Raw genomic sequence first — 57,671 nt, 5'->3', positions numbered from 1 at the left:
GTCGCGATCCTTGCCGTTGCTGCCGAGGGTGGTGAGCTTGAGCGAGGTGTTCCCGCTTACGGCCTGTTCGGTCGAGAGTTGTGGCTCGACGCTCTGCCCCATCGCCGGCATGTCGAAGCGCTGGCCGCCCTCAACGTAGAAGTGGTACCTTGCCGTACCGCCGCCCTGGACGGCATTCAACTCCAATGACGCGTCGGCATCGAAGTCGAGATGAATGGGCGTAAATCCCTCGTCGGGACGGGTCGCCGGGCCGGTCGTCGGCTGTGTGGCGAGGCTTTGCGCCGCAAGGATCGCGACGATGCACATCGGAGCAATGGCCATCCGACAAATGTAAATGAAAAAACGTTATTGTCAATGACAAAGCTCGACAGGCGGCGGATCTGCGGTAGGTTGTCGTTGCGCCGGAGGAGGATCTGGCGACACGTTGGCCGGTTTGATTAGAGGTCGTTCATGTTCCGCAGAGTCTTGCCGCTGCTCAAACTGATGCTTACGCCGATCATGGCGGTGCTCGGAGTGGCGGTGTTGGTCTGGGGGCTCTCGTTTCTGTTTGCATGGGGCTCGTCTGGGGCGCGTGTTGCCGCGCTGCCAGCGGTCGAATCGATCGAGCCGGGGGTGTTGGTGGTGGAGGCGGACATTGCATTGTCCGAGAAGGAACCCTCTCTTCTGGAACCGTTGGTGTCCGACGGGATCTTGCCACCGTTGACGGAGCGCGTGCCGCGGACGCCATTGGTGTTGCGCGGCGTGGATGGGATCGGCCAATACGGCGGGACGTTGCTGCGGTTGGCCACAGGCGAGGGCGATGTCGGCATCATTGGCAACCGCCTGTCCATGGCGACGCCGATGCGGTTCAGCCCGACCGGTGACCCGCTCGTTCCGCACCTCGCCCGAAAGTTGGACGTCTCCGACGATGGTCGCTCCTTCGTCCTGCATCTGCGCCCCGGACACCGCTGGTCGGACGGGACTCCGTTCACCACGGCCGACGCGATGTACTGGTGGGAACACGAGGTCGGCGACCCGGCGGTGATCGGCCAGCCGCCGGACTGGCTGATGCACCTCGGGGAGCCGGCGACGTTGGAGGCTCTCGACGAGTATCGACTGCGCATCACGTTCGCCAAGCCCAACGGCTTGTTCCCGCAGCGATTGGCGAGCATCTTTGCCTACGACCTGTTCGGATCACCAGCCCATTACCTTCGACAGTTTCACCCGACACTCGGCGACGAAACGGCCATCGCCGGTGCCCAGCAGCGGACCCGCCAGCCCAGTCCCGCCACGACCTACAAATCGCTCAAACGATGGGACAACCCCGATCACCCGCGGCTCTGGCCGTGGATCTATCGCTCGCCAAGTACCGGAGCGCCGCATGTGTTCGTGCGCAATCCGTTTTACTTCGCGGTCGACATGGAGGGTCGGCAGTTGCCGTATGTGGATCGGGTGCAGTTCGACGTTCGTTCCGGAGGACTACTGGCACTCGCAGCGAGCAACGGACGAGTAAGCATGCAGGCCCGGCATCTGCGGTTCGACACGATCACCGACTTGATGACCCAGCGTGAGGCCGGCGGTTTTCAGGTGTACTCCTGGGTCAGTGGGGCGGGGTCGGCCTGGGTGCTTAACCCGAATCTGAACCGGGCCGTGTCGAAAGACGATCCGGCCTCGGCGGCGAAGGCAGCGTTGCTGGGCGAGGCGAAGTTTCGACAGGCGTTGTCGTTGGCCATCGACCGGGACCGGATCGTCGACGCCGAGTATGCGGGTCAGGCCCAGCCGGCTCAGATTGCTCCGCCGGTCGATGCCGGGTTCGACGTCGATGAACTGCGCAATGCGTCTACCGATCACGACCCGATTCGTGCCGCAAAGCTGTTGGATGAACTCGGTTTCGTTCGCCGCGATGGCGACGGGTGGCGGCAGCTGGACGGTCGAACGCTCACATTCTTCATCGACTACACCTCGTTCACGGGTCCCGGACCGGTGCAGTTCGTCGTGGACGATTGGGCGAAGATCGGAGTGCGTGCGATCCCGCGTGAAAGAGCCCGCGCACTTTTCATGATGGGGCGGGACGCAGGCAGCAGCGACTTCATGGCCTGGACCGGCGAGAGCGACTTTCGGCCTTTACTGAGTCCGCGGCACTTCGTACCGGTCGGGACGGCAAGCTTTTGGGCGGTTGGCTGGGGCCAGTGGTACGAGGCTGGTGGGCTTCGCGGTGAGGCGGACGGTGTCGGCATCAAGCCGCCAACCGGCCATCCGGTCCGTGAAGCAATGCGGTTCTATGACGAGGCATTGGCCGAATCTGATCCGGCGGCCCGCGTTGAACACTTCAACAAGATCGCCGCCATCGCTGCGGAGAATCTCTGGACAATCAACATCGCGACGGCCCCGCCTCAGCCGGCGGTGGTCGATGTCGACTTGCGAAACGTCCCGCGGGTGGCGGTGGACAGCGTCTACCTCGGCACACCGGGCAACGCCGGGTTGGAGACGTGGTACTTCGAGTCGAGACGCGACACCCCGGGCGCGATTGCCGCCGCGCGGGACTCGCTAATCAACGTCGCCGTCGCGTCCGGATCGACGCCGACAGGTAGTGCCGACGACACCTCCTGGGTCCTCCGCGGATTCGTCGGCATCGGCCTGATCGGCTTGCTCTACGCGGCGATCCGTTATCCGTTCATCGGCAAAAGACTGCTCATCATGGTGCCGACGCTCGCGGTCTTGTCGGTGGTGATTTACACGATCATTCAGCTCCCTCCCGGCAACTTCCTCGTCACGCAGCTGGCCCAACTCGAGGCCAGCGGCGACCCGACCGCACAGCGTCAGATTGAAGAGCTCCGGGGCTTGCACCACTTGGATGACCCGGTGTGGCAGCGGTACTGCCGTTGGGTAGGGCTGACATGGTTCACGAGTTTCGATGCTGCCGATGCGGGGCTGCTGCAGGGCGACCTCGGCCGGAGCATGGAGACGGGTTGGCCGGTGAACGACATGATCGGTGATCGGTTGCTGCTCACCGTCGCCATCGCGCTCGGCACCATCCTGATGACGTGGCTCATCGCGATCCCGGTCGGCGTGTTCAGCGCGGTCCGGCAGTACACGATCACCGACTACGTCGTCACGATCGTCAGTTTTCTGGGCATGTGCGTGCCGCCGTTCCTGCTGGCGTTGGTGCTGATGGCGTTGGTCGGGGCAAGTGGCTTGTTCAGCGCGGAGTACGCCGCCCAGCCGGAGTGGGATGCGGCGAAGGTGTGGGACCTGGCCAAGCACATCTGGATCCCGATCGTCGTGCTCGGCCTCGGCGGGACCGGCGGGATGATCCGTGTCATGCGGGCCAACATGCTCGACGAGCTGAAGAAGCCGTACGTCACCACCGCCCGCGCCAAGGGCGTCCGGCCAACCAAGCTCGTCTGGAAGTACCCACTGCGGCTCGCGATCAACCCCTTCGTCTCGCGGGTCGGCGTGCTGTTTCCGCAGTTGATTAGCGGCGGAGCGATCGTGGCGATCGTGCTGAGTCTGCCGACGATCGGACCGATGTTGCTGGGCGCACTGCTCAACCAAGACACGAGCCTCGCGGGGTCGCTGCTGATGTTGCTTTCGCTGCTCGGCATCGTCGGAACCTTGGTGAGCGACCTGCTGTTGCTGGCGCTGGACCCGCGGATTCGCTTCGACGGGGGAAGCCGGTGATGGAAGCGCCCGCCAAGACGATCACGAATTCCGACCCAGCGGTGCTGTCGCCGCGCCGCCTGTTCGTGCGGCGGTTCTTCCGCCACAAGCTCGCGGTCGCCTCGGTCGGCGTGCTGTCGGTGCTCTACCTCGTCGCGATCTTCGCCGAGTTCGTCAGCGTTAATGACCCCAACGCCTACCACATCGACTACGCCTACGCACCGCCGACGCCGATCACTTGGTCGTGGTCGGACGGCCTGCATGCGACGGCGCTTGTGAAACACGTCGACCCGGTCACGCTGCAACGGACGTATCAAGCAGATGCCGAATCAACGCTGCCAGTAAGGTTGTTGGTGGCTTCGGAGCCGTACTACCTTGCGGGATTTATTCCGATGAAGCACCGCCTGCTCGGTACGTCGTCCGACGCGCCGCTGCTGGTACTCGGTGCGGACAAGTACGGTCGCGATGTCTTCAGCCGCATCGTCGTTGGGTCTCGTATCAGCCTGAGCATTGGCTTGGTCGGCGTTGCTTTGACGTTCGTGCTGGGCATCAGCATCGGCGGACTCTCCGGCTATGCCGGGGGACGGATCGACACCTTCATCCAACGCGTCATCGAAATCGTCAGCGCGTTGCCGCAGTTGCCGCTTTGGCTGGCGTTGGCGGCGGTGTTTCCGCCGGAGTGGTCGAGCGTGAGCGTGTTCTTCGCGATTACCGTGGCGTTGTCGCTGCTCAACTGGCCGCCGCTGGCGCGGGTGGTGCGCGGCAAGATCCTCGCGCTTCGGGAAGAGGACTACGCCGTGGCCGCGCGGCTGCTGGGCATGAGCCATTGCCGCGTGTTGTTCCGCCATCTGATCCCCGGTTTCACCTCCCACCTGATTGTTGCGGTCACATTGACGATTCCGGTGATGATCCTCGGTGAGACTTCGCTGTCGTTTCTCGGGCTCGGCCTGCGGCCGCCGGTGGTTTCCTGGGGCGTGATGTTGCAGGATTGCTTGGACGTGAAGGCGGTGCGGTTCTATCCGTGGCTGCTTTCGCCGGTGGTGTTCATCGTGCTGGCGGTGCTCGCGTTCAACTTCCTGGGCGACGGCATCCGCGACGCCGCCGACCCGCACGGGGAGGGGGCGTGATGAACGAAAATGCTCTCGAAGTACGGGATCTGCGCGTGTCCTTCACCTCGGCCACCGGCGTGACCGAGGCGGTGCGTGGCGTGAGCTTCGACCTCCCGCGGGGAAAGACGCTCGCCCTGGTCGGCGAGTCCGGTAGCGGAAAGAGCGTCACGAGTTACAGCCTGATGCGTTTGATCCAATCGCCCGGTCGCATCGTCGGTGGCAGCATCACGTTGTTCCCGAAGGACGCTCCGCCGATTGACATCACGGCGCTGCGTGAGAAGGACCCGCTGATCTACGACGTCCGCGGCGGACGGATCGGCATGATCTTCCAGGAGCCGATGACCGCGCTCTCACCGGTGCACACGGTCGGCAGCCAGCTGGTCGAAGCGCTGCGACTGCACAAGAAGATCGGTCGCCGAGCCGCTTGGGACCGCTGCATTGAGATGCTCGCGCAGGTCGGCATGCCCGACCCGGACGAACGGATGAAGGCGTACCCGTTCGAACTGTCCGGCGGCATGCGACAGCGCGTGGTCATTGCGATGGCGCTGGCAGCACGGCCCGAAGTCATTATCGCCGACGAGCCCACCACCGCGCTCGACGTGACCGTTCAGGCCCAAATCCTCGAGTTGCTCAACGGGCTGCAGGAGCAAAACGGAACGAGCGTGCTGTTCATTACCCACGATCTCGGCGTCGTCGCGCAGGTTGCTGACGAAGTCTCCGTCATGCGGCAGGGTGAGATCGTCGAGCGCGGCAACGTGCGGCAGGTGATCCTCCACCCGCAACACGACTACACCCGCAAGCTCATCGACAGCATCCCCCGGCTCGACACACCAACCGCGAGGGTCGCGTCATGAAGCCGATGCTCGAAGTCCGCGGTCTGAGCAAAGTCTTCCGCACCGCGCTGCCCGGCTGGCGGCGGCGGTTCAAGGAGTTCGTCGCCGTTGACTCGGCCGATCTCGACATTGCTGCCGGCGAAACGCTCGGCATCGTCGGCGAGTCCGGCAGTGGCAAGACGACCCTCGCCCGTTGCATCCTCCGCGCGCTGCAACCGACCGCCGGACAAGTCATCTTCCGCGATGGCGACGCGGAGCATCGCCTCGACCAAATCGATGACACCAGGCTCATCCCGCTGCGCCGCCGGATGCAGATGATCTTCCAGGACCCGTACTCGTCGCTGAACCCGCGGATGACAGTGCAGGAGCTGATCACCGAGCCATTGCTGGTGCATCGGGTTTGCGGAAAGGCCGAGCGCCGGGACCGGGCCGCGGCGATGCTTGAGCGGGTCGGTCTGCCAACCTCCGCGTTGCTGCGGTATCCCCACGCTTTCTCAGGCGGTCAACGTCAGCGCATCGGCATCGCCCGCGCTCTGATCCTCAGCCCGGCGCTCGTCGTCGCGGATGAGTCGGTCAGCGCGCTGGACGTGACAGTGCAGGCGCAGGTGCTGGACCTGCTCGCGGAGTTGCAGGCGGAGATGGGGCTGACGTATCTCTTCGTGTCGCACGACCTGTCGGTGGTGCGGCAGGTGTGCGACCGGCTGATCGTGATGCACCGCGGACGGATCGTCGAGGCGGGGCGGGCCGAGGACATCTTCCGCGAGCCGCGTCATCCGTACACCCGGGTGCTGCTCTCGGCGGTGCCGAACCCTGACCCCGACCGCAAACTGACGCCGCTGCGCGTCGAGGACCTTTCCGACGACGCGTTGCGGCCGCTGCCGGACGTTGTTGAACGTGCCACCCTGACCGGAGCTTCCGCATGAAATGTTGGTTTCTGATTGCGTTGCTGTTGTCGCCATCGGCGGCGTTGGCGGACCTCGTGCTGGGGACGCCGTTCGGCGACCACATGGTCGTGCAGCATGACAAGCCGGTGCACGTCTGGGGCTGGGACGAACCGGGGCAGGTCGTGCGGCTGTACCTCGGCGGCGCATCGGCTCGTGCGATCTGCGGCGACGACGGGAAGTTCGAGGCGGAACTGCCGGCACCCGCGCTCGGTATCGAACACGAACTCGCGGCCGAGGGAACGACGGCAGTGCGGCTTTCGAACGTGGTGGCGGGAGACGTGTGGTTCTGCGCGGGGCAGAGCAACATGAACTTTCCGCTGTTCAAGTCGGCCGAGTGGCCAGCGGTCGAGGCGGGGGCGACGGTGCCCGGTGTGCGGATGTTCAACATCAAGCAGGCGACCGCCGCCGAGCCGCAAGCGACCGGCATGGGTGAGTGGGTGGTGGCTGATCCGGCGCTGATCAAGCATCGCTCCGCCGTCGCGTATCACTTTGCCGTGACGCTGCACGAGGCAACCGGTCGACCGGTCGGCATCGTGCAAGCGGCCTACGGCGGAACGATGATCGAAGCTTGGCTCCCCGCCGACGCGATCGACGCCTCCCCGGCCGGACCGCAGGTCCGCGCGTGGTGGAAGCGGTGGATGCAGATCAACGAGCCCAAACTCGCCGAGAGCAAGACGATCCGCAGTCGGCGCAAGCGATTCGAGCCGTCGGGCATCTACCACGCGATGCAACATCCGTTTGAGCCGCTGAGCATTGCGGGCGTGTTGTGGTACCAGGGCGAGAGCAACGCGCTGATGCCGGCGCGGTACGCGGATCTGTTCCCGTCAATCGTCGACGCGTGGCGATCGAACTTTCGCGATGAGGCGTTGCCAGTGGTGACGACGCAACTACCGAACTTCGAGCCGCCCAAAGACGACTGGGCGATGTTCCGTGAGGTGCAGCGAAACCTTGCCGATGAATTGGCAGGGGTAGGCATGGCCGTGGCGATCGATCTCGGCGATCCGGATGACATTCACCCGACGAACAAGCGAACGCTTGGCCGTCGGCTTGCCGACGTGGCGCTGGCGCGGGCCTACGACACCGACCGGCCGCTGTCGCCACGACCGATCACGGCGCGTCGAGAAGGCGGTGCGATCATCATCGACTTCGAGCATATCGGCGAGGGTCTTGAACTCCGCGGATGTGGTGCGTTTGAGATCATCGATAGCGAAGGCCAGGTCCATGTCGTCGATGCGACGCTTCGTGACAACACGGTTCGGGTCGCCTTCAACGGCGAAGCCGCGACCGTCCGGTACGCGTATGCAAACAACCCGACGCCGACGCTCTTCAACAAGACCGGCTTACCTGCGGTGCCGTTTGTGATGGAGGTGCAACGATGAGATGGACGTGTGCGATGCTGGTCGTGCTGTTGTTCTCGACGGTGACGCGAGGAGATGAGTTTCACGTCACGCTGCGTCTCGATGAGCCATTGCAAGCGGGCGAGTTGGAAACGGCGCGTCACACGCTGGCCGAGCGACCGGGGGTGGGGCGGGCGGTCTTGCGGTACGATCGTCGGCACTTGGTCGTCGAGTGGCAGTGGGCCGAGGGAGTGGCCGGCCCGCCGTCGTTGGTGATGCTCCCGGTGCTACCGGCCGATGAGCCGGTGACGTTCGCGTGGTCTTGGGACGCCGAAGAGGGCAGCATTCACATGCGCGTCGGCGGCGTGCTGGTTCACGGCGGGGATACCGACGCCTGGAAAGCCGTGACAGCGGATGGAGCGGACGTGGTTGGCGATTTACCTGATGGTTGGTCCGCGACCTTGGAACCGTCACCCGCCGGGTCACAGCTGCGCGGCATTCTCGGTGTCGAACAGCCACCGGTTCCGGACCTGACCCACCGACTCGGCGAGGTGCTTTACGCCAACAGCTTGGACCAAACGCCCGGAGATTGGGTGATCGAAGGGCCGCTAAAGCTGAACGCGGCCGACGGTGAACTACTCATCGAGTCCACCAAGCCCGACGCCCAGCGGCCCGATCACGGCCACGGCACCATTTGGCTCCCGCCGACTCTGCCCGGCACCTATGTCGTCGACTGGACCTTCACCCTCCGAAGCGAAACCGGCCTCGCGATCATCTTCTTCGACGCCCGCCCCCGTCTTGTCGGCATCACCGATCTGATGGACCCGCGCCTGCCGCAGCGCGACGGGACTTTCAACGACTACACCGCGGGCCCGTTGGACTCGATGCACGTCTCCTACTTCGCCCAACCGCCGCACGAACCGGGTCGCGGGATGCTGAACCTGCGCGAGAACTCTGGCCTGATCCTGCGGGCGATTGCGCCCGCCTTCCCGATCGGCGATGCACCGGTTCGCATGCGGCTGATCCGCGACCGGGACGCGATGTGGCTTCTTGCCGACGAGCGCGTGGTGATGTCTGCATCGCTCGGCGATCCGACCGGCGGACGCTTCGGCTTGCGGCAAATGCAATGGACCCGTGCCCGCTACGACGACCTGACCATCACCGAGCTACGCCCATGAACCGCCAACGCGTCTGCTTTACACTCAACGTCCGCCCCGACAGAGTTGGCGCCTATCGCGCTGCCCACACCGAGGTGTGGCAGGAGATGCGCGACGCACTGAGCCGCCACGGCTGGCACAATTACACGCTTTTCCTGCGCGACGACGGGCTGCTCATCGGCTACGTCGAGACGCCGGACTTCGCCGCGGCCGTCGCGGGCATGCAGGACGAGGCGATCAACGCCCGCTGGCAGGCGGCGATGATCGACTACTTCGAACCACTGGACGAGGGTGCGGCGGACAAGGCGATGACGCCGCTCACAGAGGTGTTTCACCTTGACTGACTGGGCTAAGAGCCGGTGGATCGGTGGACACGCGTCGGTCGAGAACGACGGTGTTTATGATGCGGGCGAGGTTGGCCGTTGGCTGTGTGTGGAGCCGGGCGAGGGCGAGGTCGTGCGGCTGGTGCGGCGATTCACGCTGCCGCCGGGCGTGATCGTCGTAGACGGTCGCGTTGTCATTGCGGTAAGTGACACGTCCGCCGGGCAAGTGGAATGGAAAGCGAACACTCACGGCTTGCCGCGCTTTGGCTACCAGACTTCGCCGGGCGGTCTGCCGAGCGTCGAGGGGGAGGCGGCGACGTTCTTGGGCCCGGGCGAGAATGTGATTTGGCTCGAGGCCCGAAAGCCGGTCGCGGGCGAGGGATTGCCCGGTGCCGAGCCGGTGCACGACTTCATGGCGACGCCAGGGCCGTTCGAGGTCGCGTGCGGACTGGACCTTTGGTTGAGCAACGGCGAGCGGTTGCTTATTGGCACGGATGCAGAGTGGCATGCAGACATCGTGGATACGGCCGCGCATCCGCTGTCGACCGGGGCGTTGCCGGAGCTGGAAGCGGACGGTCCGTTACCGAACGGGCATGGCATGGCGGTCGTCGGTGAATTCGCGCGTCCGCCGCGGTGTTATCCGAAGACGCGGCCGGTCGTGCGCCTGAGAAAGCACGTCAACGTGGAGAAACCGGTTCGCTCGATGACGTTGCACTACGCCGCGCTCGGCTGGGCGCGGCCGATGCTCGACGGGTTCACCGAATCGCTTCCGACGCTCGATCCGCCGCCGAGCAACTACAAGCGGCGGGCTTACTCGACGACGCTGGACCTGACGCAGTGGTGGCAGAGTCGATCGGAGGGGCCATTCGTATTGGGGTTCGAACTGGCCGACGGCTGGTATGGTCAGGACCGAGCGTGGTGGCCGATGATCCGGCCGTGGCATGGGCCGCCACGTCTTCGCGCTGTGCTGGAGATTGTCCACACCGATGGCACGAAACGCCGCGTCTGCAGCGATGAATCGTGGCAGGCTGCCACCAGTCCGATCACACGCAGCAACGTCTACGCCGGTGAGGACTTCGACGGTCGACACGACAACCAGCTCCACGACTGGTCGGCGGTGAAGGTGAGTGCGGAGGACGTGGCTGTCGAGCCCAGCCCGATCCCCCCATGCCGCAAGGTTGCGACCGTCCGTAGCGTCGGTCGGACCGAACCGTATCCCGGCGTGTTCGTCTACGACTTTGGTGTGAATCTCGTGGGCCGTGTGAGTGTGGCGATGAACGACTTGGCGCTCGTCGGCCGGACGCTGCTGCTGCGTCACGCCGAGACGCTGCACGCGGACGGTCGCGTCGATGACCTCTCCACTGGCGTCCGCGCCACACGCGTCGCACAGCTCGACCGCTTCACCGTCACTCGTCCGGACTGCCACGAAGCGGCCTTCACCTATCACGGCTTTCGCTACGTCCAGCTCAGCGGCCTCGACGATGCCGACGGCGTCGAGCTCATCGCCCACGTCATCCACAACGACCTCACGTTCGTCGGCGACTTCGCTTGCAGCGCGGACGGTCTGAACGACCTGTTCATCGCGAGCCGACGCAGCTACCTTGGCAACGCCCACGGACTGCTGACCGACTGCCCGCATCGCGAACGCTGCGCCTGGCACGCGGACTTGGAGATCGCCTGCGACTTCGGCCTGCTCAACTACGACGCGGCGGCGATGTACGAGAAGAGCCTGACCGACACGCTCGACACGCTGCAGCCGGACGGGACGCCGTTCTGCATCTCGGTCGGCCGGCGGCTGCACCCACCGGTCGATGATCTCGGCTGGCAGTCGTTGGTGGGTCAAGTGCCCCTGCGGTTGTGGCGGTACCGGGGGGACAGTCGGCCGGCCCGACGTTGCTGGCCGACGCTGCGGCGGGTGCTGGATCAGGCTTTGGAGAAGCTCGATGACGGCGTCATGCCGCCGGCCGCGTGGGGTGATCATGCGGCTCTGGAAGTGCACGACGATGGCGAGCCGATCCCTGTTTGTGACAAGTCGGTGTACCAGACGCTGGTGCTGATCGACCTGCTGGACGCGGCGATCCGGCTCGGTGGAATACTGGATGATCCGCATGGCTATGAAGCGACTCGGGTCGAAGTCGCCGCTTCTTACCAACGTCGCTTCGGCGACTATCACCATCCGACTGCCGACGCCGCGGCGTTGCAGCTCGGGCTGACCGAGGACGCCGGGCCACTGCGGCGCGGGATCGCCGAACAGCGCGGACTGAATGTCGGCGGCTTCTTTGGCCACCGCCGGATCGCAGACGCGATGCTCCGCCATGCGCCCGCCGAGGAGGCTGTCGCGATGTTGGTGAATGACCGCTTCCCGAGTTTGCTTTGGTCGCTGAAGCACGATGGCGCCACCACGCTCTACGAATACCTGGTCCCACCCGGAAGCATGGCACACCGCGAACGCTCGCGGAACCATCCACCGCTCGCGTCGATCTGCGAAACGTTCTGGCATTGCATCGCTGGTATTGATCCGCACCCGGGCGCAGTGGGCTTGGACCGCCTGCTCATGCGGCCGCATGGCGTTGGCCCGATCACATGGACACGGGCGCACCACGACGGTCCCCGCGGTCGGATCGAGAGCAGCTGGCGACTTACCGACAACCGATTGCATTGGACCATCACGCTACCAACGGGCACTGTCGCCGATGTTTCTACCCCGGCCGGCTTCGACTTCTCCGTCACGCAGCTCGCAGCCGGTACTCACCACATCACCACCAACCGCTCATGAACATCGTCTACCTGCACAGCCACGACACCGGTCGCTGGATCGAACCGTACGGTCATCCGCATCCGACGCCCAACTTCACACGACTCGCCACCGACGGCGTCCTGTTCGAAGACGCACACACGCCGAGCCCGACGTGCTCGCCGAGTCGTGCGTGCCTACTGACCGGCCAGATGCCGCGCAAGAACGGAATGATCGGTCTGGCCCACCGCGGCGCGCGACTGCGCGACCCGAGTCGACACCTTGCGAGTCTGCTACGCGATCTTGGCTACGCAACCGCATTGTCCGGTGTACAGCATGAGTTCAAGGGCACGGCCGAGGCGGACATGCCCTACGACGAGGTGCTGGCCGAACCTGGTGTGGACGACGTTGCCGACGCCGACCCGGCGATCGCCGATGCGGCATCGGACTACCTTCGGCGTGAACACGACAAGCCGTTCTTCCTCGCGTGCGGCCTCTTCACGACCCACCGCACCGCGGGACGGACCGACCAGCGATTCAACGCCGAAGCCTCGCCGCTTGGCAATCCGGTGGACGTGATCGTGCCGCCAGACCTTCCGGATCTGCCCGAAGTGCGACAGGACATCGCCGACTACAACGTCGCGCTGGATCGGTTGGATGAATGCGTGGGCCGGGTCTTGGACGCGGTTGACTTTGAGAGCACGCTTCTGATTTGCACCACTGATCACGGCGTGCCGTTCCCGAACTACAAGAGTCGACTTACGCCGGGGGGGACCGGGGTGTTGCTCATGTTGCGTGGGCCCGGGATCGGAGGCGGTCGGCGGACCGGCGCGACGGTCACGCACTTGGACGTGGTACCGACCGTGTTGCATCTGCTCGGGCAAGAGATGCCGGACGATCTCGACGGCCGTTCGCTGTTGCCGCTGTTGCGTGGGGAGGTGGATCGTCTGCACGATGCGACATTCGGTGAGGTGAACTTCCACGCGGCGGCCGAGCCGATGCGGTCGGTACGGGTCGGTGACTACCTGTACATCCGTCACTTCGGCAAGTTGGCGCGTCGCGTCCTGCCCAACTGTGATCCCGGGCCAACTCGTCAGGCGATGATCGAACGTGGTTGGGCAGACAACCCACCGCCGGCGGAGTCGCTGTACGACCTGGTTAACGATCCATACTGCCTGCGCAATGTCCTTAATGACGAGAGTTTCGAGTCCGTCGCGGCAGACTTCCGTGAACGATTGGCTGCACGGATGGCACGCACAAACGACCCGTTGCGTCACGGAGGCGATTTGCCGTTGCCCGACGATCTCGTGCTCACGCCGATGGAAGCGACGTACCCGGCGGACACCCGCAAAGTCTGAACTTGCCAATTTAGCCGAGACGGCGCACAAGGAGATCGCGTCGATGACGGACTGTGCTCTTGTCAAACTGTCCGGTGTCGTTGGCGGGATCATCGCGGTGGCTTCACCGTCGCGATGAGTACAAGCACCACCGTCCGGATGTGCTGCGGGAGGCTCGGCCACGCCACGGCAGTCTTGGCAAGGTCAGCATCCGACGCGACCTGTTTGACACAGAATCTGTCACAAGTCTCGTACTCATATTCGGTTGTGCCGTCATCGGAACGGATTGCAAATCCGTGATTCGTGGGTTCGAATCCCACTCCGGCCTTGACCCTATCCTCGCCGTTTCCCACCTCGGGAAGCGGCGTTTTTGTTGAGTTAACGTGTTGCGAGCTTGGGATCGAGTTTCAGCGGACGGCCGATGTCCGTTGGGGCTCGGCGGATGGCGACGAGTTCGGCGGCGATGCTGATGGCAATTTCTTCAGGCGTGATCGCTCCGATGCTCAGCCCGATCGGGGCGTGGACCTTGGCGAGCGTGTCGGCGTCGACGCCGTTGCCGTGGAGTTGTCGCAGAATGGTGAGGATCTTCCGCTTCGAACCGATGAGTCCGACGTACTTGGCGGGTTTGTCGACGACTGCGGCGAGGGCGTCGGCGTCGTGGCGATGGCCGCGGGTGACGATGACGACGAACGTGTTGGCGTGAATCGGCAGGCCTCGCAGTTCGCACTCGATGTCGCCGACGATGCGTGTGGCGTCGGGAAAGCGTTGCTCACTTGCACAGCCCGGGCGGTCGTCGACGACGGTGACGTCGAAGCCGGCAGGCCCCGCGATCGCGGCGAGGGCTTGCCCGACGTGCCCGGCCCCTGCGATCACCAAGCTCGGTCTTGGCTCGAACGTGTGCTCGGCGTCGACCACCGTCAGGGTTGCCGGCTCGGCGCGCTTCACCGCCTCCGCAACACTGCGAAACACCGCTGCTTCCGTCACCGTTTCCACCGCGATTCGCATCGTTCCGCCGCAGACCAGCCCGTCGTCCCAGCCGCTGCCGACGTCGCCGTCGAGCTTGAACTCCAGCGTCTTGCTCTCGCGGCGGTGCATGAGTTCCTGGGCCCGCGTGCGGACCTCGGCCTCGACGCAGCCACCGCCGAGCGTGCCGAGCGTCTGGCCGCTTTCGAGCACGAGCATCAACGCCCCGGCCTTCTGCGGCGTGCTGCCCCGCGTCGACGCGACCATGCAGACGCCGACGACCTCACCCGCCGCCGTCCGTGTTACGATCTCGTCCAAAAGCTCCAACACGCTCGCATCCTACTTCAACCCTCCGCCTTCCCACTTCAAACTTCGCCGCACGCTCGTTACCGTGCCTGGTCCATGCGTCCGATCGAATCACTTGTGTATGCTCGAACCCGTGTCGGGCGTCGGTACGCGCTAATGCCGTTGGAAGGGTTTCCGCCGTCACGGTTGCCGGGGTTTCCCGAGGCGGTAGTGCGGGTGCTCGCATCGCCGGCGCTTGGGGCGGAGTTTGTCCAGTACCTGATCGACATGCCGGCCGGGACGAGCGGACGCTTCGCCGACGAGCCGGGCATCGAGACGTTCTACTACGCCATGGCCGGCAGCGGCGACCTCCGCCCTGGCAGTTTCGGCCTCATCGGCCCGGATACGCCGGTCGAGTTCGAGGCCGAAATCGACACACAGTTGCTCGTCCTCCGCAAACGTTACGAACCCGCGCCCAACATCGAACCCTTCGCCGCGCTCGCCGGCCATGTCGACGACGTCGAGAAGACCGTCTGGGAAGGCAACCCCGACGCGCTGCTGCAGGAGCTCATCCCGCCCGACTTCGCCTTCGACATGGCGATGAACATCTTCACCTTCTCCCCCGGCCACGGCCTGCCCATTGTCGAAACCCACGTCATGGAGCACGGCCTCTACCTCCTCGACGGCAAAGGCATGTACTACCTCGACGGCGACTGGATGGAAGTTGAACAGCACGACTACATCTACATGGCCCCGTTCTGCCCGCAAAGCTACTACGCCACCGGCCCAACGCCGACGCGGTACCTGTACTACAAAAACGTAAATCGGGAAGTCCGACTTCTGTACCGTTGACCGTATCACCCCGAGGGAACGATGGAGCTCTCGATATTGGTCACGATGAGTTGGTGATAACCATCAACTTCAAGGCCGGAGGCTTCGATAAGAACGCCCTCGAGCAGCATTGCTCTACCCTTTGTGATAGCACCGTCTCCCTTGATGCGCACAAGAGCACCAAGAAAAGTGATGGTTTGATCGGAAGGCCAAGTCGGGCGGCCAATTGCGACCCCGACGTTGCGGCACTTCGCGACCTCGGTAACCAGGATTTGCTTGCACTGCATGTTCACTCCGTTCGGGGAATGGAGGCGGTGTGCTCAACGGTAGAGAATTGCCCCGCTTGCTGGAAGCAAAATCGCGTTGCATTGTGCACAATCCCCAAGATTAGCGCCGTCCACATTCTTCTTGTTCCCCGAGTTGGCTGAGACTAATCTGAGGAAATGTCGCTACTGACGCCTTCAGGGCCAATCCATGCGCCCAACATCGCCCCGAAAACACCTGCAGAAGCCTACGCCCGGTACCTCAAGAGGAGCATTTTTGAAGGGCATTGGCGTTGTGGAAGCCCGTTGTCTGAAGCCGCACTGCTTGAAAAGCTGCTGAAAAAGCACTATCGAACGCAACTTCGAGCAGATCTCGACAGGCTCCCACCTGAACGGGGGCGTCGATCTGCCGACGAGTTTTCCAGACGGCCACTTCGCGAGGCTTTGACTATTTTGTCCGGCCGTCGCTTAATCGAGCGCAGCAGTGGCGGTAGCGCAAGACCGCGGCGGCTGACTTCGAAAGACAGAGAGCAGATATTTGATGCGCGACGCATGATCGAGCCTAACCGGGCGAAGAAAGCGGCCTTCGCGTGCCGCTCATCACCGATCGCCCGACAACGCATGGAGGAGGTCTGGTCTTGTCTAGATTTTGCCCTAGACGGCCCGGGCGGCGCTGGCAGCTACATCGAAGTTGACATCGCGTTTCATACCGAGATTGCTCGCCTCTCGTCCGAAGTGCTTGCCTTACTGGTGGAAATCACCCTTGAGCAGACGGTTGTTGGTGGACGACGGGCATCGGAAGTAACGACTTATCTTCGGCAGCAGCATCAGACGAAAGACCGAGGTGCGGGAATCCACGCAGAACACCAGGCAATCTATCAAGCCATCGTAGATGGTGACGAAGCACGAGCCGAGGCCGAGATGGAACGCCACCTTGATGCGGCAGAGGATCAAAACAAAGAAGTCGCATTCCTCTTGGACCTTTGAGCGAGCAGCTATGCTAGAAAAAATCTACCGAGACGACGACGTCGACCTTTCCGTGCTCGATGGCAAGACCGTGGCCGTGCTCGGCTACGGGATTCAGGGCAAAGCGCAGGCCGCCAACGCGAAGGACTCCGGCTGCAACGTCATCATCGGCACGACCGGTTCGCGTGATGCGGCGACGGCCGACGGGTTCACCGCCATGCCGATCTCCGACGCGGTTCGGCACGCCGACGTGATTCTCATCGAGCTGGCCGACCCGGTGCAGCCGAAGGTGTACGAGGCCGAGATCAAGCCGCACCTCAAGTCCGGGCAAACGCTCTGCTTCTGCCACGGTTTCTCCGTGCTCTACGGCCAGATCACGCCGCCGACGGACGTGAACGTCGTGCTGTTCGTCCCCAACGCGCCCGGCAAGTTCGTCCGCCAGAAGTACCTCGACGGCGAGGGCGTCTACGGCTGCGTGTCGGTTGATCAGGACTACACCGGCGACGCGCTGCCGATCGTCCTCGCGGTCAGCAAGGCCGTCGGCTCCACCCGCGCCGGCGTCGTCGAGATGACCTTCCAGCACGAGACCGAGGGCGACAACTTTGAGGAGCAAATCCTCTACGGCGGCACCATCGCGCTCATGCGGGCGTGCTTCGACACCATGGTCGACGCCGGCTACCCGCCGAGCTTCGCCTACGCCAAGGCCATCCGCTCGATCCGCAGCGTCATCGACGTCATGGACGAGGCCGGCATCGAGGAGTATCTCACCAACGGCTGCAGTCGCACCGCCGAGTTCGCCATCCGCACGCGCGGCCCGCGCGTGATCAACGAGGAGGAGATCAAGAAGATCTTCGACGAGACCGAAGCCGGCGTGTTCGCGCGGGACTGGATGCAGGAGTGGGCGTTGGGCATGCCGCAGTTGCACCGCCTGCGCCGGACACACGCGGAGAGCACGATGGAGAAGACCGGCGAGAAGTGGCGCGAGCAGTTCGGAAAGTGAACCCTCTTGTCATCCTTCGCTGCGCTCAGGATGACATCCGCGATATGCCGATCCAAACCGACAGACTCCGCCGCGACATCGAGACGATCGCGGCCATCACACAAACCCCCGGTGCGGGTGCGACCCGGCCGACGTTCTCGAAAGAGTGGGGCGACGCCGTCGCGTACATCGCCAACGAAGCGACCAAGCTCGGCTGCGTCGTCCGCCGCGACTCGGCCGGCAACCTTTTTTGCCGCTGCGGCAAGCTCGAGCCGGACGAACCGGCTTGGCTAGTCGGCTCCCACCTCGACACCGTCCCCCATGGCGGCGACTACGACGGCGTCGCCGGTGTGGTCGTCGGCCTCGAACTGCTCCGTGCAGCGGCTGACGACGACGTCGCCGTCCCCGTTGAGCTCGTCGTCTTCGCCGAGGAAGAAGGCCCGACCTTCGGCATGGGCATGCTTGGCAGTCGCGCACTCGTCGGCGAGCTCACCGCCGACAACCTCTGCCTCTACCGTAACGCCGCCGGCGAAACGTACGTCGACGCGTGCAAGCCGTACGCCGGAGAGCTGACGAAGCTGCACGACCACCTTGGCCTCATCGAGCTACACGTCGAGCAGGGGCCGGGCATGTGGCGGCGCGATCAGCGCATCGCCATCGTCGAGTCCATCGCCGGCCGCTTCCAGTACCGCGTCAGCCTCGAGGGCGAGGCGAACCACGCCGGTGCGACGGCGATGTCCGATCGTCGCGATGCGCTCTGCGCCGCGTCGGAGATGGTCAACGCGTTGGAACAGCTTGCACCGACTTTGTCCGAGCAGGCCGTGATGACGGTGGGGCGGTTCGAGGTGAAACCCAATGCGGTGAATGTCATCCCCGACCGCGTCGAGTTCACGATCGACTTTCGCGCCCCGGACGACGCGCAACTCGAAACCGGCGACAAGCAACTGCGCACGCGGCTCACCGACATCGCCAACGCCCGGCGCACCTTCATCGCGATCGAGCAGACCGAGGCGATTCCTGCACGGCCGATGCACCCGGCGTTGGTTGACCAGCTCGCGGGCGACCTGCCCCGCGTGATGAGTGGCGCGTTGCACGACGCGGCCGTTCTCGCGCCGCACTTGCCGACGGCGATGCTGTTCGTACCGAGCCGCGACGGGATCAGTCACAACCCCGCCGAGTTTTCGCGCGTCGAGGACATTGCCGAAGCCGCGGCGGTGGTCGAGCGGGCCGTGCGTCGGCCGACGATCGCGCAGCTCAACGGCATGACCCGCGAGCGTTTCACGCAGACGCTTGGCGGCATCTTCGAGCACTCGCCATGGATCGCCGAGCGTGCGTGGGACACGCGACCGTTCGCGAACGTCGATGACCTGCACGCGAAGATGATCGCCGTCGTCGACGCCGCGACGCAGGACGAACAGCTCGATCTCATCTGCGCCCACCCCGACCTCGTCGGCAAGCTCGCCAAGGCCGGCCGACTCACCGCCGAGAGCACCGACGAGCAGAAAGCCGCCGGCCTCGACCAACTCACCGCCGACGAGGCCGACGCCTTCGACCGGTTCAACGCCGACTATCGCAACAAGTTCGGCTTCCCGTTCGTCATCTGCGCCCGCGAGAATCGGAAGGACGCCATCCTCGACGCGTTCCCTGAACGCCTCGCCAACGACGCCGAGACGGAGCGTCGAACGGCACTGGCGGAGATTGCGAAGATTGCCCGCTTGCGTTTGGCCGATCTGGTGTGGACCCTTGAGTGATGCCGCACCAACTCACGAGCAACAGCTACGGCAAGAGCCGGGTCCGCATGACCAAGGTGATCCGCAACGGGTCGCGTCACGACCTGCTCGAGTTCGCCGTCGAGGTCAGCCTGGAGGGCGCGTTCGACGCCAGCTACGAGACCGGCGACAACAGCGCCGTCGTCGCGACCGACTCGATCAAGAACACCGTCTACGTCCTCGCCAAGGAACACGACTTCACCGAGCCCGAGGCGTTCGCGATCATCCTCGCTCGTCACTTCGTCGACACCTACGACCAGGTCACCGACGCAACGGTGTCGATCGAGCAGTCCAACTGGACACGCATCGACGATCACGATCACGCCTTCACCAACGGCGGCAGCGACACGCGCACCTGCACCGTTGTGCTCAGCGGCGATGACGAAACAGGGGGCGACCCGATCGTCATGGGCGGCGTCGCTGGCCTGCTCGTGCTCAAGACCACAGCGTCGGAGTTTCACACGTTCGTCGACGATCGCTACCGCACCCTTGCCGACGCCCACGATCGCATCTTCGCCACGACCGTCGACGCGACCTGGCGGATCGCCGACCATCACGTCGAGTTCGGCACGACGTACGAAAACGCCAAGCGGGCTTTACTGAAAGTATTCGCTGGCCACCACAGCCTCGCGGTGCAGCAGACGCTGCTGCAGATGGGCCGCGATGTGCTCGACGCGTGCCCGGCGATCGAGGAGATCGGCCTCGAGATGCCCAATCAGCACCGCATTCCGATGAACCTCGATCCGTTCGGTCTGACCAACGACAACGAGATTTTCATGGCGACCGACGAGCCATATGGCCTGATCACCGGCACCGTGACGCGGGGGGATTGACCATGCCCGGCAAGCTCACCACCCACGTCCTCGACACCGCCCACGGCACGCCGGCACCCGGCATGCGTGTGACGCTTGAACGCGTCGGCGGCAGCGAGCGCGAGCGGCTCGCCGACGTGACGCTCAACGACGACGGCCGCGCCGATGGTCCGCTGTTGACCCAGCTTGGACCGGGAACGTATCGGCTGTTGTTTCACGTCGCCGACTATTTTCGTAGCCGCGGCCATGCCGACGCGGGACGTTTTCTCGACCGCGTGCCGATCCTGTTTGTCGTGGACGATCCCGATGCTCACTACCATGTGCCGCTGCTGGTGTCGCCGTGGTCGTATTCGACTTACCGGGGTAGCTGATGCCAATCGATTTGCTCATTCGCGGCGGCCAACTCGTCACGCCAACCGGCGTGCGCGAGGCCGATCTCGCGATCGACGGCGGTCGTATCGTTGGCTTCGACTCGGCCGATGCGCGTGATGAGATCGACGCGACCGGACTCCATGTCTTCCCCGGACTGATCGACCCGCACGTCCACTTCAACGAGCCAGGGCGCACGGAATGGGAAGGCTTCGCTACCGGTAGCGCGGCGCTGACAGCTGGCGGGGGGACGGTGTTCTTCGACATGCCGCTCAACTCCACGCCGGTGCTCGACGTCGATGCGTTTGACGCAAAAGCCGCACTGGCCGCGGAGAAGAGCGTCGCAGACTTCGGCCTCTGGGGCGGGCTCACGCCGAACAATCTCGACAACATGCCCGCCTTGATCGAGCGCGGCGTCGTCGGCTTCAAGGCGTTCATGTGCGACACTGGCATCGATGACTTCGCCTACGCCGATCTTGACACCCTGCGGAAAGGAATGGAGATCGCCGCCGAACACGACGCGCTCGTCGCGGTCCACGCCGAACGGCAGGAGACGGCGGTCGCGCTGCGTGAGCGCGCGGATGCGGCACCGCAACGCGATTGGGAAACCTATTTGAAAAGCCGTCCACCACTGCTGGAAGTGGTCGCGGTACAGGAAGCGCTCGCGCTTGCGAAGGACACCGGCTGCCGGCTGCACATCGTGCATGTGAGCGTGCCATATGCCATCGAGTTGGTGCAGCAAGCGCGCGCCGATGGCGTCGATGTCACTTGCGAAACCTGCCCGCACTACCTCGCGTTCACCGAGGACGATCTGGTCGAGCGCGGTGCATCGCTCAAGTGCGCACCGCCGCTGCGTAACGCCGACGCGGCCGCCCAGCTTTGGGAGGACCTCGGCGGCGATCGTTTCGCGTTCGTCGCTTCTGACCATTCGCCCTGTCCGCCGGCCATGAAAGACGCCGACGATCCGTTCAAGGTGTGGGGTGGGATCGCCGGCGTGCAATCGACGCGATCGGTGTTGCTCAGCGGCGAGCCGGCGCTCAAGCTCGACGCCATTGCGAACCTTACCGCGGCCAACGTTGCCGACCGCTTTCGCATTGAAAACAAAGGCCAAATCGCTGATGGTTTCGACGCCGACCTTGCGCTAGTTGACCTGTCCGAGCCGTACGAACTCACGGCCGGAATGTTGCTCGACCGGCATCGTGCCAACCCCTACGTCGACCGCACGTTCGCAGGACTCACCCGCCGCACGATCCTCCGTGGCGTCACCATGTATCTCGACGGCAACATCATCGCCGACCCGTGCGGCAAGCTGCTTACACCGTGGAGGTTGTCATGAACCCTGAAGCCGTTCGCGGCCCGCTGCTTGTCCCCGAAGCCGACGGCACCGTCACCTTTTACGCCGACGGCATGCTCGTCGCCGACGAACACGGCCGGCTTACCCACGTCGGCCCTCCCATTGACGTCCCGCACCGAAGCAGCAACGGCGTCATGCTCCCGCCACTGCTCGACATCCATATCCACATCCCCCAGCACCCGATCCGTGGCGACTTCGTAAAGGGCGTGCCGGCCGACGCACCGGAGGGTCAGTTGCTCGCCGGGTTGAAGAAAAACGTCTTTCCAGCGGAGATCAATTGCAACGACCGCGCCGTCACCGAGGCGGTCACGCGCGAGTTTCTCGCCGACACGCTCGCCCATGGCGTCGTCGGCGGCGCGGCTTACATGACCTCGTCCGCCGCTGCGACGGAGGTCGCACTGGAGATTCTGCCCGAGACGTGGAGCGTCGGCCTGGTGCTGATGAATCAGAACTGCCCGGAGGATCTGCGCACTGACGAGGCCAACCTCGACGCCGATGTCGAGCGCATCGCCAAGCGTTTCGGTCGCCGGCTCATCATCACCGACCGCTTCGCCGTCGCGACGAGCAGCGACCTGCGCCGCCGCGGCGCTGCCCTCGCCGAACGCTTCGGCCTCCGCACGCAGACGCACCTCAACGAACAGGTCGCCGAAAAGCAGTTCGTCGAGCGCGAGCTGTACCCCGACGCCGACAGCTACACCGACGTCTACCGCCGTGACGGCCTGCTGGAGCACGACTGCATCGTTGCGCATTGCATCGAGATGACCGAGCCCGAGTGGGGCATCCTCACCGACACCGGCAGCACGATCGCCCACTGTCCCACAAGCAACCTCAAGCTCGGTAGCAACGTGATGCCGCTGGACGAAGTGAAACGCCGCGGCTTGCCGTACGCCATCGCGACCGACGTCGGTGCCTCGCCGACTGTGTCGATGTTGGCGGAAATGAAACGGTTCTTGACCGTCCACGACTCGCCACATGCGAACCATGCGGAAGCGCTGTTTCGTGCAACACGCGCCCCGGCCGACTTGTTAGGATTGGTCGATGGCGTGGGGCGACTGGAGGTCGGGCGCCCGATGTCGTTCATCGAGGTCGCGGGCTCCGGTGCTGACACCGACTCGGTGATCAGTTCGCTTTTGCCAGCCGACATGGATGACCCGGCCTCGACGGTTAACCGCGTGACGATCAACGGAGAAACGAAGTTTGACCGAGATGCGTGACCACCTCCGACTCATGATCAACGGCCGACCCGTCGAGGTGCGCGGGGCTGACGTGTTCCTGCCGCTGGCGACGTTCCTCCGCAAACGACGCGGGCTGCCGGGGACGAAGGTTGTTTGTGCCGAGGGGGACTGTGGGTCGTGCAGTGTGTTCATCGGCCGGCCGGTCGATGGCGAGATGCGGTACACGACGGTGACGTCCTGTATCGCGTTGATGCTGCAACTCGACGCGACGCACATCGTCACCGTCGAAGGCCTCACGCCCGGCGATGAACTCAGTCCGATTCAGGACGCTCTGGTCAAATGCCAGGGCACGCAGTGCGGCTTCTGCACGCCGGGCTTTGTCGTGGCGATGACCGACACGCTGCGGCAGCCGTGCGATGCACACGCGCTGAGGCGTGGCTTGGTCGGCAACCTCTGCCGATGCACAGGGTACGACTCAATCGTGCGAGCGGGGATGGCCGTCGATCGGGAGCAGCTGCGAACGCTCGACGAGATGTACCCGCCCGATGCGGTGGTCGACGCATTGCCGACGGACGGCTTCGACCTGACCGATGGCAGCCGCCGTGCTTGCAAACCAACGACCATCGAGGACGCGACTGCCTTCCTCGCCGAGCACGACGATGCGACGATCATCGCTGGCGGCACCGATTGGGGCGTCCTCGAAAACAAGCGGTATCAGCGGGTGAAGACCGCGCTGAGCATCGCGGGCATCGACGAACTGGGTGGCATCTCTGTCGAGGGTAACCAACTTGTCGTCGGGGCCGCAGCAACGTTGACCGAACTCGAACTCATCACCGCCGAGCACCTGCCCAACTTCAGCGAGTACCTCGCCTGGTTCGGCTCGCCGCCGATCAAGAACGGGGCGACGCTTGCGGGGAACCTCGTCACCGCCTCGCCCATCGGCGACACCGCCGGGCCGCTGGTCGCGCTCGAAGCGATCGTCGAAATCGCCGGACCGACCGGCCGTCGCAGCGTTTCGGTCGAGGACTTCCACACCGACTATCGCGTCTGCGATCTACGGCCCGGCGAACTCGTCACCGCCGTCCGCATTCCGTTGCTCACCGCCGATCAAACGCTCCGCTGCTACAAGGTCTCGCGTCGCAAGGACCTCGATATCTCCAGTGTTTCCGCGGCGTTTCGCATCACGCTCGACGGCGACACGATCGACGACATCCGCATCGCCTTCGGCGGCGTCGGGCCGACGATCCTGCGGCTGCGGGAGACCGAGGCCGCACTGATCGGCAAGTCGGCGACGCTCGAGACCTTCGAAGCCGCCGGCGAGGTGGCCCGCGACGAAGTCACGCCGATGACCGACGTCCGCGGCAGCGAGACCTACCGCCGCACCGTCGTTCAGCGCATGTTCAGCAAACTCTTCCACGACCTGCCGCTCGCGAAGGAGTACGCCTGATGCCGGCCGTCGGTAAGGACATCGCGCATGACTCGGCGGTGACGCACGTCACGGGCAAGTCGCAGTTCATCGATGACGCGGCACCGTTGGCTGGCGAGTTGATCGCCGGCATCCTGCCAGCCCCGGTGGCCAAGGGCACGATATGCAAACTGGACGTCACCGCCGCCCGGAACACGCCCGGCGTCGTCGCGGTGCTGACCGCCGTCGACCTGCCAGAGATGGCTGCGTTCGGGCCGGTGCTGCATGACGAATGGCTGATCGTGCGGGACGAGATTTCATTTCTCGGGCAACCCCTCGCGCTGATCGCCGCGGAGACGCAAGACGCGCTGGAAGCCGCCGTGGCAGCGGCGATTGTGGAGGTCGACGCAGAGGATCCGATCCTGACGATCGACGAAGCCATTGCCGCCAAGAGCTGGTTGAGCGAGCCGCGCACCATCCAGTGCGGCGACCTCGACGCTGGGTTCGCCGAGGCCGGCCACGTCCTCGAAGGCACCGTCGACATCGGCGGCCAAGAGCAGTTCTATCTCGAAAGCCAGGCCTGCCTCGCCGTCCCCGGCGAGCAACGGCAGATGCACATCCACTCCTCGACCCAGCACACGACCGAGGTGCAGATGCTCGTCGCCGAGGTGCTGGGCATCCCGTTCAATCACGTCGTCTGCACGTGCAAGCGGATGGGCGGGGCGTTCGGCGGGAAGGAGACGCAGGCCGCGCCGCCGGCGATGATGGCGGCACTGCTCGCGCGGCAAACCGGCAAGCCCGTTCGCTTCGTCTACGGCAAGGACGACGACATGCGCTACACCGGCAAGCGTCATCCGTTCAAGTCGAACTACCGCGTCGGCTTCACCGATGACGGCCGGATCACCGCGCTCGATGTGGAGCTATTCGCCAACGCCGGCTGTAGCACGGACCTCTCGCTTGCCGTGCTGGAGCGGGCGATGCTGCACACCGACAACGCGTACTACCTGCCGAACATGCGTGTGGTCGGTCGGCTGTGTCGGACCAACCTGCCGAGCAACACGGCCTTCCGTGGCTTCGGCGGGCCGCAGGGTGTCGCGTCGACCGAGCACATCCTCCACGACATCGCCCGCCACCTCGGCATCGACGCGCTCGACGTGCGAAACGCCAATGTTTACAGAGGCGATCGCAACGTCACGCCCTACGGCATGTTCGTTCAGAACAACGTCCTGCCCGAGCTGTTCGACGCCGTTCGTGCTGAGTCCGACTACGACGCCCGCAGGGCCGAGATCGAGCGGTTCAACGCCGAGTCGCCGACGCACGTGAAGGGCTTGGCCGTCTCGCCGGTGAAGTTCGGCATCTCGTTCACCCGTCGCACGCTCAACCAGGCCAACGCGCTGGTCAACATCTACCTCGACGGCAGCGTGATCGTCAGCACCGGCGCGACCGAGATGGGTCAGGGCGTCAACACGCGCATCCGGCAGATCGTTGCCGATGAACTCGGCGTGTCGTTCGACGATGTGTTGGTGACCGCGACGAGCACGGACAAGAACAACAACACGTCGCCGACTGCGGCGAGTGCGGGAACGGACCTGAACGGTGCCGCGGCGACGGATGCGTGTGTCCGGTTACGGGAACGACTGCAGCCGGTCGCCGCAGCGATGTTCGCTGAGGCCGACGACGGGTTCGCCGCCGAACCCGCTGCGATCGCCTTCGCCGATGGCCACGCCATCGACTCCCGCCGCCCCGACAGCCGCATTGCATTTGGTGATGTGGCCCGCGCCGCCTACGAGCAACGCATCAGCCTCGGCGAGCGTGGGTTCTACGCCACGCCCGGCGTTGACTTCAACCGCGAGACCGGCAAGGGCCATCCGTTCCTCTACTTCACCAACGGCGTTGCCGCCAGCGAGGTCACCATCGACCGCTTAACCGGCGAGATGGTCGTCGACCGCGTCGACCTGATCATGGACGTCGGCGAGAGCATCAACCCCGGCATCGACCGCGGCCAGGTCATCGGCGGCTTCGTGCAGGGCATGGGTTGGTGTACGACCGAGCAGCTCGTCTACGGCACCGACGGCTCGCTCAAGAGCTACTCGCCGACGACGTACAAGATCCCCGCGATCAGCGACGTGCCGATGGAGCTCAACGTGCGCTTCCTCGACAACCCGAATAACGTCGTGTCGCTGCGGCGGAGCAAGGCGGTCGGCGAGCCGCCGTTGTTGCTCGGGCTCAGCGTCTGGCTCGCGGCGAAGGATGCTATCGCGTCGACCGGTAGCAATGCACGGATCGACCTGCCTGCAACGGGTGAACGTCTCTTGCTCGCGCTCGCCGAGCACGATGTAAGCCGTTTGGCCGATGCGTGACAGCCCGACTCTCGCTACAGCTTGGTGATGCGGTGGCTGTTGATCGTTTTTCTCTGCTCGGGACTGGCGTGTGCGCAAGGTGTACGTAGTTCAGGGCGGTCGGCAACGGTCGCGAGCCGGGTCGAGGGCGCGGTCGACAAGATGCTGACCCTCGACGAACTGGATCGTACTTGCATGGCCTACGCGGATCGCTACACGGCTGCCATCGCCGCCGCTTGTGACGAGGTAGCGCAGCACCAAACCACACCCGAAGCACGTGCCGCTGTCAGTCGGCTCAAGGTTTCGGCCGCGACCAACATCTACGACATCGCCACCACCGACGATCCGTACGCCAAGATGCTCGACATGCTCATGATGGTGTCGTTGCAGGATCAGATGTGGGGCGAGCGGCGTCAGGCCGTCGAACAGTTCGGTCCGTCGGGAATGCATCTGGCCTTGGCGTTCGACGAGATGCGTCGCGAGATCTGGGACCTCGCCGCGCGGATTCAGCCCGTCGAGCAGCTCGCGATGCTCGACCATGCCATCGTTGACTGGCAAACGGAGCACCCCGAAGCGCACTATGTCTCGATGGTTCGCTTCGAGGATGTCATGCGTGGCCATGGCAAGTCGTCGATGATGGCGGAGATGAAGTCGGCTTCGGGGCTGCTTTCGGCGGTGAATGATCTCGACCGCACGGCGAATGAGTTTCGCCTGCTCGGTGAACGGGCGTTTTTCATCGCCAAGCGCCAGCCGACACTCTTGAACTGGCAGTTGCAGGCGGCGGCCGACGAGATGCTCGCGCGAGAAGAAGTCCGCGATCTCGTCCAGGCGGCCGTGGGCACGGAACGTCTGGTCGATGTCGCCGAGCGTGCTCTGGATGAACTGCCGGCGGAAATGACGCGTCAACAAGTGGAGCTGCGGCTCACGCTTTCGGAGGTGGAGCGGACGCTCAAATCCGCCGAGCCGGTGCTCCACGAAGTCCGCATGATCAGCGAAAACGGCAGCGAGATGATCACAAGCCTGAACCGCACGATGGCGACGATGCAAGGGACGCTCGACTCCGCCGATCAACTTGCCACTCACATGCTCGACAGGCCTGAACCGGTCCGCATCGAGCAGTACACGGCGGCTGCGACCGAACTCACGCAAGCCCTCTCGGAGCTGAACAAGGTGGTACAAAACAGCGACGCACTGGTCGGCAGCCAAGCCTGGCGCGTGCGTCTCGACGATGTCAACGAAGCCGCCGAGCAACGCGTGGATCACATCTTCTGGCGTGGTGTTTGGCTGGTGGCCGTGTTGCTCGGCATGCTTCTCGTTTACCGGCTCACGCTCATGGGGTGTCAGCGAAAGTTCGGTGGCTGACGGCGGGCCGCATTCACCGGATTAAGTCAGCGGGCACCACGGGGCGGACGGCGGTTGCCACGTTCACGACGGGGCGGGCCGCCCATCCGATCGCCGCCGGTTTCCTTGCTGAATGACGGGTCGGGCGTGCCGTAATGCTCGCGCGGGATGAACGGGAAGTCCTCGGTAAGCACGTAGTAAAACGTGCCGTCGGGGAACTCGGGCGTGACGCCGACGCGACCGTTGAAGCGATCAAGGTCGCCGCTGCCTTCAACGTACTCGAAGTCGCTGGTGAAAGTGCCGTCATGGTCCCCGGGCGGTCCGCCTTCGGGGCGCGGACTTTCCTTGAGCCGGTAGCTGGACTTCATGTCGACGAGGTTGCTTCGCGGGTCGTCCGGGTCTTCGTGTGCCCAGGGGGCGTAGATCGGATAGCCGTCGGCAGCCCAGCCGATGAGCAGCATGGTGTTGCCGCGTCCGCCAAGCTTCTCGATCAGGCCGGTGGGCAGTCCGTGGTAGTGGTAGGTGCCGGTGGGTTGGACGTGGGCGTTGTTGGCGTCGAGTCCGAGCGTGCCGCCGTCGGGGCCGATGGCTTCGTAGCGCTCGTCGCCGGGTTGGGGCGGGCCGCCGCGCACCAGTGTGCCGTTACGCCAGATCTCGGCGGTGGCCGGGTCGAACGGCACGCCGTTGAGTGCAACGCCGAACAGCACCGGACGCGACGGCCGGCCACCACGCTCACGTCGCGCCGCGCGCCGTTCCGCCGGTTGCGGGTCGGTGGTCATCTTGAACATGTGCCTTTGCGGCGAGATAGCGTTGGGGTTCGCGGCGTTGGGGAACTGACCGACCTCATGAGCAGGGATGCCGTTGGACCGGATGTATCGAAAGCCGTCGCGGACGTCGATCGAGACAACCGGAACGTCTTCGAGCGTGGATGCAAGGAGTGTGGGATTTATGTCGTTCCCGTGGTCGGGATGAGCGACACTTATGACCGGGATGACCAATGTCGCAAGGGCGAAAGCGATGCGTCGATGGTTGTTCATGGAGGTCTCCTTGTTGCACGGCATCGCGGAGAAGTTTGCCGCAACGGAAAGCCAAATGGAAACGATAAACCCGGATCGGCCGAGACGCGTTGAATGCATCAAGGCAGATCCGGGCTGATCAGAAAGCAGATTGCGTGTCAGAAGCGGATAACGGCCGAGAAGGTCCAGCGGTAGCCGAACAGGTCGTCGTTGCGGGTGATCGGCGCTTCCCAGGCGGCGCGGAAGCTGAGGTTCTCGGTGGGGCGGATGGCCACGCCGGGGGCGACGGTGACGACGTCTTCGCCCTGTCCGCCACCGAGGTTGGCAACATCAACGCCCATGAACGGCAAGGGTTGGTTGTCACCTTCATCGATGACGTGATATCCGTTGAACTCGATGATCGGTGCAAACCAATCAGTGACTGCGTAGTCGGCGTGAAGGTTCCATGTGAGCAGTTGGCTGTCGCCCAGTGGGTCTTCGCCATCGACGGGGACGAAGTAGTTCACGGTGCCGGAGAAGTGCAGCTTGTCGAAGCTCTTGTTGCCGGCGAGGAAGATGCGGATGTCGTCGTCGTCCTGGAGCACCTCGTCGTCACCGATCGAGGCTTCGTATCCGACGCCGACGGCGAGGTGCAGTTGGTTGTCCCAGTCCTGGAGGAAAGCCCACTTGATGCCAGCGGCGAGGTCCATGATGCCGTCACCCTTGACCGCACCGGTGTCGACGTCGGCGTAACCGTCCTTGTAAGCGACGAACTGAATGTTGTCGGTAAGTGCGACACGGACCTGGGCCGCGATGACGTTGGCCCGACCGCCATCGATGACGCTGGAGTTGGGGAAGTCGTGGTAGACGTACACGGGCCGGATGTCGGTGGTGATCATTGCGTCCTCGGAGAAGAACGGCTGGGTGATCGGCGGCTCGGCGCGGGTGGAGCGGGTCAGGGCCGCGGCTTCGACGTCGGCGTCACCGAAAAGCACGAACGGATCGGCGAGCGTGGGAGCGGCGAGAGTGCCCGAAAGGATCATGACGGCAGTACAGGTTTTGCTTATCATCGGATAAGATCATCGGCATATAAAAGTTCAAAGTCCAGTACCTCGCTGGTTGTCGCTGCGGCATCCAACCACACCCCACGAATCTGTGTTAAACACCTCACAAGAAATGAGTTATCAACAGCTCGGGGTGCGGTAAAACGACGCAGACATCGGAAAATATTTACGGCGTTGACAGCAGTAAGCCTTGTGAAAGAAGTGACTTGCGCGAACCGCCCGCCGAAAGGGACGGGCGAATGCGAGATTAATCGGATGATTTGCTCTAATTGTCGATATATCTTGAGGCCTCGCCCGGCGCATGCGTCACACCATCACCGGCGGTCTTGAAGAAGTTGTTCGTTCGATTTTGGAGGCGTCATGACAACCATTCCGGGAGCCCGCGGGCTCAGTTCACTTCCCCAGCGCCTGCGCGAGATGTTCCGCGGCGATGGCGGGCCGTCGGTGCTCACCCGAGTCGCGACGGCGTCCAAGCCGATCCTCTGGCCCAAGTCCAACGTCCCGCAACTCCAACGCGGCCCCGACGGACTCGACCGCTTTTCCTACGACGACCAGGTCGTCCGAATGTTCGTCCTGGCGATGTACGTGTGGGGGATGGTCGCGTTTGCCGGCGGGTTGTTCGTCGCGCTGTTGTTGGTGCTGCCGACCCTTGCCGAGACGTTCCTGGCCAACGGCTGGGAACGTACCGGCGGTTTCATCAACTGGCTGCTGGGCATCCCGTACTTCACGTTCGGCCGGATTCGTCCGCTGCACACCAACGCCGCGATCTTCGCCTTCGCCGGCAACGCGGTGTTCGCCTGCGTCTACTACTCGACGCAGCGGTTGTGCAAAGCCCGGATGTGGTCCGACACACTCAGCCGGCTGAACTTCTGGGGCTGGCAGCTGATCATCGTTCTTGCGGCGATCACATTGCCGCTGGGCATCACGCAGGGCAAGGAGTACGCCGAGCTCGAATGGCCGATCGACATCCTGATCGCGGTCGTGTGGCTCGGGTTCTTCGGCGGCAACTTCTTCATGACGCTGATCAAACGGCGTGAACGTCACCTGTACGTCGCGCTGTGGTTCTACATCGCGACCATCGTCACCGTCACGGTGCTGCACGTCTTCAACAACCTGGTCGTCCCGACTGGCTTGTTCAAGAGCTACCCGATCTACGCGGGGGTTCAGGACGCGATGATGCAGTGGTGGTACGGGCACAACGCGGTGGCGTTCTTCCTGACCACGCCGTTCCTCGGGCTGATGTACTACTTCATGCCCAAAGCGGCCGAGCGGCCGGTGTTCAGCTACCGGCTTTCGATCATCCACTTCTGGTCGCTGGTGTTCATTTACATCTGGGCCGGCCCGCACCACCTGCACTACACGTCCGTCCCCGAATGGGCCAGCAGCTTGGGCATGGTCTTCTCCGTCATGCTGTGGATGCCGTCCTGGGGGGGCGGCATCAACGGTCTTCTCACGCTCCGCGGTGCCTGGCACAAGGTCACGACCGACCCGGTGCTCAAGTTCTTCGTCGTGGGCGTGACGTTCTACATGATGAGCACCTTCGAGGGCCCGCTGCTCTCGGTGAAAGCCGTCAACGCACTTTCGCACTACACCGACTGGACCATCGCCCACGTCCATGCCGGGGCGTTGGGTTGGAACGGGTTCCTCGCGTTCGGGATGATGTACTGGCTGCTGCCGCGCCTGTTCCAGACGCCGGGCAACAAGCTCTTCTCGGTCAAGCTCGCGAACCTGCACTTCTGGCTCGGCACCGCCGGTATTCTGTTGTACGTCATCCCGATCTACGTCGCGGGCCTCACGCAGGGCCTGATGTGGCAGGCACTCAATGCCAACGGCAACCTGGTTTACCCGGACTTCGTCGAAACCGTGCAGACGATCATCCCGCACTACTGGCTGCGTGCCGGCGGCGGGGTGCTGTACCTGACTGGTGCGGCGATCGGCGGGTACAACTTCTACAAGACGTGGAAGATGCGGCCCGAGAAGTACGACGAGCCGATCATCGCCGCCGCGCCGCTCAAGGACGACTACACCGCCGACGAGGTCGCGCCGCCGCTGCCCAAGGGCACGATGACGCCCAGCGGCAAGCGCATCTACCGCTGGGCATCGATGTGGTGGCACCGCAAGTGGGAACGGCTGCCGGTGAAGTTCACGGTGCTCGTCGTTGTCGCGATCGGCAGCGCGTCGCTACTGGAACTGGTGCCGAGCTTCGTGATTCGTTCCAACGTGCCGACACTCCCGCAGGTCGAGCCATACACGGCCTTGGAGCTGCACGGCCGGGACGTCTACCTGCAGGAGGGCTGCTACAACTGTCACTCGCAGATGATCCGCCCGCTCATCGCCGAGACCAAGCGTTACGGCGAGTACTCCAAGGCCGGCGAACATGTCTACGACCACCCGTTCCAGTGGGGCAGCCGGCGCATCGGCCCGGACCTGGCCCGCGAAGGCGGCAAGCAGTCGAGCCTCTGGCACGCCTTGCACTTCGAGAACCCGCAGCAGGTCACGCCCGGCAGCCTCATGCCGCCTTACAAGCACCTGCTCACCAGCGAGATCGACTTCGACTCGATCTCCCTGCGGATGCGGGCGATGCGGCTGGTCGGTGTTCCGTACACCGATGAACAGATCGCCGACAGCGAGCAGCACGCGATCGACCAGGCGGCAGCGATCGCCGCGGAGATCCAAGCCCAGGGCGGCCCGGCCGGCCTCGAGGACAAGGACGTGACCGCGCTCATCGCTTACCTCCAACGCCTGGGCACCGACATCAACCGCACGCCGGACTCACCTTCGGCGTTCGACTCGATCGTCAACCCGACTACCGCGGATGTGACCGAGGAGGTGGCCCGTGATTAAGGACGCCCTCTATGGCATCGACGTCGCCGTCTTCGGCACCGCGGCGTTGGTCATCTTCGTGAGCGTGTTCGTCGGCTCGGCCGCATGGATCCTGCTCAAACCCCGCAAGCAAATCGACCGCTGGGCGTGCCTCGCCCTCGACGAAAAGGCCGACCGAACGGAGGCGAACTGACATGAGTGTCGCAACCGACGAAACCAAAACGCAAGAGACCACCGAGCACGTCGCTTCCCCCGAAGTCGCGCCGAGTCTCGATCCCGGTGACGGCGGCACCGTCCCCAACGACCCGCTCACCGGCCACGCCTACGACGGCATCACCGAGTTCGACAACCCGATGCCCGGCTGGTGGATGGCGATCTTCATCGCAACCTGCATCTTCGGCATCGCCTACGGCTTCGTGTCGCTGGTCATGCAGGAGAAGTGGGGCACGCGCAACAGCTACCAAGTCGCCGTCGCCGAGCAGATGGCGCGGGATTTCGCGATGATGGGCGAGCTACCCAACGACAACGAGACGATCCTCATGATCGCCAGCACCGGCTCGCTGGTGTCGCGCGGCGAGGCCATCTTCGCTGCCAACTGCATCAGCTGTCACGGCCAGGACGGCATGGGCGGACTCGTCGGACCCAACCTCACCGACGGGGTCTGGAAGAACGTCGAGAAGCTCGAAGACATCTACGACGTGATCGCCAATGGCCGGAACAACAATGCCATGCCCGCGTGGCAGGGCCGACTCTCGCCCAACGACCTGGTGCTCGTCTCCGGTTATGCCGCGAGTCTTAAGGACAAGAACGTCCCCGGCGGCAAAGCGCCCGAAGGCACGTTCCGTCCCGAATGGTGATGGGAGTTTGCCATGATCCTTCAAACGCTCTCGCAACTCGACGACGAGACGAACGGAACTCAACGGCGTGACCGCTGTGCGGGATGTAACGGTGGCTGTTGCTCCGGCGACGCCCGCCCGCCCGCCAGTGACCCGACCGACACCGCGACCGCTCACGACGCCTCGTGCGGAAACGGTCCCTCGGTCGGGGGTCGCGCCGCTAGCACTGCGACTGATCAGTCGCTGCCACCACTCGCACCGGCACAGCGCGTACTGGCCACCCTCGAAGCCGACGGCTCACGCCGATGGATGTACCCGAAGCTCTCCAAGGGCTTCTGGTGGAAGCAACGCCGCGTCGTCGCTTACGCGCTGATCGCGGTCTTCGTCATCCTCCCGTGGGTCCGCATCGGCGGACAGCCGGCGTTGCTGGCCGACATCCCAGGCCGCAAGCTCCACTTGCTGGGCATGACGTTCCTGCCGACCGACACGCTGCTGCTCGCGCTGCTCATGCTCGGCGTGGGGATCGGTATCTTCTTTCTCACCGCGGTGTTCGGCCGCGTCTGGTGCGGGTGGGCGTGTCCGCAGACCGTCTACCTCGAGTACGTCTTCCGGCCGATCGACCGTTTGCTCGGCGGCGTCGCTGGCCGTGGCGGCAAGCCCAAGCGCACCGGCACCCGTGCCTTGGCTTATCCCATCTACTTCGTCTTCTGCTTCTTCATTGCCAACACGTTCCTCGCCTACTTCGTCGGTACCGACCGGCTTACGCAGTGGGTCGTCGGCTCGCCGTTCGATCACTTCTTCGGCTTTTCCGTCGTGCTCTTCGTCACCGGCGCGATGATGTTCAACTTCCTGTTTTTCCGCGAACAGCTCTGCCAAATCGCCTGTCCCTACGGGCGCTTCCAGTCGGTCATGCTCGACCGCAACTCGCTGATCGTCAGCTATGACACCAAGCGCGGCGCGCCGCGCGGGAAGGGGAAAGAGAAAGGCGAATGCGTCGATTGCACGATGTGCGTGCAGGTCTGCCCGATGGGCATCGACATCCGTGACGGGTTGCAGATGGAATGCACGCACTGCACGCAATGCATCGACGCATGCAACGACGTGATGGGCAAGCTCAAGCGCGAGCCGAACCTCATCGGTTACGCCACCGGTGCCAAGCGTGAAGGTGAAGCCGCCGGTTGGTTCAAGCTCCGCCCGCGGGTGATTCTGTATCCCGCCGCGTTGCTGATCATCTCCGGCCTGTTCCTGCTCAACTTCGGCTCCCGCCAGTCGATCAACCTCACGGTCCTGCGCTCACTGGGCGCACCGTACAGCGTGCTTGATGACGGCTCGATCGTGAACACGTTGCGGGTCAAGGTCGTCAACCGCACCGACGAGCCGCGCAGTTACACGATCGCCGTCGACGATCCGCGCCTGACCATCCAGCAGGTCGAGCCACTGACGCTCGAAGCCGGCGAGACGCGAACTCACGGGATCAACGTCGTGGCCGACCCGTCGGTCTTCACCGGCGGCCAGTTCCGTGCCGAGGTGACCGTCACCGACGACCAAGGCGCCTCCGCGTCCCGCCGCATTCGCATCCTCGCCCCGCAGAACACGGGAGTTTCACCATGAAAACGTCCAAACGCAAAGCGCTATTGTTCTTCGTTGTACCCGTCGCGCTGTTCGGGCTGCACATGACGGTGCTGGTCTTCGCGACCCGTGCGGCGCTGAGCGATCGCGGCCCGACCGTCGAGCCGGAGTACCAACAACGCATGGACATGCTCAAGGAGGAGGCCCGCAAGTGACCGGCCTGATCGTCAGCGTCTTCGTCGCGTCCGTCGTCGGCGGGCTGCACTGCGCGGGCATGTGCGGCGGGCTCATGGCCTTCGCGATCGCGCCGCACCCCGGCGGCCCGACCGAGGGCAACCTCGCCCATCGTCACGGCCCGGGCAAGGTCACGCTCCAGGCCGCGTATCACGGCGGACGCCTGATCGGCTACCTCACACTCAGCGTCGCCGCCGGCGCGGTCGGCTCGCTGCTCGATCTGGGCGGTACGCTCGTTGGTCTCTCGCGCGTGGCACTGATCGTCGCTGCCGCCGCGATGATCCTCTTCGGCATTGGCATCCTCATTCATTCGCAGACCTCGATCCGCTGCGGCAGCAGGCTCGGTGAAAGGCTCGCACCGTTCGCCGCGAAGATGCAGGGCAAAGCCTTGCGTCTGCCGCCGCTGCGGCGCGCTTCGCTCATCGGGCTGTCGACGCCGTTGCTGCCGTGCGGCTGGTTGTACGCGTTCGTCGTCACCGCCGCGGGCACCGGCAGCGTGTTGGGCGCGATGGTCGTGATGGCCGCGTTCTGGGCCGGGACGCTGCCGGCGTTGGTCGGGCTCGGCGTCGGGTTGCAGACGTTGCTCGGCGCGACGGGCAAACGCCTGCCGACGGTCACCGCGCTGCTGCTCATCGCCGTGGGCATCTGGACATTGGTGGGGCGGTCGGGCCTCGACGCGCAAGCGATCGCGGCCGGCGTCACGCCGACCGAAGCCACCTCCGAGATCGTCGTCCCCGACGCCGATGACGTGCCACTCTGTTGTGCGACGGAGGCAAGCGAATGACCGTCGCCGTCGAACCCGCCGCGCCCGCCGAGGTGACGTGTACCCACTGCGGCCTGCACGTCCCGACGGGCATGCGCACGATCGGCACCGAGCACCAGTTCTGCTGTGCCGGCTGCCGCGCGGTGTACATGGCCATCCACGAGAGCGGCCTCGACAAGTACTACGAACTCCGCGATGCCGTCGGCACCACGGGCAAACAGGCTAAGTCCGACACGACCGGCGCGGCGGCGTTCGACGCCGACGCCTTCACCGACGCCCACGTCCGCGAGCTCGACAACAACCGCCGGCAGTGCGACCTGCTGCTCGAAGGCGTGACCTGTGCCGCGTGCGTCTGGCTCGTCGAGAAACTCCCCAAGCTCTGCCCCGGCGTCATCGACGCCCGCCTCTCGCTGCACCAGCGCACCGCCCGCATCACCTGGCACGCCGACCAAACCAAAGCCAGCGCCATCGCCACGGCCTTGGCCCGACTCGGTTACACGGCCCACCCGCCGCGCCGCAGTGAGCGCGACGCGATGATCAAGCGCGAGGAGCGCCGCCGGCTCATCGACATCGGCATCGCCGCTGTCTGTGCGGGGAACATCATGCTTCTCGCCTTCGCGCTCTACGGCGGTGACTTTGCCGCCAGCGGCGACATGGCCCCGGAGTTCCGCGAACTGTTCCGCTGGCTGAGCACCGGCTTCGGCGTCGTGTCACTCGCCTGGCCGGGGCGGACGTTCTTCAAGGGTGCGCTCGCCGCGATCCGCAGCCGCACGGCCAACCTCGACCTGCCCATCGCGATCGCGCTGCTCGTCGGCGGCGTCGCGGGTTTGACCAACGTGGTGCTCGGCCGCGGGGACATCTACTTCGACTCGCTCGCGGTCTTGGTGTTCCTGTTGCTTTGCGGCCGGTTCATTCAACACCGCCAACAACGCCGCGCGGCCGAGACGTTGAGCCTGATGGGGGCGTTGGTGCCCAGCACCTGCCGCGTCGTGGACGATGCCGGCGAGACCCACGCGATCCCCGTCGACGCGCTGGTGGCCGGCCAGCGTGTCGAGGTGCTTCCCGGCGCGATCGTGCCGGGCGACGGCGTGATCGACGAGGTCGCCGGGACGACGAGTTTCGACCAGGCGCTGCTCACCGGCGAGTCCGAACCCGTCACGGCCGAGGCACAAAATGCGGTGTGGGCCGGCGCGAAGAACCTCGAACGGCGGTGCGTCGTTCAAGTCGGCGCGGTCGGTGCCGACACGCGGGTGGGGCGGTTGATGAACGTGGTCGAGCAGGCGGTCGACGCGAAAGCACCGGTGGTGCAGTTCGCCGACCGCGTCGCGGGCTGGTTCACGACGGTGATGATTTTCCTGGGCCTGTCGGTCGGGCTCGGCTGGGGCGTGTTCGCTTCGCCGGCACTGGGCATCGACCACGCGGTGGCGTTGCTGATCGTCGCTTGTCCGTGTGCGTTGGGCCTGGCGACGCCGTTGACGTTGGCGGTCGCATTGGCACGGTCGGCCCGGCGGGATCTGCTGATCAAGGGAGCCGCCGCGCTCGAGCAACTCTCCCAAGGCGGCACGCTCGTCCTCGATAAGACCGGCACACTCACGCAGGGGAAGATCGAACTCGCCCGTTGGGAAGGCGACGAAAACCTCCGCCCACTGATCGCCGCCGCCGAGCGTCACAGCGGCCACCATCTCGCCAAGGCGATCGTCGAAGCGTGGGGCGATCTCGAACCGACCACCACCGCGCTCGACGCCACCGACAAGGGCAACGGCGGCATCGAGGCCCGCGTCGGCGACGACGTGCTGCTCGTCGGTTCGGTCGGCTTCCTCACCCGCCATGGCGTCAGCCTCGACGACGTTTGGCCAACCATCCGGCGTTACACCGACGACGGCCTGACGCCGGTCGTCGCAACGCTCGGCGGGGAGGTGCGGATGGTCATCGGCTTCGGCGACTGTGACCGGCCCGACGCCGCCGACACCATCGCGACACTGCGTGACAACGGCTGGGACATCGAGGTACTCAGCGGCGACGTGCCGGCCGTGGTCGAAGCGACCGCGCGACGGCTCGGCATCGACCGCAGCCGTGGCGGCGTGACGCCCGAGGAGAAGGCCGACCACGTGCAGGCGTTGCGTGACGCCGGCAAGCGTGTGGTGATGGTCGGTGACGGCGTGAACGACGCGGCGGCGTTGGCCGCCGCGGACGTCGGTATCGCGGTCGCCGGCGGGGCCGAGGCCTCGCTGTTGGCCGCCGACGTGTACGCCGCCCGGCCGGGCTTGTCGTTACTCGCCGAACTCACCGCAGACGCCCGCCGGACGATGCGACACATCCGCCGCAATCTGCGCGTGTCGCTGACCTACAACATCATCGCCGTGAGCCTCGCCGCGGCGGGCCTGATCACGCCGCTGGTCGCGGCGATCATCATGCCCATCAGTTCCGCGACGGTCGTCGCCCTCGCATTGGCCGGCGGTGTTTCGCGAAGGAAGGACAAGCCATGAGCATTCTGTACATCATGATCCCGGTGGCGTTCCTGCTGGCCGGCAGCGCGCTTGCGGCGTTCTTCTGGAGCGTTCATAAAGGCCAGTTCGACGACCTCGACACCCCGGCCTTGCGTCCGCTGATCGACGACACGGAGTAATATCGGTGGTGCGATCGCCCGATAATCGGTGTTATGTTCAATCCTTTGGTATGCGTCTAACTGCCAGTGGTTTCTCCACATGGCGACCGGTAATTGAGCCGAGAGACGTTGCGCGGCACATCGCAACTGAACGAAATCCGATGTAGTGTGAGATTCTAAATGATATGGTTTTGGCTTGCATTCATCTCCCAGAACGCGGCCGCATTGGGTTTTCTTTTTGTAGTTCGACGCGGCCGGATGATTGCGTGGCTGCTCTGCTCTGGGGTGATTCTCGTTGCGCCGTGCTGGATTCCGCTCAATATGTCGGCGCTGCGGTTTCTGAGTTGCGTGGTCGCCGTGACGCTGCTTTGGAAGACTTACGACGCCTACCGTAACCCGGCTTTGGCGGCGGGTTCGGGCGTGAAGAACTGGATTCTGTATCTGCCGAACTGGTTCTGGTTCGTGCTGAAACGAGTTCCACGCAATCGTCCGGCGAGGTCGGATTGGCGGCGCGTCGCGGTCGAGGCACCGCTGATGATCGCGTGGGTCGCGCTGTGCGTCCTGCTCTTACGATTCGATTGGTCGGACGTACCCTTCGCGATAGAACACACCGCAAAAGTTGTTGGTTTCGCCACAGCGATGATGCTGATCGGGCGCTGGTTTGCGGCGTTGTATCGGCGGACGGCAGGTCCGGCGATGGACCCGATCGATCATCTATTCACGGCACGAACACCCGCCGAATTTTGGCGACGATGGAACCGGCCCTTTCGCGATTTCTTTGATGAACACATCTTTCGCCCGATTGGCGGCGCCAGGCGACCGGTGTTTGCGACTCTGATCGTTTTCGCGGTGTCTGGACTGATGCACGAGTACGTCTTTGGGGTTGCCACGGGGCGTGTACAGGGTTGGCAGATCCTGTTTTTTATGGTCCAGGGCTGCGCGGCGGCGGCGACGATACGCATCAGGCCCACAGGTTGGGCAGCCGGGCTGTGGTGGGCGAGGACGATGGCGTTTAACCTCGCCACGACGGTGCTGTTCTGTCAAAGCGTGGACGAGGTGATCTCGTTCTATCAACGATGACGCGCTAGGGCAGGACGGCGTTCGGATGCAACCGGCCCATACAACGGCCTTGTGTTCACAGATAAGCACGCGCCGCCCTCGACGGCCGGCATTTTCTTTGGCCCTTTTACTGTTGCGTGAGAGTTGTTCCAGCGGTTGATCTTCGCTGCGGCAACGCCCGTCGCTGCAAAATGAGTCACCGGTTCGGATTCGGCGAGGCCGACTTCTCTTTGCTTTCGCGGGAGGTATGTTGCACACACAGCATGCCCAACCGCTTTGACATCGTGGCCGCGCTCCGATCGGCCGGCATCGTCGCCGTGGTTCGCACCGCTTCCGCGGATGCGGCGGTGGAGGTCGTTCGCGCGCTCGCCGCCGGCGGGGTTCTGGCTTCAGAGATCACGTTCACCGTCCCCGACGCGGCATCCGCCATCGACCGAGTCCGGGCGTTGCATGAAGCCGGCGACCTGCCGGCCGAACTGGTGCTCGGAGCCGGGACGGTCATCACCGCCGAGCAGGCCCATCGGGCCGTGGACGCCGGCGCGACTTACCTGGTCTCGCCACACACCGCGCCGGACGTGTTGCAGGTCGCGGCGGAGCGGGACGTCGCGATGCTGCCGGGCGCGCTTACGCCCGGCGAGGTGTTCGCCGCCCACGAAGCCGGCGCGGACATCATCAAGATTTTCCCCGCCGCCCGTATGGGCCCCGCTTATCTCAAAGACCTGCGCGGGCCGTACCCGGATATTCCGCTGATGCCCACCGGCGGGGTGAGTGCGACCAACGTCCACGAATGGATCGATGCCGGCGCGGTCGCTGTCGGGGTTGGCAGCGAACTGGTCGACAAGAAAGCAATCGCCGACGGCAACTGGGCAGAGATCACACGCCGCGCCCAGGCACTCACCCGCGCATTACGGTCGGCACGAGAAGGACACCCCACCGCATGAGTCACCAAGTTGTCACCTTCGGCGAGTACATGATGCGTCTGGCCACGCCGGGGCACGAGCGCTTCGCGCAGGCGCATCATCTCGACATCACCTTCGGCGGCGGCGAGGCGAATGTCGCGACGAGCCTCGCGCTCTGCGGTGTTGATTCGGCGTTCGTCACCCGCTTGCCGGACAACGATTGGGGCACCCGAGCCATCAACAACCTGCGCGGTCACGGTGTCGACACCCGGCACATCGCCCGTGGTGGCCGGCGTATCGGCGTGTACTTTCTCGAGTCCGGTGCAGGGCTACGTGCCAGTCGGGTCATCTACGACCGCGCCGACAGTGCGATCTGCGATCTGGCCGAAGGCGAGATCAACTGGGATGCGGTGTTCGACGGCGTGACGTGGTTCCACTGGACCGGCATCACCCCGGCCCTGAGTGCCAAGGCCGCCGCGGTCACAAAGGTCGCCTGCGAAGCCGCCAAGCGTGCCGGCTGCACGGTCAGCGTTGACCTGAACTACCGCAAGAACCTCTGGACCAAGGCCGAGGCGCAAGCCGCGATGACCGAGTTGATGCCGTACGTCGACGTGTGCATCGCCAACGAGGAAGACGCCGAGAGCGTGTTCGCGATCAAGGGCGCCGATGTCGAGACCGGTGAGATCGACCGCGTACGCTACATCGACGTTGCTCGGCAGCTGACCGAAAAGTTTGGGTTCGACAAGGTCGCCATCACACTCCGCGAGAGCATTAGCGCGAGCCGGAACGGTTGGTCGGCGATGCTCTACACCGATGACGACGCCGTCTTCAGCAAGCGGTACGACCTCGACATCGTCGACCGCGTCGGCGGCGGCGACAGCTTTGCAGCGGGGTTGATTTACGGCCAACTCCACGGCTTCGACCCGCAGCGTTCGATCGAGTGGGCCGTCGCGGCCAGCGCGCTGAAGCACACCATCCCGGGCGACGCCAACCTCGTCGGCGTTGAGGAAATTGCCCGGTTGGCCAGCGGCGATGCGAGCGGACGGGTCCAACGCTGACCCGCAAGTGCCGCGCGATCGCATAGACCGAACGACCTACACCGGTCTCGGCGGAAACCAATGTTTTGCAAAGGAAATGCTTGCATTTGGCCATTGTGCATTGCGTGATTTCTCGGCCAGATCACAATGACTCGCATGCCGATCTGCAAAACTCTTTGTGCGTTGTTGATGGTGTTGCAACTCGGAACAGCGGCGCTCGCCCAGTCGATCGACGACGATCGGGTCGCGCCGGACGTTGATTTTCAGCCCGGCATCTCGCTCGAAATCTTCGAGGGTTTGCCCGACAAGACCCCGGACGATGACCCCAGCGCACTGGTCGCGGACGAAGACACGTGGGCGTACTTGCCGATCCTGCTCGAGGGGCAAACGCCCAACGTCAGCATCGTCACCGACACGATCGCGATCGACGGCAAGGGTGTTGGCGGATACGACCAGTTCTATCTTGCCGAGTTCACCGCGCAGCTCCTGATCGACGAGCCCGGCGACTATCAGTTTCTTCTCACCAGCGACGACGGCTCGCGCCTAACGATCAACGGAGAGACGATCATCGACCAAGGCTTTGCCCACGCGATGGAGAGCAAGGTCGGTGCCGTGGCGCTGCAAGCGGGGGCGCATCCACTGCGGGTGTCGTACTTCCAGGCCGGCGGCGGGCAAGGTTTGATCTTGAAGTGGCAGCCGCCAAGCAGCAAAAGCTTCGTGCCCATCCCGTCGCAGCGCTTTCGCACCGAAGCCGGACTGACCCGTGTGGTTTCGCCCGGCCCCAAGCGGATGGTGCCGGCCGGCCGATTGCCCGAGCCCGGCGACGGCCGACCGCTCGTCGCACTGCATCCGATGTGGAAACTCACCACGATCACCACGCCGTTCACGCGGGAGACTTTTCCCGAGGCGTATGAGCCGAAGGTCGCCGGCATGGCGTACCTCGGCGGCGGCAAGATGGCCGTGGCGGTGTTCAACCCCCGCAACGCCGGCCCCGTGCTAGACGGCCCCAACGGCAAGCTCTACCTCCTCGAAGGCGTTGACCGATCGGCCGACATCTACCTGCCGTCCACGGTCGACTTCGAGGCGACCGACCTGTGGCGCACGGCTGAGGACGATGCGAAGCTCGAAGCACTTCTCGCGGAGCAACTTCAACAACGCGAGGAAGCAGACAAGAACAAGAACGCTGACGGTGTCGAGCCCAACGCGATCGAGGTCAGCGTCCGCGAGATCGCCGACGGCTTCGTCAACCCGCTGGGCGTGCTGTATCACGACGGTGCCCTCTACGTCGCCGACCGCGACGCGATCGTCAAACTCGCCGACACCGATGCCGACGGCACCTACGAAACCCGCGAGGTTATCGCCGACGGTTGGAAGAGCGACAACTACCACCACTTCACGTTCGGCCCGGTGTATCACGACGGACACCTGTACGCGGGCCTGTCGGTGGCGGTCGGCTTCGAGCCGCACAAGATCAGCCAGTGGGCGACGTTCGGCATCGGGGCCAACGGCCCCCACCGCGGCAGCGTGATGAAGATCAACCTCGACACCGGTGGCATCGACTGGATCGCCGGCGGCCTCCGCACGCCCAACGGTTTCTTCGTACACGACGGTCAGATCTTCGTCTGCGAAAACCAAGGCACATGGATGCCGTCGAACAAGGTCAATCACATCCGTGACGGGCATTTCTACGGTCACTACAACGGCAACTACATCACCGACCTTTACCCCGAAGGATCAGCCCCGTCGGACTTCGCGGACAAGACCCCGACGCCAGCGGCGGTGCATCTGGTCAACGGCGAGATCGCCAACTCCCCGTCGGGCGCGATCACTTTGCAAGATGGTCCGTTCGCCGGCCATCTTTTGGTCAGCGACGTGAAGATGGGCGGCCTGCGGCGGGTCGTGCTCGAAGAGGTCAACGGTGTGTACCAAGGCGTCGCGCTGCGTCACAGCCAAGGCTTCGAAGTTGGACTCAATCGCCTCGCGCTCGGCGAGAACGGAAGCATCTACGTCGGCGGTATCGGTGAACGTCTGAGCTGGTCATGGAAGCGCACACAGCAAGGCATGCAGCGCCTGGATCCGACCGGTGAAACGGCGTTCGAGATCCACACCGTCTCCGCCACGCCTGACGGATTGGAGGTTCGATTCACCGAACCGGTCGCGCCCGAAGCTCTCGCCGACTCGACGAACTACACCGTGCAGCAATGGTACTACCGCCCCACCGCCGAGTACGGCGGACGCAAGTTCGGGCTGCAACGTCTGCTCGTCACCGCCACCCCTGCCGATGACGGCATGAGCGTCCGCCTCGCGCTCGACGGCATGCAACACCACCGCGTCATCCACCTTCGCGCCGATCTGACCAGCGTCGCCGGCCAAAAGCTCTGGTCGCCCGAGGCGTGGTACACGATGAACCAGATACCCGGCCAACCCTACAAAGCACTGGAGGACAGAATCACCCGCGTCGCCATCCTCACCGAAACGAAAGGCTTCCGACACGACAACATCGCGGAAGGCGTCAAAGCACTCAAACGTCTTTGCCAGGACAACGGCATCGACGTGCTTCACGTCAACGACAGCGAACCGCTGTTCCGCGAGGGTGTCCTCGAATCGTTCGACGCGGTGATATTTTTCAACACCACCGGCGACATCCTGAACGACGACGAACAAGCACAGTTTGAGGCGTTTATCCGGGGCGGCGGCGGATTCATGGGCATCCACTCCGCCACCGACACCGAGTACGACTGGGACTGGTACCGCCAACTCGTCGGAGGTCAGTTCGCCGGCCATCCGAAAGTCCAGCCCGCCACCATTCACGTCATCGATCGCACCCACCCGTCGACCCTACACCTCAACGAAACCTGGGAGCGGACCGACGAGTGGTACAACTTCAAGAACATGCACGACGGGTTGAACGTGCTGATGACACTCGACGAAACGAGCTACGAGGGCGGCGACATGGGCGAGTACCACCCGATCGCCTGGTACCACGAGTACGACGGCGGCCGGGCGTGGTACACCGGCGGCGGCCACACCGTCGAATCGTTCAGTGAACGTGACTTCCTCGACCACCTCGCAGGCGGCCTCCGCTGGGTCACGGAACTGGAATAGCCGAGCGGCTCCGTCCACATCCCCGATCGGCTGGACTTCGTGAAGGTCAGTCTACTTTTGTCGACGTTGCCGTAGATCGGCGGCAGCCTCGGCGCGGCCGGTCGCTTCCAACCGAACGAGATAAGCATCAAGGTCAACGGGGGCTTCGCTGATTGTGTCGTACCGGGCATGCAAGGGGCCGTCTTCGGCGAGAACCGTGTAGAGCGGATCAGACACGTCGTCGAAATCACGAACGACCGTTGCCATCGCGTCGTCGTGCCAGTTCATGAGCCGCCAGGTTGCCTCGCGTAGCACGTCTGGATGCTTGTCCGCTACGTCGTGTTGCTCGTGCGGATCGCTTGCCAGGTCGAAGAGCATGTGCTTGTCGAAAGGGTGTAACCCGTCGTCGTAGGTTCGCATGTACAGCCACTGCCGCGGCCCGTCGTTGAACCGGACCGAACGCTGCACGACATGGGCACACTGGCCCATGATGAGCTCGGACCGGCCTTCATCATCCCCGCCGGTGATCGCCTTGCTGTAGTCGACGCCGTCCCACACGTCCGGACAGTTATCGCCAGCACCCATGAGGTTTAAGCAAGTTGGCCCCCAGTCGAGATGGTAACGGAGAGCCTCGTCGACCCGGCCTGCCGTCGCGTCGTGACCGGGCCACTTCACGATCATCGGGATGTGACACGTGCCACGGTCGGCGGTGCCGTGCTCGCCGTAGATGCCGAGGTCGCCTTGGTTCTCACCGTGGTCGGCGCTGATGATGATCGCGGTGTCGTCGTAGACCCCGGCCGCCTTGAGCTTCGCGACGATCTCGGCGATGCAATCGTCCACGTAGCGGATGGCCGTGTCATACCCGTCGATCCACTTGGTTAACGAAGCACGATCGTTGATCCGTGGCGGCGTGCGTGGATACCGCTCGACATCACTGTCGTAGAACATGTTCAGGTCCTGGGCACTGTGCGGCCCACCACGCCGAACGTGACGCTCGATCACCTCGTCCGTAAACCAATCGGCTACCGGCTCGCCCTCGAACGGATTCCCGTACTCGATCGGAACGCGGTAGTTCGTGTGTATATCCCAGAAGTTGATGTGCAGATACCAGTCATCGTTGCTGGCGTTGCGATCGAGCCATTCGCGGACCACGGTCTGAACAACCTCGGCCGGCTCCTGGCCCATGCCGCCGGTGTTGTGAATCTCCTTGAACCCTGCGTAGTACTGATGCGCCGCGTGGCGCTGCCCGAACGGTGAGATCATGGCCGTGTGCAATCCGAGTTGCTGGAGCTGCCGCGGGAAGCTGTCGGTCTCGTAGGTCGACAGAAAGCCACGCGAGCGACCTTGCCGTTTGGGGTCGGCGGCCGTCCCGCCGTGCCCGACGACCCCGGTATGGATGCCGAACCGGCCGGTGTAGAGCGCCGTCCGGCTGGGCAGGCACGGCGCGTCGGAGCAATAGACGTTGGTGAAGCGCACGCCCTCGGCGGCAACGGCGTCGATCGCAGGCGACGTGTTGCGGTGATAGCCATAACAGCCGAGGTGCAACGGGTTCAGTGCGTCGAGGTCGAGATAGAGGATGCGCATGGGGGAGTCAAAACTTTCATTCAGGAAGCGGCAACGGTGTGTCGGGGCGCTCGGGCGCTCGCGCGGGTCAAGAGCAGACCGACCAAGACAACGAATCCGCCGCAAAACAGGCAGGCAAGCCGTTGCGCGGGAGCTTGTGGGGCGACGGCGAGCAACATGACAAAGCCGCCGTACACGAGGCAGAGTACGCCCATGACCTTGAACTGCACCGAGTCGATGCCGACGCCTTGTTCCTCGGCGGTGAGCGGCGTGCGGGTTTTGGTGAGAAAGCGCTCGGCCCGTTCGACTTCGGTCGGGGCGACGCCCGTGAAACGGGTCGCGAAGAACCAGACGGTCCCGGCGACGAACACGCACAGCACCGTGGTCCCGTAGAGCAAATCGCCACGCTCGACGGGATTAAGCGGCTCCGCCAAACCGAGAAGCCCCGAAACCGCGTCGAGCGGAACCAGATAGCGAACGGTCAGCGCGACCAGAAACCCGACAAGCGCGGTACTCCACGCGGTCCACGACGGTGTGCGGCCAACGAACAACCCCCACAACATCGGCACGGCGATGGGAAGGCTCACCACCGAGGCAAAACTGATGACAAGGTCGAAAAGGCCAACCGTGCGAACCTGGCTAATGACCAGCGCAAGGCTGATCATGAGAACGCCGAGCACCACCGTGAAGACGCGGCCGACACGCAGCAGGTGCGACTCGGTGGCGTTGGGCCGAAGTGTCGGCAGGTAGAACGAGCGAACAAAAACGCCGGCGGCCTTGTTGAGCCCGCTGTCCATCGAACTCATCGTTGCCGCGAAGATGCCGCAGACGAACAGGCCAAGTAGTCCGGCCGGCAGCACCCGCATCGCCATGGCGACGTAAGCGCCTTCTCCCGGATTCTTCGACAAACCGGGGAGCATCGTGGCCAGATCCAAGTCGATGGCGGCGGCCATCGGCGGGACGAGCCAGATCAACGGAAACGCGACCATCCCCGTGAGCGGGATCAGCACGGCGAGTCGAGCGTGACGCCCGTTCTTGACGGTGAGGTAGCGTGAGCCGCCGTTGGCGATGTCGTTGTGTTGCACGCACTGGCCGATGATCATGCCGGCGACGTAAACGCCGATGACCTGTGGCCGAAGCAAGGCCTGCCAGTCGAAGTGCTCGGCGGGCACCTTGGCGACGAGTCCGCTGACGCCGCCGACCTCCGGCAGACGGAGTACCAGGACCGCCACGACGACGGTGATGGTGGCGACGATGAGCATCTGCACGAAGTCGCTCGCCACCACGGCCCACGCACCGCCGCTCGTGCTCATCACGAGAACGATCACGCCCAGCACGGCCATCGTCAGTCGAATGTCACTGCCGAACGCTGCCGCCATGAACACGCCGATCGCGTTGAGCCAGATCGCCCCGACGATGACGAACACGGGCAACTGCACGAGCAGAAACACCCGCTCGTTAGTCGGCCCAAAACGATCGCCCACCGCCTCGGTGTAAGTGACGGCACGCATGCGCCGGAACCTTTTGGCCGTGAAGGCGAGCACGACCAAGTTCGCGATGGCGTTCGAGAAGTAGAGCGCCAGAACGAGCGTCCCTGTCTTGTAGATTTCGCCGGCGGCACCGGTAAAGGTCCAGGCGCTGAACGTCACCATGAAGGTGCTCGCGCCGGTCATCCACCACTGCATCGCGCCACCGCCGCGGAAGTAGTCGCTGCTGTCGCTGTTGAAGGGGCGGAACGCCCAGCCGATGCCGAGCATGAACAGCAGATAAAACCCGATGACGGCGTAGTCGAGTCCGCTCACCGGCCCGCCTGTGCCTGGTTCCCCGCGGCTGCCACGTCGTCCACGTCAACGACAAAAGCCTGGACAAGATTGGGACCGACCGGGCGCTTGTAGTACAGCCGCTTGGAGTCGTGGCTGAATGCCGGGTTGATGTGAGCGCGGTGTGTCTCCCAAACGATATCGGGGTACGGCGATTCGAACAGCACCGCCGCCGCTTCCATTTCGCCATGACGGTAGAGTCGCATGACCACCGGATTGCTGCGGTACCAACTTTCGCCGGCGTACCAACGCCCATCGGCGGAGCGGGCGACGTGGCAACCCACGCCCGCCACCGTCTCGACGAGGTTCTTGTCGCGATCCCACACACGCATCAGATGAGACGCGTCGGCTTCCTTAATCGCTTGGCCGACGCCGATGTCCGCGCCCCAGAGTTTGTCTTCGTCAAACCAATCGAAGTGCATCGGCTTGTCGATGCCCCAGTACCGCAGGTCACTGCCGTCACGGACGGCGGTGAAGAGGTGCTGCTTGCCCTTCACGTTGCCGTAGCTCGTGTAGCTCCGGTCGAGCATGTTGTTCGTGCTGACCGTGAATGCGATGTGGCTGCCGTCGGTGGAAAACTTCGGGTGTGCGATGAACCAGCCGCGCGGGTCGTCGCTGCCATCGTCCCATTGCTCGTTGTAGATCGTGGCGAGTTCGCTCGTGGTGAAGAGCATCTTGACCCGACCCGTGCGGCTATCGAGTTCGTGTAGACCTTGCGGCGCGGCGTTGCCCGCGTCATCCCAGACGCTGATGAGGACATATCCGTCGTAGGAGTTGTCACCGAGCATGGCCCCCTCGAACGGGCCATGCTCCGTCTCGCCCGTGTCGGCATTCACCAAGTAGACGTCACCCGCGAAGTGGTGACCGCCCGAGTAGGCGACCGTGTCGTTGTCGATCCACTGTTGGAAGACACCATTGTGAACACGGATTGGAAACTCGATGTCGCGAAGCTTGCGAGTATTGCTGCCGTCCACGTCGCTAATCCAGAGCGCGCCGCGGGCCAGGTCGTCGTGTTCGCTGAGCTCGGAACGATCGAGCACGGTGTAAAGGACGCGTGTGCCGTCCGGGCTCTCGGGGCTTTGCCCGTAAATGCCAAGCGTTGTGTAAGCGTCCTCCGGTCCGATCCTGCGTTCATGGGGCAACGGTCCGTGCGTGATCTCGACGGGTTCAACTCCACCCCGCGCGGCCCGGAGCGGCTCGACGGCTACCCCTTCGCCGTTGAGCGTCCACGTGTCGGTACGGATGGTTTGAGTGACGTCGCCATCGTTGTCGGCGAAGTAGCCGAGTCCGGTCAACGGGCCGGAAAGCGTCGACCATGACGCGGCCTCGCCGTCGAATGCCAGCTTTTGACCTTCGACCAACGCAAGCGGGATCCACGATGCTTCATCGTCAAGCAGGTCGACCTCCAGCGCGGCCGAGCCGCCCACCAGACCTTCGGCCTCGGCTTGAACGTACCAACGGTCACCACGCCGCGCGGCCGCTCTGATCTGAGGACTGTTGCTGTTGCCGAAGTACATGGTCCATGTCAGGGAAGTCGCATCCGCAAGGTCCAGACCCGGCTCAAACGGCACGCCCATCAGAACGCGGTCGCCAGACTTGAGACCGATGCGGACCACACCCGCCTCCGGCTTGGCGTCATCGCGGTGCGGACTACTTGCATTGACGTCCCCCACCGCTCCGTCGGGCTTACTCGACTCCGGACGCACGACCTTCGCACCGCCCCGGTCTCTTGCCTTCAGAGTGCGAAAGTGCTCGACGTCGTAGTCGGCGAGGGCGGCATTGACGTCGCCATCGGCGTTGTTGGTGAACGTCTGTCGGTACAGCACTTCGGCGGGGGCCGCGCTCGCAAACAGGAGGACGGCAACCACGGCGCTGGCCGGTAGCAGATGGCGGCGATAGATGGGCATGGGTGTCCTGGAACGAGTCGGGCGAAATTTCAAGGCGCAGTGGCAACGTCGTTACCGCTCCGTAAGCATGGCGCGGATGGGCTCGTAGAGCGTGACGTCGTCGATCGGCCTGGTCGTTTCGATCAGTTCTTCGATGTCGTCGCTTTGTTTCGCCAAGACACTGCCGTCGGCCCAAAGGCGGTTCCAGACATTTTCGTGGCCGGCGTTGTCGAGCTTGTGCGTGATGTCGTGAAGCATCAAACCGTCCGACGGAAGCAGGCTCATACGCAGCTTCTTCTGCAGCATGAACTTCTTGTCGGCCGTCACCTCGTGCGGTGGCAGGTACTGATAGCCGGTGCGAATATCGGCGAACTGAGTACCGTCCGGGCCGAGACAGTTGGAGTCGAACGCGACCGGCCACACCTGCTCGAACTTCTCGAAACGATGGCCGTCATCGACCATGCTGGGGCAATAGAAAATCTCGGGCGCGTCGATGAGGCCGGCTTGGTGCAGCTCGCCTTGTCCGTACATCAGCGCTGGGGAACCGTCGGATGGGTTCCTCTCGAAAGCCAAATAGGCGTCGTACGGGTAACGCATTCGCGGATCGCCCAGTGCGTTTTCCTGCCACGAAAGTGGGGGAATGAACTGAATGTTTTCAAGGCTGTACTGGGTGATCGCAATGCCAAGCTGCCGTTGGTTGCTGGCACACACGGCCTTCATGGCACTGCCGCGCGCCCGACTCAGCGATGGCAACAGGATGCTGATCAGCAGCGCGATGATCCCAATCACCACGAGGAGTTCCACGAGTGTGAACCCCCGGGTCAGAGCGGATCGGTCATCAGAGTGAAACATGGGTGCCTCCTCAAGCAGAGCCATCGAATGGCGGCGGGTAGATCGTGACGGCGTAGTGGTTCCTTCGCGTGCCTCGCAAAGCTCTGCCGCGCCGGTCGAGGCACGACAGAAGGAATCGGCTGCCTCTGAAATCGACGCGAGCCGAGGTTTCAGACTCGCCGGCGACGCAGGAGTTGGAGCCCCAGCAGACCCACGGCCGCAACCGAAGTCGGCTCAGGGATCGCGGCGACCGCCGCGTAGTTGTCGGCGACTTCGGCGGCCGTGAGCACATCGTCGTAGAACCGGAACAAACCAATTTCCCCGAAGAACTGGCTGTTGTTGTAGGTCGTCGTGGCGACGTCCAAGTCCGCACCGGCACCGCCGCCGCCCGGATTACGGGCACCGCCGAGCGTCGCGCGATCCGTACCGAAAATGCTCGAGGCGGCCGTGACGTCGGTCGCGACGGACTGGCCGTTTACGTACAGGTCAGCCGTGCCGGTTCCCGAAGACGTGAAGACGATTTGCACGAAGTCGTTGATCATTGGTGCCGACAGTGTGGTCTTGAGGATCGTCTGGGGTTCGGCCGCGCTGCCCTCTTTCGCGAAGGCGACAAGGGTGCTGCCGTTGAGCGCGATCGTGTAGCCGGCGCCGCTGCCGCCTGACTCGAAGAGCGTCTCCGCGCCCAACAGGTCGGTGGGGCGCGCCCACAGTTCGACGCTGACGTCGAGACCGGTGACGCTGCTGAAGCTTGGCTGCGTGCCGCCGCCGCGGGCGACCGTCGCTTCGACGCCGTTGTTCCCGGTGCCGCTGCCGAAGGTGTAGGCTTGCGTCAGCGTGGTGGACGAGCCGGTCGCGCCGAGGAACACCGCGTCATTGTCGCCTGACACGTCAAACTGGCTGCCATTCGTCGAGGAAGCCCAGTTACCGGATGCGACAATGTTCGCGTTCGGGAAGTTGTCGACGAGGTTGTCGGTCACAACGGCGGCCTGGGCATAGCCACAGAACGCGGTCGCCAAGGCGGCGAGGGTGATGGTGGTTTTGTGCACGTTATTCTCCTCGGGAAGATGAAAGGGGGCGATCCACGTGTGTAGCCGCCGAAGATGTCGAACGACCGGCAACACTGCCGGCATCGTGAGTCACCGGCCGTCCGTTGGCCCATACGGGCCAATCCTCCGGAATCACCAGTGACGGAGCGACCATGGAATGAACACGGGGACGCCCCGGTTCGGCCAGCCGCTCGACCAATCGTCTCACGCCGACCCGCCCCACCTCACGCAGGTGGATGGAGACCGAAGGCGGACCAACCCCCAGCCAGTCCGCCAGATCCGGGCTGCAATCGCACGAGACGAAATCGACGTCCACGCCGATCTGCACTCCTCGACGCTCAAGCCGCGTCGCCGTCAACTGCGCCAGTTGGTCTCGCGGCGCGAAGACAGCTGTCGGCTGCGGGTCAGCCGCCTGCAGGGCGTCCAGTGCCGAATCGACCGCGGCAAACGTCAAACGGTTTTCGGTGTTCTGGCCCGCGGGACCGTAAGTCGTCACCCGACCGCCGGCATTCCGCACGGCGGCGACAAAACTAGCCAGACGTGCTTCGTGTGCGGGGTGTTCGGGCTGAAGGTCAACGATCGCGATCTCGCGGTGGCCACGCTCTATCAGGTGATTGGCCGCCAGTACGCCTACCGCCTGGTTGTCATAGAGAACCCGATCGAAAGGCAGGTTCAATGACGACCCCTGGCGCATGAGCCAAACACCTTCTTGAGCCTTTAGCGCTTCGACAAGCGCGGGAGAGGCTTTGTGCTGCTTGGCGGTTGCGTCGAGATAGAGGCAACCGACCACCCGACGATCGCTCATGATCTGTGGGACTTCGTCGCCAGAGACCGCCGCGATCATCAACGGCAACGACTGACGCTCCGCCTCTTCCTCGATTCCCGCCAACAGATCGGGAATGACCGGCAGTTTGAATATGTTGACCCCCGGGTCCGAAACCGCCACGAGGCAGATACCTCGAGCCGCCTGCCGGGACTTCCTGCCAGATCTGGGTTGAAGACTGCGTTGACGCTTGTACCCCAAACGACTCGCCGTCGATCGCACGAGTTGCATGGTTTCGGGCGAGACGGATGGCGAATCGTTCAAAGCACGCGACACCGTGGCGGTCGACACGCCGGCAGCGTCCGCAACGTTTTGTATCGAGCATCGTGCCATGTAAAGACCATGCAAGAATGCGTGTAAAATCCATGAAACAGCAATGTATCTTACAGGAGGGCGAAAATGCGTCAAGCTGTTTTGCCACTCGATGCTGAAATGATGCCGATCAGGACGGCAGCCGTTGTTCGCCATCATGCTGTGCCATATAATGAAATGCTGTCCCGAAGAACGGAACAACACCAAATGAGTGACGACCCACCATCGCACCACACTGAACTGCAACCGCTGCCCGACCTGGCCCCTGAAAGGCCACTCGAGTTTGTCGAAGACGGCGGTGATGTTCTGCTGCTGGCCGGCCAGTCAGTCCAAACCGGCGCGTGGACATTCCCAGTCCCGCCCCCTGCCGATCGGGATGACGCCACAAGCGAAATTCGCGTTGGACCTACTGGCACGCTGTACTCCTTTTCGACGATCCACGTGTCTTCGACGAGGCCCGTGCCGTACACACTCGGCTACGTCGACTTTCCGGGCGGACTCCGTGTGCTGGCGGTCGTGAAGCATGACGAAGGGGCCGAGCTTGCTTGCGACACCAAGGTCGTGCTCCGGTGCGGCGATGGACAGTGGTGGGTCGAGCCGGAGGTGGCATCATGAGTACCGACCGCAACGCGGGCCCCGTCATCATCGGCGCGGGCATGATCCCGATGGGCAAGCACTTTCAGTCCAGCTATCCCGGCCTGGCGATGCCGGCAGTACGCGAAGCGTTGGCGTCATCGGATATCGAGGTCCCGGAAGTGCAGCGTGTTTACTGCGGCCACTCGTTTGGCGGCATGCTCACCGCACAGCGCATCGGCAAAGCCGTGGGACTCGGCACCATTCCGATGATCAATGTCGACAACGCCTGCTCGGGTGGCGCGACGGCGTTGCACCTCGCGGCCGCAGACATTCAGGCGGGCCGGGCCGACGTCGTACTCGTGATCGGCGTCGACAAACTCACGCAGTTCGGCAAAGGCACGTTGCCACTTGTCGAAGAAGACCCCGAGGTTGCCCGTGGCATGGTGATGCCCGCACTATACGCCATGCGAGCGCGGCGGTTTCTGCACGAACGAAACGAACAGCCCGAGATTCTGGCACAAGTCAGCGTGAAAGCACGCCGGCACGGGACGGAGAACCCGTTCGCCCAACTGCGGGGCCACACCACCGTCGAGGAAGTTCTCGCCTCCCGGCCCATCGCGGATCCGCTCACATTGTTCCAATGCTGCCCCACCGGCGACGGTGCCGCGGCGGTCGTTCTGGTGTCCGAGGCGTACTTCCGCCGTCGGCGTCGACCCGGGATTCGCATCACGGCATCGGTATTGCACTCGGGCCAGGCGACGTCCGGTTTTCGCGACATGCTCACGCCGGAGATTACCTACGACTCGGCGCGTGAGGCCTACGAAACTGCCGGCGTCGGGCCTGACGATTTGGACGTGGTCGAGCTACACGACGCGTTCACGATCGCCGAGCTGATTTACTACGAAGCGCTCGGCCTTTGCGAAAGAGGTGGCGCGGCCGACTTGCTCCGTAGCGGACAAACCACCTACGGCGGCAAAGTCGTCGTGAACCCCAGCGGCGGCCTGCTCGCCAAGGGCCATCCCGTCGGCGCGTCCGGCGTGGCGCAAGCGGTCGAAGTCTTTTGGCAGCTGACGGGCCGGGCTGGTAAGCGGCAGGTTCCGGACGCACGCATCGCCTTGTCGCACGTCACCGGCGGCGGTATCTCCGGCATGGATCACGGGGCATGCACGGTCCATCTTTACGAGGCGGTCGCGTGACCGAGGTAGCCGCTCAACCAGCTTCGGCCGAGCCGCGCACCAGTTCGGCACGCCGCGTGTTGCGTGTGTTGGCGGCGATCGCGGACGCGGAGGAACCGGTGTCCGTGCGTGATCTCGCGCGGAAGCTGGAGCTCTCCCCGTCCACGACACACCGTCTGCTCGGCACGCTGCGCGGCGAAGGCTTTTCGACGTTCGACGAACGACAACGGACATACGGCGTCGGCCCGCAGCTCTACCGCGTTGCGGCTCGGGTGACGGGTCGGGTGAACCCGGTTTCGTTTGCGGCATCCGTCGCGCAAGAGGCGGCTGCGGATTTCGACGAGACGATCCTGTTCGGACTGTACCTACCCGACGCCGGTGCCATGAGCTTCGAGGCCCGGGCCGACGGACAACAGAGCTTGACGTATCAGGTCGCCATGCACACGCCGGTGTCGCTGCTGTGGGGTGCGTCGGGGCAAGCGATTCTCGCGTATCTGCCGAGTACGGTGCGGGCTGCGGTGCTGCGTAAGGAGTGTCCTTCGCCGGCGAGCGCTGCCCCCCTGCCATCACGCCGCGAAATTGACCGGACGCTCGAAGCCGTGCTGCAACGAGGTTTCGCCGTCACCCACGGCGAGAAACTGCCCGGCGCGTGCGGCATCGCGGCGGCCGTTCACGGATCGCAAGGTGTCATGGGCTCGCTTTGTCTGACGATGCCGGAGCACCGCATGCCAACGGACAACATCCAGGAACTCGGCGCACGCGTCACCCGTTACGCCCATCGCATCTCCCAACAACTCGGCGGCGCAGCATAACGCCGCTCGACACGCCCCATGCCCAACACGCCTCGCCCATCATCGCCACTGGCCGGCTATCGCGTTCTCGATCTCACGACGTTTCTGTCCGGCCCGTTTTGCACGCAAATTCTCGGCGATCTCGGCGCGGACGTGGTCAAGGTCGAGTCCCCGTCGGGCGACAGCAGTCGACACATCCCGCCCCACTTCGTCGGTGACGACAGTGCGTACTTCATTGCGAACAACCGCAACAAACGGTCGGTCGCGGTGAACCTCAAGGACGCCGATGGCTTGGCGTTCGTGCGAAAGTTGATCCTCAATGCGGACGTCGTTGTCGAGAACTACCGGCCCGGCGTGCTCAAGCGTCTGGGGCTCGACGTCGAAGCGTTGCGGCATGAACAGCCTCGGCTGATCTGGGCCTCCATCAGCGGCTTTGGCCAAGACGGCTCGCTGCGAGATCGGCCGGCGTACGACATGATCGTTCAGGCGATGAGCGGCGTGATGAGTCTCACGGGTGAGCCGGGGCGCCCCGCCGCGCGGCTGGGCATCCCGGCGGGTGACACGGTGGCCGGGCTCTACGCGACGATCGCGATCAACGCCGCCCTCGCCGATCGGGAGCGCACGGGTCAAGGTCGGTGGATTGATGTCGCGATGTTGGACTGCCAGCTCGCGATGCTCTCGTATCAAAGTGCCTACGCCCTCATCGGCGGCGTGACGCCTCAGCGCCAGGGTGCCGGACACGACTCGATCCCGACGTACCGCTCGTTCATGGGCGGCGACGGGCGCGAGTTCGTCGTCACCGCCAACACCGAGAAAATGTGGCAAGGCCTTTGCAGCGTGCTCGGCCACGCGGAGTGGGTCGCCGACGAACGGTTCGCCGACGGCAAAGCCCGCCACGCCAACCGCGAAGCGTTGTGGGGATTGCTCGAGCCGGCGTTCAAAGAGCGGACTGCCGCCGAGTGGGTCGATGCGCTGGTCGAGGCGGGCGTGCCAGCCGCGCTGATCCGCTCCGTCCCCGAAGCGCTCGACGGTGCCCGGACATCCGGCCGCGAGATGGTCCAGACGTTGCCCAACGACCATCGGGACGTCGAGGTGGTCGGCAACCCGATTCACTTCGCGGGCGAAGAGCCGATCGCGCCCACGGCACCACCCGCGCTCGGTGCCGACGCGACGTCGGTCGCCCATGACTGGCTCGGCGACGACGCGGACTTCAACGCATTGCCGGCGAGCGAAGCCATCGGGGGCAAGGCTTGACCGAGCGTGTCACCACACCGATCGAGCTTGCCGGCGACGGGGAGGCGCTGCGAACCCGTTGGCGGCGCTTCGGCTCGCCAGACGCAGCCACGAGCGTGCTGGGTTTGCACATGCTTGGACTCGACGGCTCGTCTTACGGCGGTCTGAGCAACGCACTCGATGAAGGGTTAACGTTGTACTCCTACGACCAACGCGGCCACGGCGCGGCCGCGGATCAGCCGCCGCGCGACTTCGAGCAATGGGTCGACGTCGCGCGGCGGCTGATCCGCGGCCGCGCCGTGGCCGCGTTGGTCGTAGGAGTACAACGTTAACCCTTCATCGAGTGCGTTGCTCAGACCGCCGTAAGACGAGCCGTCGAGTCC

At 64.3% G+C, this 57,671-nt stretch carries 48 protein-coding genes (1 of these 48 running past the window's edge); 36 read left to right on the top strand and 12 right to left on the bottom strand.

The window, feature by feature from the left end:
• Window positions 1-321 carry the start of a heparin lyase I family protein gene (locus AAGD32_04970; GenBank protein ID MEM8873592.1) on the bottom strand. Its footprint begins 618 nt before the window's first position, so 321 of the gene's 939 nt are visible here — the first part of the coding sequence; its start codon is at window positions 319-321; its stop codon lies beyond the left edge, outside the window.
• 129 nt (window positions 322-450) lie between these two features.
• Here AAGD32_04970 and AAGD32_04965 point away from each other — a divergent pair, with 129 nt between their 5' ends.
• Genes AAGD32_04965 through AAGD32_04925 form a run of 9 tightly spaced genes read left to right on the top strand, consistent with a single transcriptional unit; the run spans window position 451 to window position 13,434 of the window.
• The gene (locus AAGD32_04965; GenBank protein MEM8873591.1) at window positions 451-3,660 is read left to right on the top strand and encodes an ABC transporter substrate-binding protein; all 3,210 of its coding nucleotides are present in this window, start codon (window positions 451-453) and stop codon (window positions 3,658-3,660) included.
• Window positions 3,660-4,766: an ABC transporter permease gene (locus tag AAGD32_04960; protein MEM8873590.1), complete on the top strand. Its 1,107-nt coding sequence runs from the start codon at window positions 3,660-3,662 to the stop codon at window positions 4,764-4,766. Before AAGD32_04965 ends, AAGD32_04960 begins: the two co-directional genes overlap by 1 nt.
• Window positions 4,766-5,602, top strand: a complete 837-nt coding sequence (locus AAGD32_04955; GenBank protein MEM8873589.1) for an ABC transporter ATP-binding protein — start codon at window positions 4,766-4,768, stop codon at window positions 5,600-5,602. The genes AAGD32_04960 and AAGD32_04955 overlap by 1 nt, the downstream gene beginning before the upstream one ends.
• A complete protein-coding gene (locus AAGD32_04950; protein MEM8873588.1) occupies window positions 5,599-6,504 on the top strand; it encodes an ATP-binding cassette domain-containing protein in 906 nt (301 codons plus the stop codon). Before AAGD32_04955 ends, AAGD32_04950 begins: the two co-directional genes overlap by 4 nt.
• On the top strand, window positions 6,501-7,904 hold the full coding sequence (locus tag AAGD32_04945) for a sialate O-acetylesterase (protein MEM8873587.1): 1,404 nt from the start codon (window positions 6,501-6,503) through the stop codon (window positions 7,902-7,904). The genes AAGD32_04950 and AAGD32_04945 overlap by 4 nt, the downstream gene beginning before the upstream one ends.
• Entirely contained in the window at window positions 7,901-9,040 is a 1,140-nt protein-coding gene (locus AAGD32_04940; protein ID MEM8873586.1) for a DUF1961 family protein, read from the top strand. Before AAGD32_04945 ends, AAGD32_04940 begins: the two co-directional genes overlap by 4 nt.
• Window positions 9,037-9,363 carry an L-rhamnose mutarotase gene (locus tag AAGD32_04935; protein MEM8873585.1) on the top strand — a complete coding sequence of 109 codons (327 nt, stop codon included), beginning with the start codon at window positions 9,037-9,039 and terminating at the stop codon, window positions 9,361-9,363. Before AAGD32_04940 ends, AAGD32_04935 begins: the two co-directional genes overlap by 4 nt.
• On the top strand, window positions 9,356-12,118 hold the full coding sequence (locus AAGD32_04930; GenBank protein ID MEM8873584.1) for a family 78 glycoside hydrolase catalytic domain: 2,763 nt from the start codon (window positions 9,356-9,358) through the stop codon (window positions 12,116-12,118). Before AAGD32_04935 ends, AAGD32_04930 begins: the two co-directional genes overlap by 8 nt.
• A complete protein-coding gene (locus tag AAGD32_04925) occupies window positions 12,115-13,434 on the top strand; it encodes a sulfatase (GenBank protein ID MEM8873583.1) in 1,320 nt (439 codons plus the stop codon). The genes AAGD32_04930 and AAGD32_04925 overlap by 4 nt, the downstream gene beginning before the upstream one ends.
• A gap of 357 nt (window positions 13,435-13,791) precedes the next feature.
• Here AAGD32_04925 and AAGD32_04920 read toward each other — a convergent pair whose 3' ends face one another.
• Window positions 13,792-14,706 carry an XdhC family protein gene (locus tag AAGD32_04920; GenBank protein MEM8873582.1) on the bottom strand — a complete coding sequence of 305 codons (915 nt, stop codon included), beginning with the start codon at window positions 14,704-14,706 and terminating at the stop codon, window positions 13,792-13,794.
• A 72-nt stretch (window positions 14,707-14,778) separates the two neighbouring features.
• Here AAGD32_04920 and allE point away from each other — a divergent pair, with 72 nt between their 5' ends.
• The gene (gene allE / locus AAGD32_04915) at window positions 14,779-15,513 is read left to right on the top strand and encodes a (S)-ureidoglycine aminohydrolase (protein ID MEM8873581.1); all 735 of its coding nucleotides are present in this window, start codon (window positions 14,779-14,781) and stop codon (window positions 15,511-15,513) included.
• A gap of 5 nt (window positions 15,514-15,518) precedes the next feature.
• Here allE and AAGD32_04910 read toward each other — a convergent pair whose 3' ends face one another.
• Window positions 15,519-15,779 (bottom strand): hypothetical protein, encoded by a 261-nt coding sequence (locus AAGD32_04910; protein ID MEM8873580.1) that lies wholly within the window; start codon window positions 15,777-15,779, stop codon window positions 15,519-15,521.
• A gap of 156 nt (window positions 15,780-15,935) precedes the next feature.
• On the opposite strand from AAGD32_04910, the gene AAGD32_04905 reads away from it, so the two are divergent.
• The 10 genes from AAGD32_04905 to AAGD32_04860 are packed head-to-tail and all read left to right on the top strand — an operon-like array spanning window position 15,936 to window position 28,285.
• Window positions 15,936-16,742 (top strand): GntR family transcriptional regulator, encoded by an 807-nt coding sequence (locus tag AAGD32_04905; protein ID MEM8873579.1) that lies wholly within the window; start codon window positions 15,936-15,938, stop codon window positions 16,740-16,742.
• 10 nt (window positions 16,743-16,752) lie between these two features.
• Window positions 16,753-17,721 carry a ketol-acid reductoisomerase gene (gene ilvC, locus AAGD32_04900; protein MEM8873578.1) on the top strand — a complete coding sequence of 323 codons (969 nt, stop codon included), beginning with the start codon at window positions 16,753-16,755 and terminating at the stop codon, window positions 17,719-17,721.
• Window positions 17,722-17,765: 44 nt separating this feature from the next.
• On the top strand, window positions 17,766-19,451 hold the full coding sequence (gene uraD, locus AAGD32_04895) for a 2-oxo-4-hydroxy-4-carboxy-5-ureidoimidazoline decarboxylase (protein ID MEM8873577.1): 1,686 nt from the start codon (window positions 17,766-17,768) through the stop codon (window positions 19,449-19,451).
• Window positions 19,451-20,302, top strand: a complete 852-nt coding sequence (pucL, locus tag AAGD32_04890) for a factor-independent urate hydroxylase (protein ID MEM8873576.1) — start codon at window positions 19,451-19,453, stop codon at window positions 20,300-20,302. The genes uraD and pucL overlap by 1 nt, the downstream gene beginning before the upstream one ends.
• Before the next feature lie 2 nt (window positions 20,303-20,304).
• Window positions 20,305-20,652, top strand: a complete 348-nt coding sequence (gene uraH, locus AAGD32_04885; GenBank protein MEM8873575.1) for a hydroxyisourate hydrolase — start codon at window positions 20,305-20,307, stop codon at window positions 20,650-20,652.
• Entirely contained in the window at window positions 20,652-21,986 is a 1,335-nt protein-coding gene (gene allB / locus AAGD32_04880) for an allantoinase AllB (GenBank protein ID MEM8873574.1), read from the top strand. The genes uraH and allB overlap by 1 nt, the downstream gene beginning before the upstream one ends.
• Complete coding sequence (locus AAGD32_04875; protein MEM8873573.1) at window positions 21,983-23,218, top strand: amidohydrolase family protein; 1,236 nt, start codon at window positions 21,983-21,985, stop codon at window positions 23,216-23,218. The genes allB and AAGD32_04875 overlap by 4 nt, the downstream gene beginning before the upstream one ends.
• Window positions 23,211-24,626 (top strand): FAD binding domain-containing protein, encoded by a 1,416-nt coding sequence (locus AAGD32_04870; GenBank protein MEM8873572.1) that lies wholly within the window; start codon window positions 23,211-23,213, stop codon window positions 24,624-24,626. Before AAGD32_04875 ends, AAGD32_04870 begins: the two co-directional genes overlap by 8 nt.
• A complete protein-coding gene (xdhB, locus tag AAGD32_04865) occupies window positions 24,626-26,944 on the top strand; it encodes a xanthine dehydrogenase molybdopterin binding subunit (GenBank protein ID MEM8873571.1) in 2,319 nt (772 codons plus the stop codon). Before AAGD32_04870 ends, xdhB begins: the two co-directional genes overlap by 1 nt.
• Before the next feature lie 27 nt (window positions 26,945-26,971).
• On the top strand, window positions 26,972-28,285 hold the full coding sequence (locus AAGD32_04860; GenBank protein ID MEM8873570.1) for a hypothetical protein: 1,314 nt from the start codon (window positions 26,972-26,974) through the stop codon (window positions 28,283-28,285).
• Window positions 28,286-28,311: 26 nt separating this feature from the next.
• On the opposite strand, the gene AAGD32_04855 is transcribed toward AAGD32_04860, so the two are convergent.
• Both AAGD32_04855 and AAGD32_04850 read right to left on the bottom strand, forming a co-directional pair.
• Window positions 28,312-29,301 carry a YHYH protein gene (locus AAGD32_04855; protein MEM8873569.1) on the bottom strand — a complete coding sequence of 330 codons (990 nt, stop codon included), beginning with the start codon at window positions 29,299-29,301 and terminating at the stop codon, window positions 28,312-28,314.
• Window positions 29,302-29,438: 137 nt separating this feature from the next.
• Window positions 29,439-30,302: a hypothetical protein gene (locus AAGD32_04850; protein ID MEM8873568.1), complete on the bottom strand. Its 864-nt coding sequence runs from the start codon at window positions 30,300-30,302 to the stop codon at window positions 29,439-29,441.
• 381 nt (window positions 30,303-30,683) lie between these two features.
• Here AAGD32_04850 and ccoN point away from each other — a divergent pair, with 381 nt between their 5' ends.
• The 12 genes from ccoN to AAGD32_04790 all read left to right on the top strand — a co-directional run bounded on the left by ccoN (window position 30,684) and on the right by AAGD32_04790 (window position 45,253).
• Window positions 30,684-33,167 carry a cytochrome-c oxidase, cbb3-type subunit I gene (ccoN, locus tag AAGD32_04845; GenBank protein MEM8873567.1) on the top strand — a complete coding sequence of 828 codons (2,484 nt, stop codon included), beginning with the start codon at window positions 30,684-30,686 and terminating at the stop codon, window positions 33,165-33,167.
• Entirely contained in the window at window positions 33,160-33,339 is a 180-nt protein-coding gene (locus AAGD32_04840) for a hypothetical protein (protein ID MEM8873566.1), read from the top strand. Before ccoN ends, AAGD32_04840 begins: the two co-directional genes overlap by 8 nt.
• Window position 33,340: 1 nt before the next feature.
• The gene (locus AAGD32_04835) at window positions 33,341-34,003 is read left to right on the top strand and encodes a cbb3-type cytochrome c oxidase N-terminal domain-containing protein (GenBank protein ID MEM8873565.1); all 663 of its coding nucleotides are present in this window, start codon (window positions 33,341-33,343) and stop codon (window positions 34,001-34,003) included.
• 12 nt (window positions 34,004-34,015) lie between these two features.
• Complete coding sequence (gene ccoG, locus AAGD32_04830; GenBank protein ID MEM8873564.1) at window positions 34,016-35,593, top strand: cytochrome c oxidase accessory protein CcoG; 1,578 nt, start codon at window positions 34,016-34,018, stop codon at window positions 35,591-35,593.
• Window positions 35,590-35,766 carry a hypothetical protein gene (locus tag AAGD32_04825; protein MEM8873563.1) on the top strand — a complete coding sequence of 59 codons (177 nt, stop codon included), beginning with the start codon at window positions 35,590-35,592 and terminating at the stop codon, window positions 35,764-35,766. Before ccoG ends, AAGD32_04825 begins: the two co-directional genes overlap by 4 nt.
• On the top strand, window positions 35,763-36,569 hold the full coding sequence (locus tag AAGD32_04820; GenBank protein ID MEM8873562.1) for a sulfite exporter TauE/SafE family protein: 807 nt from the start codon (window positions 35,763-35,765) through the stop codon (window positions 36,567-36,569). The genes AAGD32_04825 and AAGD32_04820 overlap by 4 nt, the downstream gene beginning before the upstream one ends.
• Complete coding sequence (locus AAGD32_04815) at window positions 36,566-39,034, top strand: heavy metal translocating P-type ATPase (protein ID MEM8873561.1); 2,469 nt, start codon at window positions 36,566-36,568, stop codon at window positions 39,032-39,034. The genes AAGD32_04820 and AAGD32_04815 overlap by 4 nt, the downstream gene beginning before the upstream one ends.
• A complete protein-coding gene (ccoS, locus tag AAGD32_04810) occupies window positions 39,031-39,174 on the top strand; it encodes a cbb3-type cytochrome oxidase assembly protein CcoS (GenBank protein MEM8873560.1) in 144 nt (47 codons plus the stop codon). Before AAGD32_04815 ends, ccoS begins: the two co-directional genes overlap by 4 nt.
• Window positions 39,175-39,333: 159 nt before the next feature.
• The gene (locus AAGD32_04805; GenBank protein ID MEM8873559.1) at window positions 39,334-40,233 is read left to right on the top strand and encodes an MBOAT family O-acyltransferase; all 900 of its coding nucleotides are present in this window, start codon (window positions 39,334-39,336) and stop codon (window positions 40,231-40,233) included.
• Window positions 40,234-40,475: 242 nt separating this feature from the next.
• Entirely contained in the window at window positions 40,476-41,153 is a 678-nt protein-coding gene (locus tag AAGD32_04800) for a bifunctional 4-hydroxy-2-oxoglutarate aldolase/2-dehydro-3-deoxy-phosphogluconate aldolase (protein MEM8873558.1), read from the top strand.
• Complete coding sequence (locus AAGD32_04795) at window positions 41,150-42,169, top strand: sugar kinase (GenBank protein ID MEM8873557.1); 1,020 nt, start codon at window positions 41,150-41,152, stop codon at window positions 42,167-42,169. Before AAGD32_04800 ends, AAGD32_04795 begins: the two co-directional genes overlap by 4 nt.
• Window positions 42,170-42,304: 135 nt before the next feature.
• Window positions 42,305-45,253 carry a ThuA domain-containing protein gene (locus AAGD32_04790; protein ID MEM8873556.1) on the top strand — a complete coding sequence of 983 codons (2,949 nt, stop codon included), beginning with the start codon at window positions 42,305-42,307 and terminating at the stop codon, window positions 45,251-45,253.
• A gap of 51 nt (window positions 45,254-45,304) precedes the next feature.
• On the opposite strand, the gene AAGD32_04785 is transcribed toward AAGD32_04790, so the two are convergent.
• The 6 genes from AAGD32_04785 to AAGD32_04760 all read right to left on the bottom strand — a co-directional run bounded on the left by AAGD32_04785 (window position 45,305) and on the right by AAGD32_04760 (window position 53,744).
• The gene (locus AAGD32_04785; protein ID MEM8873555.1) at window positions 45,305-46,816 is read right to left on the bottom strand and encodes a sulfatase-like hydrolase/transferase; all 1,512 of its coding nucleotides are present in this window, start codon (window positions 46,814-46,816) and stop codon (window positions 45,305-45,307) included.
• 20 nt (window positions 46,817-46,836) lie between these two features.
• Window positions 46,837-48,597, bottom strand: coding sequence for a transporter (locus AAGD32_04780; GenBank protein ID MEM8873554.1), 1,761 nt, complete (start codon window positions 48,595-48,597; stop codon window positions 46,837-46,839).
• Window positions 48,594-50,522, bottom strand: coding sequence for a hypothetical protein (locus AAGD32_04775; protein ID MEM8873553.1), 1,929 nt, complete (start codon window positions 50,520-50,522; stop codon window positions 48,594-48,596). Before AAGD32_04775 ends, AAGD32_04780 begins: the two co-directional genes overlap by 4 nt.
• 51 nt (window positions 50,523-50,573) lie before the next feature.
• Complete coding sequence (locus AAGD32_04770) at window positions 50,574-51,353, bottom strand: prepilin-type N-terminal cleavage/methylation domain-containing protein (protein MEM8873552.1); 780 nt, start codon at window positions 51,351-51,353, stop codon at window positions 50,574-50,576.
• Window positions 51,354-51,502: 149 nt separating this feature from the next.
• Window positions 51,503-52,378 carry a LamG-like jellyroll fold domain-containing protein gene (locus AAGD32_04765; protein ID MEM8873551.1) on the bottom strand — a complete coding sequence of 292 codons (876 nt, stop codon included), beginning with the start codon at window positions 52,376-52,378 and terminating at the stop codon, window positions 51,503-51,505.
• Window position 52,379: 1 nt separating this feature from the next.
• A complete protein-coding gene (locus tag AAGD32_04760; protein MEM8873550.1) occupies window positions 52,380-53,744 on the bottom strand; it encodes a LacI family DNA-binding transcriptional regulator in 1,365 nt (454 codons plus the stop codon).
• On the opposite strand from AAGD32_04760, the gene AAGD32_04755 reads away from it, so the two are divergent.
• From AAGD32_04755 to AAGD32_04740, 4 genes are read left to right on the top strand one after another with little or no spacing between them, the layout of a single operon-like run.
• Window positions 53,634-54,128 (top strand): OB-fold domain-containing protein, encoded by a 495-nt coding sequence (locus tag AAGD32_04755; protein MEM8873549.1) that lies wholly within the window; start codon window positions 53,634-53,636, stop codon window positions 54,126-54,128. The two genes, AAGD32_04760 and AAGD32_04755, sit on opposite strands and share 111 nt — an antisense overlap.
• On the top strand, window positions 54,125-55,285 hold the full coding sequence (locus AAGD32_04750; protein MEM8873548.1) for a thiolase family protein: 1,161 nt from the start codon (window positions 54,125-54,127) through the stop codon (window positions 55,283-55,285). Before AAGD32_04755 ends, AAGD32_04750 begins: the two co-directional genes overlap by 4 nt.
• Window positions 55,282-56,076, top strand: a complete 795-nt coding sequence (locus AAGD32_04745) for an IclR family transcriptional regulator (GenBank protein MEM8873547.1) — start codon at window positions 55,282-55,284, stop codon at window positions 56,074-56,076. The genes AAGD32_04750 and AAGD32_04745 overlap by 4 nt, the downstream gene beginning before the upstream one ends.
• An 18-nt stretch (window positions 56,077-56,094) precedes the next feature.
• Complete coding sequence (locus tag AAGD32_04740; protein ID MEM8873546.1) at window positions 56,095-57,309, top strand: CoA transferase; 1,215 nt, start codon at window positions 56,095-56,097, stop codon at window positions 57,307-57,309.
• Between the two features lie 167 nt (window positions 57,310-57,476).
• On the opposite strand, the gene AAGD32_04735 is transcribed toward AAGD32_04740, so the two are convergent.
• Window positions 57,477-57,671, bottom strand: a 195-nt coding sequence (locus AAGD32_04735; GenBank protein ID MEM8873545.1) for a hypothetical protein, incomplete at its 5' end; no start/stop codon positions are given.

It is taken from the genome of Planctomycetota bacterium (assembly GCA_039182125.1).
In the GTDB taxonomy this organism is placed as follows: Bacteria; Planctomycetota; Phycisphaerae; order Tepidisphaerales; family Tepidisphaeraceae; genus JBCDCH01.
The sequence above is the reverse complement of the archived record's forward strand: the minus strand, read 5'-3'. Positions and strand labels throughout refer to the sequence as shown.

Bases quoted from the DNA above. Each gene is read 5' to 3' on its own strand.
- ccoS (MEM8873560.1), top strand. From the start codon at position 39,031: ATGAGCATTCTGTACATCATGATCCCGGTGGCGTTCCTGCTGGCCGGC.
- pucL (MEM8873576.1), top strand. From the start codon at position 19,451: ATGCCGCACCAACTCACGAGCAACAGCTACGGCAAGAGCCGGGTCCGC.
- AAGD32_04940 (MEM8873586.1), top strand. From the start codon at position 7,901: ATGAGATGGACGTGTGCGATGCTGGTCGTGCTGTTGTTCTCGACGGTG.
- AAGD32_04945 (MEM8873587.1), top strand. From the start codon at position 6,501: ATGAAATGTTGGTTTCTGATTGCGTTGCTGTTGTCGCCATCGGCGGCG.
- AAGD32_04815 (MEM8873561.1), top strand. From the start codon at position 36,566: ATGACCGTCGCCGTCGAACCCGCCGCGCCCGCCGAGGTGACGTGTACC.
- xdhB (MEM8873571.1), top strand. From the start codon at position 24,626: ATGCCGGCCGTCGGTAAGGACATCGCGCATGACTCGGCGGTGACGCAC.
- AAGD32_04790 (MEM8873556.1), top strand. From the start codon at position 42,305: ATGCCGATCTGCAAAACTCTTTGTGCGTTGTTGATGGTGTTGCAACTC.
- AAGD32_04950 (MEM8873588.1), top strand. From the start codon at position 5,599: ATGAAGCCGATGCTCGAAGTCCGCGGTCTGAGCAAAGTCTTCCGCACC.
- AAGD32_04955 (MEM8873589.1), top strand. From the start codon at position 4,766: ATGAACGAAAATGCTCTCGAAGTACGGGATCTGCGCGTGTCCTTCACC.
- AAGD32_04875 (MEM8873573.1), top strand. From the start codon at position 21,983: ATGAACCCTGAAGCCGTTCGCGGCCCGCTGCTTGTCCCCGAAGCCGAC.
- AAGD32_04835 (MEM8873565.1), top strand. From the start codon at position 33,341: ATGAGTGTCGCAACCGACGAAACCAAAACGCAAGAGACCACCGAGCAC.
- AAGD32_04740 (MEM8873546.1), top strand. From the start codon at position 56,095: ATGCCCAACACGCCTCGCCCATCATCGCCACTGGCCGGCTATCGCGTT.
- AAGD32_04910 (MEM8873580.1), bottom strand. From the start codon at position 15,779: ATGCAGTGCAAGCAAATCCTGGTTACCGAGGTCGCGAAGTGCCGCAAC.
- uraD (MEM8873577.1), top strand. From the start codon at position 17,766: ATGCCGATCCAAACCGACAGACTCCGCCGCGACATCGAGACGATCGCG.
- AAGD32_04925 (MEM8873583.1), top strand. From the start codon at position 12,115: ATGAACATCGTCTACCTGCACAGCCACGACACCGGTCGCTGGATCGAA.
- AAGD32_04965 (MEM8873591.1), top strand. From the start codon at position 451: ATGTTCCGCAGAGTCTTGCCGCTGCTCAAACTGATGCTTACGCCGATC.
- AAGD32_04855 (MEM8873569.1), bottom strand. From the start codon at position 29,301: ATGAACAACCATCGACGCATCGCTTTCGCCCTTGCGACATTGGTCATC.
- AAGD32_04825 (MEM8873563.1), top strand. From the start codon at position 35,590: ATGAAAACGTCCAAACGCAAAGCGCTATTGTTCTTCGTTGTACCCGTC.
- allB (MEM8873574.1), top strand. From the start codon at position 20,652: ATGCCAATCGATTTGCTCATTCGCGGCGGCCAACTCGTCACGCCAACC.
- AAGD32_04935 (MEM8873585.1), top strand. From the start codon at position 9,037: ATGAACCGCCAACGCGTCTGCTTTACACTCAACGTCCGCCCCGACAGA.
- AAGD32_04905 (MEM8873579.1), top strand. From the start codon at position 15,936: ATGTCGCTACTGACGCCTTCAGGGCCAATCCATGCGCCCAACATCGCC.
- AAGD32_04960 (MEM8873590.1), top strand. From the start codon at position 3,660: ATGGAAGCGCCCGCCAAGACGATCACGAATTCCGACCCAGCGGTGCTG.
- ccoN (MEM8873567.1), top strand. From the start codon at position 30,684: ATGACAACCATTCCGGGAGCCCGCGGGCTCAGTTCACTTCCCCAGCGC.
- AAGD32_04850 (MEM8873568.1), bottom strand. From the start codon at position 30,302: ATGATCCTTTCGGGCACTCTCGCCGCTCCCACGCTCGCCGATCCGTTC.
- AAGD32_04750 (MEM8873548.1), top strand. From the start codon at position 54,125: ATGAGTACCGACCGCAACGCGGGCCCCGTCATCATCGGCGCGGGCATG.
- allE (MEM8873581.1), top strand. From the start codon at position 14,779: ATGCGTCCGATCGAATCACTTGTGTATGCTCGAACCCGTGTCGGGCGT.
- AAGD32_04870 (MEM8873572.1), top strand. From the start codon at position 23,211: ATGCGTGACCACCTCCGACTCATGATCAACGGCCGACCCGTCGAGGTG.
- AAGD32_04785 (MEM8873555.1), bottom strand. From the start codon at position 46,816: ATGCGCATCCTCTATCTCGACCTCGACGCACTGAACCCGTTGCACCTC.
- AAGD32_04770 (MEM8873552.1), bottom strand. From the start codon at position 51,353: ATGTTTCACTCTGATGACCGATCCGCTCTGACCCGGGGGTTCACACTC.
- AAGD32_04775 (MEM8873553.1), bottom strand. From the start codon at position 50,522: ATGCCCATCTATCGCCGCCATCTGCTACCGGCCAGCGCCGTGGTTGCC.
- ilvC (MEM8873578.1), top strand. From the start codon at position 16,753: ATGCTAGAAAAAATCTACCGAGACGACGACGTCGACCTTTCCGTGCTC.
- AAGD32_04860 (MEM8873570.1), top strand. From the start codon at position 26,972: ATGCGGTGGCTGTTGATCGTTTTTCTCTGCTCGGGACTGGCGTGTGCG.
- AAGD32_04805 (MEM8873559.1), top strand. From the start codon at position 39,334: ATGATATGGTTTTGGCTTGCATTCATCTCCCAGAACGCGGCCGCATTG.
- AAGD32_04795 (MEM8873557.1), top strand. From the start codon at position 41,150: ATGAGTCACCAAGTTGTCACCTTCGGCGAGTACATGATGCGTCTGGCC.
- ccoG (MEM8873564.1), top strand. From the start codon at position 34,016: ATGATCCTTCAAACGCTCTCGCAACTCGACGACGAGACGAACGGAACT.
- AAGD32_04755 (MEM8873549.1), top strand. From the start codon at position 53,634: ATGATGCCGATCAGGACGGCAGCCGTTGTTCGCCATCATGCTGTGCCA.
- AAGD32_04800 (MEM8873558.1), top strand. From the start codon at position 40,476: ATGCCCAACCGCTTTGACATCGTGGCCGCGCTCCGATCGGCCGGCATC.
- uraH (MEM8873575.1), top strand. From the start codon at position 20,305: ATGCCCGGCAAGCTCACCACCCACGTCCTCGACACCGCCCACGGCACG.